The 57,671-nt window shown below is 63.7% G+C and carries 53 protein-coding genes (2 of these 53 only partly in view); 37 read left to right on the top strand and 16 right to left on the bottom strand.

Features of this window, described 5'->3' with window-relative positions; translation table 11 throughout:
* The 14 genes from M673_RS10850 to lpxB all read left to right on the top strand — a co-directional run.
* Positions 1-220, top strand: partial view of an EipB family protein gene (locus M673_RS10850; protein ID WP_061976082.1) — the final stretch only. The gene continues 587 nt to the left of window position 1, outside the view; only the last 220 of its 807 coding nucleotides appear in the window; its start codon lies beyond the left edge, outside the window; the stop codon is at positions 218-220.
* A 198-nt stretch (positions 221-418) separates the two neighbouring features.
* On the top strand, positions 419-1,210 hold the full coding sequence (gene rpsB, locus M673_RS10855) for a 30S ribosomal protein S2 (protein ID WP_061976083.1): 792 nt from the start codon (positions 419-421) through the stop codon (positions 1,208-1,210).
* 106 nt (positions 1,211-1,316) lie between these two features.
* Positions 1,317-2,243 (top strand): translation elongation factor Ts, encoded by a 927-nt coding sequence (gene tsf, locus M673_RS10860; RefSeq protein WP_061976084.1) that lies wholly within the window; start codon positions 1,317-1,319, stop codon positions 2,241-2,243.
* A gap of 103 nt (positions 2,244-2,346) precedes the next feature.
* Entirely contained in the window at positions 2,347-3,060 is a 714-nt protein-coding gene (pyrH, locus tag M673_RS10865) for a UMP kinase (protein ID WP_061976085.1), read from the top strand.
* 33 nt (positions 3,061-3,093) lie between these two features.
* Positions 3,094-3,651 carry a ribosome recycling factor gene (frr, locus tag M673_RS10870; RefSeq protein ID WP_061976086.1) on the top strand — a complete coding sequence of 186 codons (558 nt, stop codon included), beginning with the start codon at positions 3,094-3,096 and terminating at the stop codon, positions 3,649-3,651.
* 83 nt (positions 3,652-3,734) lie between these two features.
* Positions 3,735-4,421, top strand: coding sequence for an isoprenyl transferase (locus tag M673_RS10875; RefSeq protein WP_061977792.1), 687 nt, complete (start codon positions 3,735-3,737; stop codon positions 4,419-4,421).
* A gap of 3 nt (positions 4,422-4,424) precedes the next feature.
* A complete protein-coding gene (locus M673_RS10880) occupies positions 4,425-5,276 on the top strand; it encodes a phosphatidate cytidylyltransferase (protein ID WP_061976087.1) in 852 nt (283 codons plus the stop codon).
* Positions 5,277-5,359: 83 nt separating this feature from the next.
* Positions 5,360-6,499, top strand: a complete 1,140-nt coding sequence (gene rseP / locus M673_RS10885; RefSeq protein WP_082639351.1) for an RIP metalloprotease RseP — start codon at positions 5,360-5,362, stop codon at positions 6,497-6,499.
* Positions 6,500-6,698: 199 nt separating this feature from the next.
* Entirely contained in the window at positions 6,699-9,116 is a 2,418-nt protein-coding gene (gene bamA / locus M673_RS10890) for an outer membrane protein assembly factor BamA (RefSeq protein ID WP_061976088.1), read from the top strand.
* 24 nt (positions 9,117-9,140) lie between these two features.
* Positions 9,141-10,196 carry a UDP-3-O-(3-hydroxymyristoyl)glucosamine N-acyltransferase gene (gene lpxD, locus M673_RS10895; RefSeq protein WP_306302816.1) on the top strand — a complete coding sequence of 352 codons (1,056 nt, stop codon included), beginning with the start codon at positions 9,141-9,143 and terminating at the stop codon, positions 10,194-10,196.
* Positions 10,183-10,656, top strand: coding sequence for a 3-hydroxyacyl-ACP dehydratase FabZ (gene fabZ, locus M673_RS10900; protein ID WP_082639354.1), 474 nt, complete (start codon positions 10,183-10,185; stop codon positions 10,654-10,656). Before lpxD ends, fabZ begins: the two co-directional genes overlap by 14 nt.
* Positions 10,657-10,659: 3 nt before the next feature.
* Entirely contained in the window at positions 10,660-11,469 is an 810-nt protein-coding gene (lpxA, locus tag M673_RS10905; protein ID WP_061976090.1) for an acyl-ACP--UDP-N-acetylglucosamine O-acyltransferase, read from the top strand.
* 23 nt (positions 11,470-11,492) lie between these two features.
* Positions 11,493-12,353, top strand: coding sequence for an LpxI family protein (locus M673_RS10910; RefSeq protein WP_061976091.1), 861 nt, complete (start codon positions 11,493-11,495; stop codon positions 12,351-12,353).
* On the top strand, positions 12,350-13,510 hold the full coding sequence (gene lpxB / locus M673_RS10915) for a lipid-A-disaccharide synthase (RefSeq protein WP_061976092.1): 1,161 nt from the start codon (positions 12,350-12,352) through the stop codon (positions 13,508-13,510). The genes M673_RS10910 and lpxB overlap by 4 nt, the downstream gene beginning before the upstream one ends.
* A 45-nt stretch (positions 13,511-13,555) precedes the next feature.
* Here lpxB and gltA read toward each other — a convergent pair whose 3' ends face one another.
* Both gltA and gltX read right to left on the bottom strand, forming a co-directional pair.
* On the bottom strand, positions 13,556-14,842 hold the full coding sequence (gltA, locus tag M673_RS10920) for a citrate synthase (protein ID WP_061976093.1): 1,287 nt from the start codon (positions 14,840-14,842) through the stop codon (positions 13,556-13,558).
* A gap of 251 nt (positions 14,843-15,093) precedes the next feature.
* On the bottom strand, positions 15,094-16,518 hold the full coding sequence (gene gltX / locus M673_RS10925) for a glutamate--tRNA ligase (protein ID WP_061976094.1): 1,425 nt from the start codon (positions 16,516-16,518) through the stop codon (positions 15,094-15,096).
* A 300-nt stretch (positions 16,519-16,818) separates the two neighbouring features.
* Here gltX and M673_RS10930 point away from each other — a divergent pair, with 300 nt between their 5' ends.
* The gene (locus M673_RS10930; protein ID WP_244493171.1) at positions 16,819-18,912 is read left to right on the top strand and encodes a ComEC/Rec2 family competence protein; all 2,094 of its coding nucleotides are present in this window, start codon (positions 16,819-16,821) and stop codon (positions 18,910-18,912) included.
* Here the strand turns inward: M673_RS10930 and lexA are convergent.
* The 6 genes from lexA to M673_RS10960 all read right to left on the bottom strand — a co-directional run bounded on the left by lexA (position 18,866) and on the right by M673_RS10960 (position 25,133).
* A complete protein-coding gene (lexA, locus tag M673_RS10935) occupies positions 18,866-19,603 on the bottom strand; it encodes a transcriptional repressor LexA (protein ID WP_061976096.1) in 738 nt (245 codons plus the stop codon). The genes M673_RS10930 and lexA overlap by 47 nt on opposite strands.
* 71 nt (positions 19,604-19,674) lie before the next feature.
* A complete protein-coding gene (locus tag M673_RS10940) occupies positions 19,675-20,898 on the bottom strand; it encodes a molybdopterin molybdotransferase MoeA (RefSeq protein ID WP_082639356.1) in 1,224 nt (407 codons plus the stop codon).
* Entirely contained in the window at positions 20,883-21,365 is a 483-nt protein-coding gene (moaC, locus tag M673_RS10945; protein ID WP_061976097.1) for a cyclic pyranopterin monophosphate synthase MoaC, read from the bottom strand. The genes M673_RS10940 and moaC overlap by 16 nt, the downstream gene beginning before the upstream one ends.
* Positions 21,362-22,171 (bottom strand): indole-3-glycerol phosphate synthase TrpC, encoded by an 810-nt coding sequence (gene trpC / locus M673_RS10950; RefSeq protein ID WP_061976098.1) that lies wholly within the window; start codon positions 22,169-22,171, stop codon positions 21,362-21,364. The genes moaC and trpC overlap by 4 nt, the downstream gene beginning before the upstream one ends.
* Positions 22,168-23,199 carry an anthranilate phosphoribosyltransferase gene (trpD, locus tag M673_RS10955; RefSeq protein ID WP_061976099.1) on the bottom strand — a complete coding sequence of 344 codons (1,032 nt, stop codon included), beginning with the start codon at positions 23,197-23,199 and terminating at the stop codon, positions 22,168-22,170. The genes trpC and trpD overlap by 4 nt, the downstream gene beginning before the upstream one ends.
* Positions 23,196-25,133 carry a peptidylprolyl isomerase gene (locus M673_RS10960; protein ID WP_082639358.1) on the bottom strand — a complete coding sequence of 646 codons (1,938 nt, stop codon included), beginning with the start codon at positions 25,131-25,133 and terminating at the stop codon, positions 23,196-23,198. The genes trpD and M673_RS10960 overlap by 4 nt, the downstream gene beginning before the upstream one ends.
* Before the next feature lie 91 nt (positions 25,134-25,224).
* Here M673_RS10960 and tpiA point away from each other — a divergent pair, with 91 nt between their 5' ends.
* The 14 genes from tpiA to M673_RS11030 all read left to right on the top strand — a co-directional run bounded on the left by tpiA (position 25,225) and on the right by M673_RS11030 (position 39,409).
* The gene (tpiA, locus tag M673_RS10965; protein ID WP_061976101.1) at positions 25,225-26,010 is read left to right on the top strand and encodes a triose-phosphate isomerase; all 786 of its coding nucleotides are present in this window, start codon (positions 25,225-25,227) and stop codon (positions 26,008-26,010) included.
* Positions 26,011-26,092: 82 nt separating this feature from the next.
* A complete protein-coding gene (gene secG, locus M673_RS10970) occupies positions 26,093-26,695 on the top strand; it encodes a preprotein translocase subunit SecG (protein ID WP_061976102.1) in 603 nt (200 codons plus the stop codon).
* A gap of 105 nt (positions 26,696-26,800) precedes the next feature.
* Entirely contained in the window at positions 26,801-28,429 is a 1,629-nt protein-coding gene (locus M673_RS10975) for a CTP synthase (protein WP_061976103.1), read from the top strand.
* A 22-nt stretch (positions 28,430-28,451) separates the two neighbouring features.
* Positions 28,452-29,285: a 3-deoxy-8-phosphooctulonate synthase gene (kdsA, locus tag M673_RS10980; RefSeq protein WP_061976104.1), complete on the top strand. Its 834-nt coding sequence runs from the start codon at positions 28,452-28,454 to the stop codon at positions 29,283-29,285.
* 77 nt (positions 29,286-29,362) lie between these two features.
* The gene (eno, locus tag M673_RS10985; RefSeq protein WP_061976105.1) at positions 29,363-30,643 is read left to right on the top strand and encodes a phosphopyruvate hydratase; all 1,281 of its coding nucleotides are present in this window, start codon (positions 29,363-29,365) and stop codon (positions 30,641-30,643) included.
* 138 nt (positions 30,644-30,781) lie between these two features.
* On the top strand, positions 30,782-31,102 hold the full coding sequence (locus tag M673_RS10990; protein ID WP_061976106.1) for an FtsB family cell division protein: 321 nt from the start codon (positions 30,782-30,784) through the stop codon (positions 31,100-31,102).
* Between the two features lie 147 nt (positions 31,103-31,249).
* Entirely contained in the window at positions 31,250-32,344 is a 1,095-nt protein-coding gene (pdhA, locus tag M673_RS10995) for a pyruvate dehydrogenase (acetyl-transferring) E1 component subunit alpha (protein WP_148640030.1), read from the top strand.
* Between the two features lie 9 nt (positions 32,345-32,353).
* On the top strand, positions 32,354-33,775 hold the full coding sequence (locus M673_RS11000) for a pyruvate dehydrogenase complex E1 component subunit beta (RefSeq protein WP_061976107.1): 1,422 nt from the start codon (positions 32,354-32,356) through the stop codon (positions 33,773-33,775).
* Between the two features lie 175 nt (positions 33,776-33,950).
* Positions 33,951-35,378: a pyruvate dehydrogenase complex dihydrolipoamide acetyltransferase gene (locus M673_RS11005; protein ID WP_061976108.1), complete on the top strand. Its 1,428-nt coding sequence runs from the start codon at positions 33,951-33,953 to the stop codon at positions 35,376-35,378.
* 31 nt (positions 35,379-35,409) lie between these two features.
* Positions 35,410-36,045, top strand: a complete 636-nt coding sequence (locus M673_RS11010; RefSeq protein WP_061976109.1) for an SGNH/GDSL hydrolase family protein — start codon at positions 35,410-35,412, stop codon at positions 36,043-36,045.
* Positions 36,046-36,098: 53 nt separating this feature from the next.
* Positions 36,099-37,550: a dihydrolipoyl dehydrogenase gene (gene lpdA, locus M673_RS11015; protein WP_061976110.1), complete on the top strand. Its 1,452-nt coding sequence runs from the start codon at positions 36,099-36,101 to the stop codon at positions 37,548-37,550.
* Between the two features lie 121 nt (positions 37,551-37,671).
* Positions 37,672-37,926: a GlsB/YeaQ/YmgE family stress response membrane protein gene (locus M673_RS11020; RefSeq protein ID WP_061976111.1), complete on the top strand. Its 255-nt coding sequence runs from the start codon at positions 37,672-37,674 to the stop codon at positions 37,924-37,926.
* A 42-nt stretch (positions 37,927-37,968) separates the two neighbouring features.
* Positions 37,969-38,940, top strand: a complete 972-nt coding sequence (gene lipA, locus M673_RS11025; RefSeq protein WP_061976112.1) for a lipoyl synthase — start codon at positions 37,969-37,971, stop codon at positions 38,938-38,940.
* A 4-nt stretch (positions 38,941-38,944) separates the two neighbouring features.
* Complete coding sequence (locus M673_RS11030) at positions 38,945-39,409, top strand: type II toxin-antitoxin system RatA family toxin (protein WP_061976113.1); 465 nt, start codon at positions 38,945-38,947, stop codon at positions 39,407-39,409.
* On the opposite strand, the gene M673_RS11035 is transcribed toward M673_RS11030, so the two are convergent.
* A complete protein-coding gene (locus M673_RS11035; RefSeq protein WP_061976114.1) occupies positions 39,406-39,921 on the bottom strand; it encodes a CinA family protein in 516 nt (171 codons plus the stop codon). The genes M673_RS11030 and M673_RS11035 overlap by 4 nt on opposite strands.
* Positions 39,918-41,120, bottom strand: coding sequence for a bifunctional 2-C-methyl-D-erythritol 4-phosphate cytidylyltransferase/2-C-methyl-D-erythritol 2,4-cyclodiphosphate synthase (locus M673_RS11040; protein WP_061976115.1), 1,203 nt, complete (start codon positions 41,118-41,120; stop codon positions 39,918-39,920). The genes M673_RS11035 and M673_RS11040 overlap by 4 nt, the downstream gene beginning before the upstream one ends.
* A gap of 151 nt (positions 41,121-41,271) precedes the next feature.
* Here M673_RS11040 and M673_RS11045 point away from each other — a divergent pair, with 151 nt between their 5' ends.
* The 8 genes from M673_RS11045 to hflX all read left to right on the top strand — a co-directional run bounded on the left by M673_RS11045 (position 41,272) and on the right by hflX (position 51,815).
* Positions 41,272-42,339 carry a tRNA dihydrouridine synthase gene (locus M673_RS11045; RefSeq protein WP_082639359.1) on the top strand — a complete coding sequence of 356 codons (1,068 nt, stop codon included), beginning with the start codon at positions 41,272-41,274 and terminating at the stop codon, positions 42,337-42,339.
* Positions 42,340-42,342: 3 nt separating this feature from the next.
* On the top strand, positions 42,343-43,488 hold the full coding sequence (locus M673_RS11050; protein ID WP_061976116.1) for a two-component system sensor histidine kinase NtrB: 1,146 nt from the start codon (positions 42,343-42,345) through the stop codon (positions 43,486-43,488).
* Positions 43,488-44,936 carry a nitrogen regulation protein NR(I) gene (gene ntrC / locus M673_RS11055; RefSeq protein WP_061976117.1) on the top strand — a complete coding sequence of 483 codons (1,449 nt, stop codon included), beginning with the start codon at positions 43,488-43,490 and terminating at the stop codon, positions 44,934-44,936. The genes M673_RS11050 and ntrC overlap by 1 nt, the downstream gene beginning before the upstream one ends.
* Positions 44,937-45,008: 72 nt before the next feature.
* Entirely contained in the window at positions 45,009-47,261 is a 2,253-nt protein-coding gene (locus M673_RS11060; protein WP_082639360.1) for a sensor histidine kinase NtrY-like, read from the top strand.
* Positions 47,261-48,622 carry a nitrogen assimilation response regulator NtrX gene (ntrX, locus tag M673_RS11065; protein WP_061976118.1) on the top strand — a complete coding sequence of 454 codons (1,362 nt, stop codon included), beginning with the start codon at positions 47,261-47,263 and terminating at the stop codon, positions 48,620-48,622. The genes M673_RS11060 and ntrX overlap by 1 nt, the downstream gene beginning before the upstream one ends.
* Positions 48,623-48,632: 10 nt before the next feature.
* Positions 48,633-50,009, top strand: coding sequence for a Trk system potassium transporter TrkA (trkA, locus tag M673_RS11070; protein WP_061976119.1), 1,377 nt, complete (start codon positions 48,633-48,635; stop codon positions 50,007-50,009).
* Between the two features lie 178 nt (positions 50,010-50,187).
* A complete protein-coding gene (gene hfq / locus M673_RS11075) occupies positions 50,188-50,439 on the top strand; it encodes an RNA chaperone Hfq (RefSeq protein WP_061976120.1) in 252 nt (83 codons plus the stop codon).
* 35 nt (positions 50,440-50,474) lie between these two features.
* Positions 50,475-51,815: a GTPase HflX gene (gene hflX, locus M673_RS11080; RefSeq protein WP_061977799.1), complete on the top strand. Its 1,341-nt coding sequence runs from the start codon at positions 50,475-50,477 to the stop codon at positions 51,813-51,815.
* A gap of 62 nt (positions 51,816-51,877) precedes the next feature.
* Here the strand turns inward: hflX and mazG are convergent, their stop codons facing one another.
* The 6 genes from mazG to tmk all read right to left on the bottom strand — a co-directional run.
* A complete protein-coding gene (gene mazG, locus M673_RS11085; protein ID WP_061977800.1) occupies positions 51,878-52,759 on the bottom strand; it encodes a nucleoside triphosphate pyrophosphohydrolase in 882 nt (293 codons plus the stop codon).
* Positions 52,760-53,057: 298 nt separating this feature from the next.
* Positions 53,058-53,867: an MBL fold metallo-hydrolase gene (locus tag M673_RS11090; RefSeq protein WP_061976121.1), complete on the bottom strand. Its 810-nt coding sequence runs from the start codon at positions 53,865-53,867 to the stop codon at positions 53,058-53,060.
* Positions 53,868-53,876: 9 nt separating this feature from the next.
* Complete coding sequence (locus M673_RS11095; protein ID WP_061976122.1) at positions 53,877-54,674, bottom strand: TatD family hydrolase; 798 nt, start codon at positions 54,672-54,674, stop codon at positions 53,877-53,879.
* Positions 54,674-56,221: a methionine--tRNA ligase gene (metG, locus tag M673_RS11100; protein WP_061976123.1), complete on the bottom strand. Its 1,548-nt coding sequence runs from the start codon at positions 56,219-56,221 to the stop codon at positions 54,674-54,676. The genes M673_RS11095 and metG overlap by 1 nt, the downstream gene beginning before the upstream one ends.
* Positions 56,222-56,307: 86 nt before the next feature.
* Positions 56,308-57,357: a DNA polymerase III subunit delta' gene (locus M673_RS11105; protein ID WP_061976124.1), complete on the bottom strand. Its 1,050-nt coding sequence runs from the start codon at positions 57,355-57,357 to the stop codon at positions 56,308-56,310.
* Positions 57,354-57,671: the 3' portion of a dTMP kinase gene (gene tmk, locus M673_RS11110; protein ID WP_061976125.1), read on the bottom strand. The gene runs 384 nt beyond the window's last position; the window shows 318 of its 702 coding nt (coding positions 385-702); its start codon lies beyond the right edge, outside the window; it ends in the stop codon at positions 57,354-57,356. The genes M673_RS11105 and tmk overlap by 4 nt, the downstream gene beginning before the upstream one ends.

The raw sequence follows: 57,671 nt of genomic DNA on the forward strand, positions 1-57,671 counted from the left end.
GATCGAAAAGCGGCTCGAAGGGATTCGCTCCTGGATGATCGTCGAGTCCTATTACAACAGCGACAGCGACCGGGACGGTTTGCCGATCTTCGAAACCCGGTATCGCCTGTATGAGAACGGCGTGTCGGACGAGCTGAAGATGAACTTCGGCGCCTATACGCTAAAGGGTCGCCTGTCGCATCTGGAGCTGCTGCCGGACGAGTGCGGCAAGCGTCCCTAAGCGGGTTTTGAGGCGCCCTCTGGCGAAGGGCGTCGATCCCTCCTATCTTGCTCCAGTTGGCGGGATGGTGTATGCGCCCGCCTATTCCACACACGGATTATGAGGATCCGGGATTTCGAATCCCTTTGGTTCTCGCCGGTGGCAGGTCGCCTGATCTGCTTCTGTCCGTGGAGGTTCAACCGGTCAAAGGACATTCTAATGGCTCTGCCTGACTATTCCATGCGTCAGCTCCTCGAAGCTGGCGTCCACTTCGGACACCAGACCCATCGCTGGAACCCGAAGATGGCGCCCTACATCTTCGGTGCGCGCAACAACATCCACATCATCGACCTCGCGCAGACGGTTCCGCTTCTGCACAAGGCGCTGCAGTCCGTGTCCGACACGGTCTCGCGCGGCGGTCGCGTGCTCTTCGTCGGCACCAAGCGCCAGGCGTCCGAGATCATCGCCGACGCGGCGAACCGCTCGGCCCAGTATTACGTCAACGCCCGCTGGCTCGGCGGCATGCTGACGAACTGGAAGACGATCTCGAACTCGATCCAGCGTCTTCGCAAGCTCGACGAGCTCCTGTCGGGTGAGGCCCAGGGCTTCACCAAGAAGGAGCGTCTCAACCTGCAGCGCGAGCGCGACAAGCTCGACCGCGCTTTGGGCGGCATCAAGGACATGGGCGGCGTGCCGGACATGATCTTTATCATTGACACCAACAAGGAGTCGATCGCGATCGAAGAGGCCAAGCGCCTCGGCATTCCGGTCGTCGCCGTGGTCGATTCGAACTGCGATCCCTCGCGCATCGATTACCCGATCCCGGGCAATGACGACGCCGCGCGCGCCATCACCCTCTATTGCGACCTGATCGCCCGCGCCGCCGTCGACGGCATCGCGCGCCAGCAGGGCTCGATGGGCGTGGACATCGGCGCGATGGAAGAGGCTCCGATCGAGCCCGCGCTCGAAGGCGAAGCGACGGACGAGACCGAAGCGTCCGCCGCGGCCTGATCGCTCGCAACCTAGCATGCCGGCGGCGCCGCAGCGTCGCCGACCCTAACGGCGCACCCTTCCTCAAAGGTTCGGTGCGCCAATTTTTTAAGACAGAGGCCAATTCATGACGATCTCCGCTTCGATGGTGAAGGACCTGCGCGAGAAGACCGGCGCGGGTATGATGGACTGCAAGACCGCGCTGGCCGAGACCAATGGCGACATGGAGGCCGCGATCGACTGGCTTCGCGCCAAGGGTATCGCCAAGGCCGACAAGAAGTCGGGCCGCACGGCTGCCGAGGGTCTGGTCGGCGTCGCCGCCGGCGAGAACAAGGCCGTCGTCGTCGAGGTCAACTCTGAGACCGACTTCGTCGCTCGCAACGAGGCCTTCCAGACGCTCGTTCGTGACATCGCCAACGTCGCGCTCACCACGGATGGCTCGATCGACGCGGTCGCCGCCGTGACCTATCCCGCCAGCGGCAAGCCGGTTTCGGACACGATCAAGGACGCGATCGCCACGATCGGCGAGAATATGAGCCTGCGTCGCTCCGTTCAGCTGACCGTGTCAAACGGCATCGTCGCGACCTATGTCCACAATCAGGTCGCCGAAGGCCTGGGCAAGATGGGCGTTCTCGTCGCGATCGAGTCGGACGGCGACAAGGCCATTCTCGGCGCCTTCGGCCGTCAGGTGGCCATGCACGTTGCGGCCACGAGCCCGCTCTCGCTGACCGAGACCGAGATCGATCCGGCAACGGTCGAGCGCGAAAAGGCCGTGTTCTCCGAACAGGCCCGCCAGTCGGGCAAGCCGGACAACATCATCGAGAAGATGGTCGAAGGCCGCCTGCGCAAGTTCTACGAGGAAGTCGTGCTGACCAAGCAGGCCTTCGTCATCAATCCCGACCTCACGGTCGAGAAGGCGCTCGAGGCCGCCGCGAAGGAAGCGGGCGCACCGGCCAAGATCACCGGTTTCGTCCGCTTCGCTCTCGGCGAAGGCATCGAGCGCGAGCAGAGCGACTTCGCGGCCGAAGTCGCGGCGGCTGCCGGCAAGAAATAAGCCCGAACGACTTATCGTTCGTCGGAGCTATATTCGGGGCGTCCGCTTGAGAAGCGGGCGCCCTTCCTGTATCGCAGGCCGGCACCAAAATCGGGAAACTTGCATGACCGTCCGTTTCAAGCGCGTTCTTCTGAAGGTTTCGGGCGAGGCGCTGATGGGGAGGCAAGGCTTCGGCATCGACGTTGCCGTGGCCGATCGCATCGCCGGCGACATTCGCGAAGCGCGCGACCTCGGCGTCGAGATCTCCGTGGTGATCGGCGGCGGCAATATCTTTCGCGGCGTCGCCGTGGCCTCCAAGGGCGGCGATCGCGTGACCGGCGATCACATGGGCATGCTGGCTACCGTCATCAACGCGCTGGCGCTTCGCACCTCGCTGACCAAGCTCGGCATAGACGCGATCGTTCTTTCGGCGATCGCCATGCCGGAAATCTGCGAAAGCTTCTCCCAGCGCGCGGCGTTGGCCCATGCCGATCGCGGACGCGTCGTCATCTTCGCCGGTGGCACCGGCAACCCGTTCTTCACGACGGATTCGGCCGCCGCGCTGCGCGCCGCCGAGATGGGCGCCCATGCGCTCTTCAAGGGCACGCAGGTCGACGGCATCTATTCCGCCGATCCCAAGCTCGTTCCCGATGCGACGCGCTTCGATCAGCTGACGCATGACGAGGTGCTGAACAAGGGTCTGGCGGTCATGGACGTGACCGCCGTGGCCCTGGCACGCGAGAACCATATTCCCATCGTGGTGTTCTCGATCCACGAGCAGGGCGAGTTCGGTCGAATCCTGTCGGGCGGCGGCCGCTCGACCATCGTTTCCGACTGACTCAACTCAGCACGAACTTTTAGAGGAATTTTCATGGCCGGTCCGGATCTGAACGAACTGAAGCGTCGCATGGATGGCGCGGTGACCTCCTTCCGGGGAGACCTTGCAGGCCTGCGCACAGGCCGGGCCTCAGCCAACCTCCTGGACCCGATCGTGGTCTCCGCCTACGGCTCGCAGATGCCGCTCAATCAGGTCGCCAACGTTACGGTGCCCGAGCCGCGCATGGTTGCCGTGTCCGTGTGGGACAAGGGAATGGTCGGCGCCGTGGAGCGTGCGATCCGCGAGAGCAGTCTCGGCCTCAACCCCATCACCGACGGTTCGACCCTTCGCATCCCCCTGCCGGAGCTGAACGAGCAGCGCCGCAAGGAACTTGCCAAGGTCGCCCACACCTATGCCGAGAGCGCCCGTGTAGCCGCTCGCCACGTGCGCCGGGATGGGATGGAGACCTTGAAAAAGGCAGAAAAAGACGGTGACGTGAGCCAGGACGACAGCCGCGTCATGGCAGATCGAATCCAGAAAATGACCGACGAGACGATCACCGAGATTGATAAGTCGCTTTCCGTCAAGGAAGCCGAAATCATGCAGGTCTAGTCTTTCTCCAATTCAGGGTCACAAGCGGAAAGGCGGAGAACGCGGTGGAACAGGTGCGTCAGCCCGAACACGTCGCCATCATCATGGATGGCAATGGGCGCTGGGCGAAGGCGCGCGGTCTGCCGCGCACCTTGGGGCACCGGCGAGGTGTGGAAGCCGTTCGCGAGGCCGTTCGTACGGCCCGGGAGCTCGGAATCCGCTACCTCACGCTCTTCGCTTTCTCCTCGGAGAACTGGAAGCGGCCGGTGGAGGAGGTGGGCGAACTGCTGCGCCTTCTCAAGTTCTTTATCCGGCGCGATCTGGCCGAACTCCACCGCGAAGGTGTCCGGGTGCGGGTCATTGGCGAACGCGAGAACTTGCCGCGCGACATCCGGGGGCTTTTGGAAGAAGCGGAGACACTGACGATCGGCAACGATCGCAATACGCTGATCATCGCCTTCAACTATGGGGCGAGGGATGAGATGGCCCGCGCGATGCGCCGCATCGCCGTGAAACTGGGGACGGGCGAGTTGACGGCGGAATCCATCTCGCCGGACGTCGTGGACCAGCATCTCGATACGGCAGGCATTCCCGACCCGGACCTGATCATTCGAACGAGCGGCGAGCTGCGCTTGAGCAACTTCCTCCTGTGGCAGGCCGCCTACTCCGAGTTCGCCTTCCTGCCCTGCCTGTGGCCCGATTTCGACCGCGCGGCCTTCACCGCCGCCGTTCAGGACTTCGCGATGAGGGACCGCCGTTTCGGCGGCGTCTCGCGCGAAATTGCTTCCTGACGCATGGGGCTCGGGCTCGGACGTCTCGCGGCGACCCAATCCTGGACCGACCTGAGGTCACGGCTCATTTCGGCCGTGATCCTCGGCATCGCCGTCCTGCTAATCACCGTCATCGGCGGCGTCGCTTTCCGGCTTCTGTGCTGTGCGGCGTCGGTCATCGTCTTCGACGAATGGGCGCGCATGACGCGCGCCAAGCGTGCGGGCGACATCTACATCTTCGCGCGCCGCGCTCTTTACGTCGGCCTTGCCGCCTTCTTTTTCGGCTTTCACGGCTGGGCGCTGACCATCGTCGGCGCGGCCACGGCCTTTATAGCAGTGGTGGACCGAGGCGAGCGCAAGGCGGACTGGGTGATGGGCGGGCTTGTCTATGCCGCCGCCGCCGGCATGGCCCCTGGCATTCTTCGTGACAGCGGCACGGAGGGCTTGGGAGCGCTAGGCCTCGTGATCTGCGTCGTCTGGGCGACGGATATATTCGCCTATTTCTTCGGTCGCACTTTTGGCGGACCGAAGCTTATGCCGATGGTATCACCGAAGAAAACCGTTTCTGGAGCGCTTGGAGGTCTGTTGGCCGGCATCCTGTTCGGGTCGGCCTTCGAATATTGGCTGATCGGGGACGTGACGGCTCTGGTGATCGTCGTTTCCGGGATTCTTTCGGTCGTCGGGCAGGCAGGGGATCTCTTCGAATCCTGGATCAAGCGCCGTTTCGGCGTGAAGGATTCGGGCCGCCTGATCCCCGGTCATGGCGGTCTGATGGACCGGATCGACGCGCTCATCATCGCGACGGGGGTGCTGCTTTTCGTCGGCCTTCTTGGATCGGGCCTCGAGCACCCGGCGCGTGCTATTTTCGATTTTTGACGTAAAAATGATGACGGATTGTCGGCGGACCGGTTGGCTCGATGCTAGAGCCGGCGCGTCCTCCTTACGATAAAGGCGCCCCAATGGATCTCATGAGCTTGCCGGACGCGATCTGGAACACGGCTCTGATCAAGATCGTGCCGTTCCTCTTCGTTCTCACTGTGATCGTCTTCTTCCACGAACTCGGCCATTATCTCGTCGGACGGTGGTCCGGCATCAAGATCATGGCCTTTTCCGTCGGCTTTGGACCGGAACTTCTAGGTTTCACCGATCGTCACGGCACGCGCTGGAAGCTCTGCGCCATACCACTCGGCGGCTATGTGAAGTTCTTCGGGGACGAGAACGCGGCCAGCGTGCCGAGCGAAGCGGCGCTTCAAGCCGCCAGTCCAGAGGATCGCGCGCGGGCTTTTCAAAGCGCCAGCGTTGGCAAGCGCGCCGCGACCGTCGCGGCGGGACCCATCGCGAACTTCATTTTGGCCATCGCGATCTTCGCCGGGACGGCCTATGCGAGCGGCATCATCGTGGGCGATCCCATCGTCTCAGAAGTGCGCCCGAATTCGCCGGCGGCCGAAGCTGGCATTCTTCCGGGCGACCGGATCGTGGCGGCGGACGGGTCGCGCATACGCTACTTCAGCGATCTACAGCGCTATGTTTCGACACGAGCCGACACGCCGATTTCCGTCGAGCTTCAGCGGAACGGCGAAACCCGCTCGGTCAGCGTCACGCCCAAGCTGCAGAACCAGACCGATGGATTCGGGAATAATTTTCAGGTGCCGGTGATTGGCATCGTGGCCAATAGCGAGCAGGCAGGCTTCCATCGCGAGGACCTCAGCCCGATCGCTGCGCTCAAATATGGTGTGTCGCAGACATGGTTCGTGACCGAACGGACAGTCGCCTTCATCGGCGGCATCTTCGGCGGTAGCCAGGGATCGGACCAGATCGGCGGTCCGATCAAGATCGCACAGGTGTCCAGCCAGGTTGCCACGCTCGGCTTTGCGCCGCTTCTGAACCTCGCAGCCTTACTTTCGATCTCGATCGGCCTCCTGAATCTTTTGCCGATTCCGATGCTCGATGGGGGGCATCTGCTGTTCTACGCCTGCGAAGCGGTGCGGGGGCGGCCGCTGAGCGAGCGTGTTCAGGAATTCGGTTTCCGGATTGGCCTCGCTCTCGTGATGCTGCTTATGGTATTCGCATTCTGGAACGATCTCTCGAGCCTGACTTGAGAATCGGACGGGGACTTATTGGGGGTTAGCAACTCGTTCACCAAACCGGTCGCCCGCGTGGCGGGCGAGCAACGCTTTTCCGATTCCTAAAGGGAATCGGTCCAGTTTGGTTGAATGCGTCTGCAAAGCCGATACAAACGCACGGCCTGCCGACGTTCGGTTTCGGCGTTGTCGGCGAAATGAAAAAAGGTGAGTGGCCATGGCGGCTGGTTCGAAGCTACTGAGCGCACTGTCTGCAGCAGCTCTTTCGTCTACAGTGCTCGCAGCTTCAGCCGTTACTATGGGTCTTGTGACCCTGTCCGAAGCTGGTGCGGCAGTCGTCAATCGCGTCGAGGTGCGGGGCAACCAGCGCGTCGACGCCGAGACGGTTCGGAACCTGATCGACATCAAGCCCGGTCGCAATGCGACGGATGCCGATGTCGACGCGGCGGTAACGAAGCTCTTCTCGACGGGTCTTTTCTCGGATGTCCGTGCGCGCCAGCAGGGCGGCGTGCTGATCGTCGACGTGTCCGAGAACCAGATCGTGGGCGAGGTTGTCTTCCAGGGCAACAGCAAGATCAAGAACGAGCAGCTGGCTTCGACGGTGCAGACCGCGACGCGCGCGCCCTACAACGCTTCCACCGCTCAGGCGGATGTCGAGGCGATCAAGGCGGCCTACGTGCGGATCGGCCGTTCGGACGCGACCGTTTCCGTGCGCACTTTGCCGGCTGAGGGCAACCGCGTGAATGTCGTGTTCGACATTCAGGAAGGCAATCGCACGCAGATCGAGAGCATCAACATCGTCGGCAACAACGCCTTCGGTGACTCTCGTCTGAAGGAAGTCATCTCGCTGCGTGAATCGGGGCTCTTCAGCTTCCTTCAGCGCAACGACATCTACGACGAAGACCGACTGCGGGCCGACGAGGAAGCGCTCCGCCGCTTCTACTTCAACCGTGGCTTCGCCGACTTCCGCATCGTGTCGTCGGTAGCCGAGCTCGAGCCGACGCAGAACAAGTATTTCATTACGATCACAGTCGATGAAGGCGAGCGCTACACTTATGGCGCGGTCAACATCGACTCGACCGTTCCCGGTATCGACGCGCAGGCCCTCCAGCGTGATCTGAAGACGCGTCCGGGCGAGACCTACAGCGCCGAGCAGGTCGAGAATACGCTGGTCAGCCTGACCAACGCCGTCGCGAACCAGGGCTATGCTTTCGCGCAGGTCACGCCGCGCGGCAATCGCGACTTCGCCAACAACACGATCTCGATCGACTACGTAATCGACCAGGGCCCTCGGGCCTATGTCGAGCGCATCGAAATTCGCGGCAACACCAAGACGCGCGACTATGTCATCCGTCGCGAATTCGACGTGTCCGAAGGCGACGCGTTCAATCAGGTGCTGGTGCAGCGTGCCAAGAAGCGTCTTGAGGCGTTGCGCTTCTTCAAGACCGTCAACGTCTCCACCGCTCCCGGCACGCAGCCCGATCGCGTCGTTCTCGTCGTTCAGGTGGACGAGCAGTCGACCGGCGAGTTCTCGGTCGGCGGCGGCTACACGACGGGCGGCGAAAGCTCCGGTCCGGTGGCGGAAGTCGGCATTACCGAGCGCAACTTCCTGGGTCGCGGTCAGTTCGTGAAGGTGTCCGCCGGTTTCGGCGAGAACACGCGCAACTACAACCTTTCGTTCACCGAACCCTATTTCCTGGGTCGGCGTCTGGCGGCCGGTTTCGATCTCTACCGGACCGAGAACTCTTCCTCGACGGCCTACGATATCCAGCGGACGGGTGGATCGCTGCGCTTGGCGGCGCCGATCACCGAGAACCTCACCGCGCAGGTGGCTTACAACTACAAGGAAGAGACGTTCGGCGACGACAAGGGCGTTCTGACCTACGGGGCGGACGGCCTTCCGATCTTCGTCAACGGTCAGCCCTTCTACAGCACCTGCGCCAACACGCCGGTCGGGCCGCTCTACACGCTTTCGCCGATCATCAACCGCGCGATCTGCGATAGCCCGTATTCGACCTCGTCGGTCTCCTATGCGCTGACCTACAACACGCTGGACAACCAGCGCGACCCGCGTGACGGCATCTTCGCTCAGGTCGGCCAGGAAGTGGCGGGTCTTGGCGGCGACGCCAAGTTCCTACGCACAACGGGTCGCGCGTCCTTCTTCAGCCTGCTGTCGGAAGAGTACGACGTGATCGGCCAGGTCAGCGGTGGCGCCGGTAACGTGACTGCGCTTGGCGACGACCTGCGTGTCTTCGACAACTTCTTCAAAGGCCAAGACATCGTTCGCGGCTTCAAGTATCAGGGCATCGGCCCGCGTCAGAACGGCGTCGCGATCGGCGGCACGAACTACGCGAATGCGACGGCCGAAGTGACGTTCCCGCTGCCGCTGATCTCGCGCGATCTCGGCTTCCGTGGCGCAGCCTTCGCCGATGCCGGCTCGCTTTGGGGTCTCGACAATGTCGGGAACCAGGCCGGCATTCAGGGTGAAGAATTCGCCATCCGTGCCTCCGCCGGTGTCGGTCTGATCTGGGCATCGCCGTTCGGTCCGCTGCGTGTGAACTACGCGGCACCGCTGGCGAAGGAAGATTACGACAAGACGCAAGAATTCTCGTTCGGCTTCTCGTCGCGCTTTTAACGGCGAGGATCCAGCCGCCTTATGATGTCATCATCGTTTTTCCAGCGCGGCGAGGGTCAGACCCTCGCCGCGCTGGCATCTTTGTGTGGCGGCGAGCTTCGCGCCCCTTCTGCCGGTGCGATTCGCGTCGATGGATTGGCTGCACTGAAGGACGCCGGCCCGCAGGATGTCGCTCTGTTCGACAGCCCGACCTATAGCGACGATCTCAAACTATCTCGCGCCGGTCTCGTGGTGACGTCACGGCGGCATGCCGGGTTGGTCCAGGACGCCTTGTCCGTTCTGATCGTGCGCCATCCGCAATCGGCGTTCGGGCAGATCGGCCGGGCCCTGTTCCCACAAGCCGTCCAGCCCATCTCTTCAGCCGAGTTCGGCAGCATCTCGCCACTGGCCTCGATCCATTCGTCCGCATCCATCGAGCCGGGAGCGACGGTGGAGCCCTTTGCCTCGATCGGGCCGGGCGTGGCGATTGGATCGGGAACGATCGTGGCCTCGGGCGCGGTGATCTCGGCGGGCTGCCAGATCGGGCGCGACAGCTATATCGGCCCCCATGTTTCCGTTCAGCATGCGCTGATAGGCAACAAGGTTATCCTGCATCCCGGCGTTCGGGTCGGACAGGATGGATTCGGCTACGCACCCGGCGCGACCGGCTTGGAAAAGATGGTGCAGGTGGGCCGCGTCATCATTCAGGACCGGGTGGAGGTCGGTGCCAACTCGGCGATCGATCGCGGCGCCGTGCGCGATACGGTGATCGGCGAAAACACCAAGATCGACAATCTCGTGCAGGTCGCCCACAACGTGGTAATCGGCCGCAACTGCGTCATCGTCGGACAGGTCGGCATCGCCGGCAGCGTCACGATGGGTGACGGCGTCGCGATCGGCGGCCAAACCGGTATCAACGGTCACGTTCATATCGGTGACGGCGCTCAGATCGCCGCCGTCAGCGTGGTGGCGAACGATGTGCCAGCCGGTGCGCGCTGGGGTGGCACGCCCGCGCGTCCCGTGCGCGAGTGGATCCGCGAGATGGCCGTGCTCAGACGAATTGGTCAGTCAGGCCGGGGAGACGAACGTGACGACGGTTGAGGCCGCAACGACGCTCGAAAGCGTCGATATCCTGAAGATTATGCAGCTTTTGCCGCATCGCTATCCGTTTCTGCTGGTGGATCGGATCATTGAGATCGACGGCGATCGAAAGGCGATCGGCATCAAGAACGTGACGGCGAGCGAGCCGCATTTCCAGGGTCATTTTCCCCACTATCCCGTCATGCCGGGCGTTCTCATCATCGAGGGCATGGCGCAGACGGCTGGCGCGATCTGCCAGTTGGCGACGGGCGGAAATGCCAATTCGATCGTCTATTTCATGACCATCGACAATGCGAAGTTCCGCAAGCCGGTCGTGCCGGGCGACCGCTTGGAATATCACGTCACGCAGACGAAGAAGCGCGGCAATATCTGGAAGTTCGACTGTCTGGCGATCGTGGACGAGCAGAAAGTGGCGGAAGCCACGATCAGCGCCATGCTCGTTCCCGAAGGCAGCAACTGATCCATGGCGGGCGAGACGCGGATTCATCCGACCACCGTCATCGAGGATGGCGCAACGATCGGCGAAGGATGCCAGATCGGGCCCTTCTGTCACATCGGGCCGCAGGTCGTTCTGGGTGCGGGATCGACACTCCGGTCCCATGTCGCCCTTTGGGGTAACACGCGGATTGGTCCGGGCGCGAAAATCTATCCCTTCGCTTCGGTGGGGCACGATCCGCAGCACCTGAAATACCAAGGCGAAGACACCCGCCTGGTGATTGGCGCCAATTGCCTGATCCGAGAGCATGTCACGCTTAATCCTGGCACGGTACAGGGGCGAAGCGAGACCACGGTGGGCGACAACTGCGCGTTTTTCACGGGCTCGCATGTCGCGCATGATTGTCTGGTCGGCTCGAACGTGACGCTGATCAACAATGTCATGCTGGCCGGCCATTGCGTCGTCGGCGACTACGCGACGATCGCCGGCGGGTCCGGCATCCACCAGTTCACCCGCGTCGGCCACCACGCCTATGTCGGCGGTTTGGCCGCAGTCGAAGGCGACGTCATTCCCTTCGGCATGGTTCTCGGCAATCGCGCCTATCTGTCTGGTCTCAACGTCATCGGCATGAAGCGCGCCGGCTTCGGCCGCGAAGCCATTCGAAACGTCCGCAAGGCCTATCGGATGCTCTTCTCTGACGATCTGACCTTCCGCGAAAATCTCGAGGAGGTCGAAACCGAGTATCCGGAAGACCCGTTGGTGCAGGATCTCCTCGGCTTCATCCGCTCGGGCGGGGACCGGGCGCTTTGCTTCCCTCGCAGCACGCGTCCGGTGTGAGCGCAAACGCAGCGCTGACGCCCATGCGGCCCGGGGAACGCCTCGGCATCATTGCCGGAGGCGGGACCCTGCCAGCGATTATCGCTCACGAAGCGGAGCGTCTGGGCTGGCGCCCGTTCATCGTCGCGATCGCGGATGGGCGCGACGCGTCCTGGGACGAATGGGAATCGGTCTCGCTCACCTGGGGGCAGACCGGCAACGTCTTTGCCCATCTACGACGTCGAGGCGTGTCGAAGCTCGTCTTCTCCGGAACGATCTCCGTTCGCCCGGACTATCGCTCGATCTTGCCGAGCCTGCAAACGCTTCGGATGCTCCCCGAAATCCTTCGAATGACGCGGGGTGGGGACGACAGCCTGATCCGAGCCGTCGCCGGAACGTTCGAGCGAAGGGGCTTCGAAGTCGTCAGCGTCCAGGCCATTTCTCCAACACTGCTGCTTCCCGCCGGCAACCTCACCAATCGCCCTTTGAGTGAGCGCCATCATGAAGCGATCCATCGGGCCCAGCGCGCGGCAACGCGGCTTGGTCTTCTGGACATCGGCCAAGCCGTCGTCGCTTCGGCCGATCGTGTGATTGCCCTCGAAGGAATCGAAGGCACGAAGGAGATGCTGCTACGCGTCGCCGATCTTCGCGGGCGAGGGCGCATCGGTGCGTCGGAGCCTTGTGTGTTGTTCAAGGCGTTCAAGCCGCAGCAGGACGCCCGCTTCGACCTGCCCAGCATCGGCACGGAGACGATCCGCCAAGCGCAGGAAGCAGGGCTTGCCGGGATCGCCATGAGCGCGAACCGATCCCTCGTCATCGAACCGCAGCGGGTTGCGGAAGAAGCCGAGGCGGCTGGTTTGTTTGTTCTCGGCATCGAGACTGCACTGGGAGAAGATCCGTCATGAAGATCGCCTTCGTCCTGGGGGAAGAGTCGGCCGATCGGATTGCGGGCGAGGTGGCCCGTGCTCTGCGTGATCGGTTCGGCCCCAGCATCCAGTTCATCGGCCTCGGAGGCGATGCGCTGAAACGGGAAGGGCTCACCAGCCTTTTCGACATCGAGGAATTGTCGATCATCGGCGTCGGGGCAATTCTTTCGCGATTGCCGAAGCTCCTCGGTCGGCTGCGGCAGACGGTGGATTTTCTCTTGGAGGAACGGCCGGATGCGATCGTCACGATCGACAGCTTCACCTTCACCAATCGGGTCGCACTCAAGGTTCGCCAGCGCTGGCCGGACGCGCGCATCGTCAATGTCGTGCCGCCCGCGATCTGGGCCTACAAGCCCAAGCGGGCCGAAACCCTTCGCCAAGCTGTCGATCATTCCGCCAGCCTGTTTCCCTTCGAGCCGCGTTTTCTGGAAGAACATGGCGGTCCGCCTGCGACCTATGTCGGCCATCCGCTCCTGAGCGATCCGCGCCTGCGCGCCATTCTGGATCGCGAGGCCGAAACGGGCATGAGGCCTCCCGGTCGTCCGCCGCATCTGGTCATCTTGCCGGGCTCGCGACGGGGCGAAATCGAGCGGCTGATGGACGATTTCGGCCGCACCTACGCACTGCTTCATCAGGGCATTCCTGGCCTGAGAGCGAGTTTGCCAGCGGTGCGCCGCGTGCGCTCTCTGATCGAGTCCAAGCTGGAAAGCTGGAGCGTTAAGCCAGAGGTGCTGGAAGGCGACGACGCGAAATGGGCGGCCTTCGCGTCCGCTGACGCCGCCCTTGCAGCGAGCGGAACCGTGTCGCTGGAGCTCGCGCTCGCCGGCGTTCCCATGGCCCTGGCCTATCGGCTCGACCCCGTATCCTACGCGCTGCGCCACATGGTGACGGGTTGGACGGCTGCTTTGCCCAATTTCATCGCCGGCCATCCGCTCGTGCCAGAACATTTTCATGAGTTCGTTCGCCCGGAGGCTTTGGCGCTCAGGCTCGATCGCCTGATGCATGAGACGCCCGAACGCGCGGCTCAGCTGAAAGGTATGGAGGATATCCGACAGGCCATGCGGGTCGACCGCCCGCCCGGGGAGGCGATTGCGGATCTCATCGTTCGTGAGATCGAGCGATCCGGCAGACCATAAAAAAACAGGCGCCCGAGGCGCCTGTTTTCGTTTCAGCTTGTCGGATCAGCGATCGCTGACCGAGATGTAGTCGCGCTGCGGTGCGCCGGTATAAAGCTGGCGAGGGCGACCGATGCGCTGATGCGGATCCTCGATCATTTCCTTCCACTGCGCGATCCAACCGACCGTGCGCGCGACCGCGAACAGAACGGTGAACATCGTGGTGGGGAAGCCGAGCGCCTTCAGCGTGATGCCGGAGTAGAAGTCCACATTGGGATAGAGCTTCTTCTCGATGAAATACTCATCGTTCAGAGCGATGTGCTCCAGCTCCATCGCGACTTCGAGCAGCGGATCGTCCTTGATGCCGAGCTCGTTCAGGACCTCGTGGCAGGTCTGCTGCATGATCTTGGCGCGCGGGTCGTAGTTCTTGTAGACCCGGTGGCCGAAGCCCATGAGGCGGAACGGATCGTTCTTATCCTTGGCGCGCGCCACGAACTCGGGAATCCGGTCCTTGCTGCCGATTTCCGACAGCATGTTGAGCGCCGCTTCGTTGGCGCCGCCATGGGCAGGGCCCCATAGGCAGGCGATGCCGGCCGCGATGCAGGCAAAGGGATTGGCGCCCGACGAGCCGGCAAGGCGAACCGTCGAGGTCGAAGCGTTCTGCTCGTGATCGGCGTGGAGGATGAAGATCCGATCCATCGCCCGCGCCAGCACGGGGTTGATTTGGTAGGGCTCGCAGGGAACTGCGAAGCACATATGCAGGAAGTTTTCCGCGTAGGAGAGATCGTTGCGCGGGTAAACGAAAGGCTGACCGATGTGATACTTGTAGGCCATCGCCGCCAGGGTCGGCGTCTTGGCGATCATGCGGATCGACGCCACCATGCGCTGGTGCGGATCGGTGATGTCGGTGGAGTCGTGATAGAAGGCGGAGAGGGCGCCGACAGAGCCGACCATGACGGCCATCGGATGGGCGTCGCGCCGGAAGCCCGTGTAGAAGCGGGACATCTGCTCGTGCACCATCGTGTGGCGCGTCACGTGGTAGACGAAGTCCGCCTTCTCGCTCGCGGTCGGAAGTTCGCCGTAGAGCAGGAGGTAGCAGGTTTCGAGAAAGTCGCCGCGCTCCGCAAGCTGATCGATAGGATAGCCGCGATGCAGAAGAACGCCCTCGTCACCGTCGATATAGGTGATCTTCGACTCGCAGGACGCGGTCGATGTGAAGCCCGGATCGTAGGTGAAGAGACCGGTGTTCTTGTAGAGCGACGCGATGTCGACCACATCGGGTCCGATGGTTCCTGATCGGAGCGTCAGCTCCGCGCTCTTGTCTCCAAGGGCCAGTTTCGCCGATTGATTCATGCGTTACCCCTTCTGCGTGAGCCCGGGCGCCAACGGCCGTTCTTGGGCCAAACGCCAGCTTCGAGCGAATGCGTATCGGAAAGGGGGTTAAGGAACAAGTTTTCGGCGCAGAACAATTTTGCGCCGCAACACTCACTCAAGCTACCCCAGTGCAGGGCCTACAAGCCTCCTCCAAGCCGGATTCTTGGTTTCCAAGGGCGCGCGGGCACAGACATCAACCCCGCGCCCGCACCGTCCGGAATCTCAACCCGTTAAACGGACGCCTGGTCCTTGAGCCGCTGCAGCGATTCGTCTCGGCCCAAGACCGCCAGCACGTCATAGACGCCAGGCGAGGTGGACTTGCCGGTCAGAGCGGCACGCAGCGGCTGCGCGACCTTGCCGAGCTTCAGCCCAACGGATTCGGCATGGGCTTTGATCGCCGTTTCCAGCGATCCGACGCTCCAGTCGCCCGAGCCCTCCAGAACTGGAAGAAGCCCGCTCAGAATGTCTCGTCCATCCTTGGCCAGAATATCGGCGGCCTTCTCGTCCAGTGTGAGCGGCCTGCGAGCGAAGAGATAGGCGGCGCTTTCCGTCAGCTCCACCAGCGTCTTGGCGCGCTCCTTCAGGCCCGCCATGGCAGCCGACAGCTGGCGGCGAACCGTCGCGTCGTCATCCTGGCGCAGGATGTGCCCATTGGGCAGATGCGCGCGCTCAACCATTAGCGTCTCGACCAAATCCGTGTCGGAAGACCCGCGAATCCAATGGCCGTTGATGGCGTCGAGCTTGGCGAAATCGAACCGCGCCGCGCCCTTGTTGATGTCCGTGATGTCGAACCACGCCGTCATATTTTCGATCGACATGACCTCGTCGTCGCCATGGCTCCAGCCGAGACGCACGAGATAGTTCAGGAGCGCCTTCGGAAGGTAGCCCATGCCGCGATAGGCATCGACGCCCAGCGCGCCGTGACGCTTGGAAAGCTTGGCCCCGTCCGCGCCGTGGATCAGCGGAATATGGGCCATGACCGGAACGTCCCAGCCCATGGCCTGATAGATCAAGGTCTGGCGGCCGGCATTGGTCAGATGGTCGTCGCCGCGAATGATGTGCGTGACGCCCATGTCGTGGTCGTCCACGACGACCGCATGCATGTAGGTCGGAGTGCCGTCCGAGCGCAGCAGGATGAAATCGTCGAGATCCTTGTTGGGAAAGCGGACGTCGCCCTGAACCTGATCGCGCACCACGGTCTCGCCGTCTAAAGGCGCCTTGATGCGGATGACCGGCTTGACGCCGGCCGGCGCCTCGGACGGATCTCGGTCGCGCCAGCGACCATCGTAGCGGGGCGGGCGCTTCTCGGCCTTGGCCGTCTCGCGCATCTCGTCCAGCTCGGCCGGAGAGGCATAGCAATAATAGGCCTTACCGGCCGCGACGAGCGCTTCGGCCACTTCGCGGTGGCGCGCCGCCCGAGCGAACTGCGAGATCGGCTCGCCGTCAGCCTTCAGCCCGAGCCAGTCCAGCCCTTCGATGATCGCGCTTACGGCCGCGTCGGTCGAGCGCTCCCGATCGGTGTCCTCAATGCGTAGCAGCATCTGCCCGCCCATGCGCCGGGCGTAGAGCCAGTTGAACAAGGCCGTGCGGGCTCCGCCGATGTGGAGGAAGCCCGTGGGCGAGGGCGCGAAACGTGTCACCACGCGATCGGTCATCTCGGTGCCTTTGAAAACCGGGCGCGACGGAGATCGCAAGCCCTCTCAGTTTGAATGCGCGCCTCCGGTCGGGCTGCGCATGGATGGCCGGGTGTGTAACATAGGATCGAGAGGACTCAAGGCGGGGCGCACGTGCCGGCATCGCAGGTGACCACGGACGTTCTGCCGGACGGAGCCGCCGGCGATTCATCGTCCATCCCACGCGTCGATCCGATTGGGCCGTTGCGGCTCTGGCTTTCCCGGCAGGTACAGCGCGAACGGGATCTGCGATCGGCCTTCGCGTGGCTTCCTATCGGAATGATGATCGCAATCGCTCTCGTCTTCGGCTCGGGCTGGCGGCCTCCGGGCTGGCTGGGACCTGTCTTCGCGTTCGTAAGCATCGCTGGCGCAAACTTTGGGGCCGGTCGACCCTTTGTGAGATCCGCTTTCCTGTTGCCGCTCGGCTTCGCCCTTGGGCTTAGCGCGAGTTGGATCGAGCTAAAGACAACCGACACGGTGATGCTCTCGGGAAATGCGACGGTTCGCATTTCCGGGCGTGTTCTGCTTCGCGAGCAGGACGATCGCGGGCGCTATCGCTATACGATCCAAGTTCTGGCAACGGAGCGCCCGCATCTCAGCCGGCCGCCGGAACGTGTACGCGTGCTCGTATCGAGCCGCCATGAGGCCCTGGCGATCGGCGCTCGCTATGAGGGCCTCGTGCGCCTGCAGCCGCCGGCAGGCCCTGCCTTTCCCGGTGGATATGACTTCGCTTTCATGCCCTATTTCGACGGCACCGGAGCCTTCGGCTACTCGCTCGGGCCGCCGAACCCCTCCGTGGAACCCGGGACGCTTGGAGTTTTCGAACACGTCGCCAAGCTGCGCCTGCTGATCGGCGATAGGATTCGCGCCGTGATGCCGGACGAGCGCGGCGCGGTCGCGGCGGCGCTCATCAATGGCGAGCGCGCCGGGATTCCCGACGACATCGAAGCCGCCTTGCGAGTGACCGGACTTGCCCATGTCCTGTCGATCTCCGGCTTTCACATGGCGCTGGTGGCGGGAATGACCATGCTGGCGGTGCGCTCAAGCATCGCCGCCTTTCCGTCGCTGGCGCTGCGCTGGCAGGCGCGCAAGATCGCGGCGGTCGCGGCGCTGGGCATCACCGGGTTCTACTTCCTACTGGCGGGTGACAACGCCGCAACCGAGCGATCCTTCGTCATGATCGCGATCATGCTGGGCGCGGTTCTGGTGGATCGACCGGCCCTGACCCTGCGCAATGTTGCGATTGCGGCCATGGTGGTCATGCTGATCTCGCCGCATGCACTGATGACCGCGACCTTCCAGATGTCGTTTGCCGCCACCGCCGCGCTGGTCGGGGCATATGGTGCCTATTCCCGGTGGTCGAAGGGGGTGGGCGACGATCTCTCGCCCTTGCGCACGCTGGCGCTGGTTGTGATCGGCGTGTTCGTGTCGTCTCTGATCGCCGGCGCGGCGACGGCGCCTTATGCGATCTACCACTTTCAGCGGGCCGCGCCCTTCGGCCTTCTCGCCAATGTCCTGGCGACGCCGATCTTCTCGTTCTGGATCATGCCGCTGGCCTTGGCGAGCGTCTGCCTGATGCCGCTCGGCCTTGAAAGCTTGGCGCTTGTGCCCATCGGCTGGGGGCTCGATCTCGTGTTCTGGATGGCAAAGGCGCTGGCCGCTGCCTTTCCAGACTATGGCGTCGGGCAGATCGGCAGCGTCAGCCTCATCTGCTTCACGGTCTGTCTGCTGCTGCTCTCGTTTTGCCAGAGCCATTTTCGATGGGCGGCGGTCGCCCCGCTGGTTCTCGGCCTTCTCCTCGTTCCTGCAGCCTCGCGTCCCGAATTCGTCATATCGGAGGACGCTCGGGACATTGCCGTGATCGGCGAGGATGGCCGGGTGATCGATCTTCGCAAACGCCCGAACCGCTTTGTGCACGATCAATGGAAGCGCGCCTACCAGTTGGCGCCTCTCGGCCGTTCGAAGGACGATCGAAAGACCTTCGAATGCAAGGAGCAGATTTGCCGTGCGAAGACCCGCTCCGGGCTCCGCGTTGCCTGGACCGATCAGTTGGAGAAGCTGGGAGAACTCTGCGACACGGCCGATATCGCCGTGGTCGCCCGCGCGCCTCGCATCGAATCCTGCCGCTCAGGTGCGAAACTTCTGACACTCCGCACACTGCGGCGCACAGGCGCGGTGGCTCTGGAGAGGCAGCGAGGCGGATGGGCGCTGCAGCCGTCCATTCCCCAGGCCTTCGAGGAATGGAACCAGCATCGCTCGGCGCCTTGGCCCGAACGAATGGGAGGCGAGAAGCCGGGCCAGAAAAAGCTGAAAGGCGCGCGGCCGCGCCCTAGTGATAGCGGCGGATCAGACCGACGAGACGACCCTGCACCTTGACCCGTCCCGCTTCCAAGACCCGCGTCTCGTAGGCGGGATTGGCGGCTTCCAACTCGACCATAGTGCCGCGACGACGGAAGCGCTTCAAGGTAGCCTCCTCCTCGTCGATGAGGGCCACGACGATCTCGCCGGCGGTTGCCGTCTCGGCCCGCTGGATCAGCACCGTGTCGCCGTCGAGAATGCCGGCTTCGACCATCGAATCGCCTTTCACCTCCAGAGCGTAATGCTCGCCCTGGCCGAACATCTCGATCGGGAGCGCGATGGAGCGGCTGTTCTGCTGGATTGCGGAAATAGGAACACCCGCAGCGATGCGGCCCATAACGGGAACGGGCATCGAGTCATTGGCAGCGTCCGCCGTCTCGCCGCTTCGCGCGGTGGCAGCCCGCCCCGGAAAGGGCAAAACCTGCCGCTCGATCGTCTCGCCTTGGGAAACCTTCGCGGTAGTTGACGCGGCGACCTGACCTTTACCGGCCATGGAATCGGGAAGCCGAACGACTTCAAGAGCACGGGCTCGGTTGGGAAGGCGGCGGATGAAGCCGCGTTCCTCCAGCGCCGTAATCAACCGGTGGATGCCGGATTTGGATTTCAGGTCCAGCGCTTCCTTCATCTCGTCGAAGGACGGGGGAACGCCGATCGACTGCAGGCGATCATGAATGAAGAGGAGCAATTCATGCTGCTTGCGGGTCAACATCGTTCGTATCCAACCAAAACAAAACCTGAACAAAGCCTATCTGTTCTGTTTGTGTTCTGCAAGGATGCCTGTCAAGCCAATCGCACGAACTCACAGGGATCGCCGGTCTCGCCAGGAGGAGCATAAGGTTGCCTGACGAGAAGCACCTCCGCTAGGGCGAAGACACTGAGGAGCGAGGAGTCCTGCCGATCGAACGGGACGATGCGGGGCTTGCCGTCTGTCTCCCCACTGATTCGGCCACGCATGAACTCGGCACGATGGTCGTTGGCAGAAGCGGGCGCTCCCAATACGCCCCTTTCATAGCCACCGTGCGCCGGGCGCCCGGCCAGCCGTTCGACCAGCGGCCGAAGAAACAATTCGGCGGTGACGAGGCTGGAGGCGGGGTTTCCCGGCAGACCTAGAAACCGCATCTCGCCGAAGCGTCCGGCCATCAGCGGCTTGCCGGGCCGCATGGCGACCTTCCAGAAATCGAGTTCCACTCCACACTCGCGAAAGACCGGCGCGACGAGGTCGTGATCTCCGACCGAGGCGCCGCCGATCGTCACGAAGGCATCCACTTCATCGCGCCTGGCCCGGTCGAGCACGGCGGCAAGCGCCGAGCGGTCGTCCGCGACAATGCCATAGGACAAAGCCTCTCCGCCCGACGCTTCCACCATCGCGGCAATTCCGAATCCGTTGGACGCCACGATCTGCGCCGGGCCGGGGCGCGTGCCGGGCAGAACCAATTCGCTGCCGGTCATCAGAATGGCGACGCGCGGGCGCCGACAAACCTCGACCTCCGCGTGACCGCCGCTCGCCGCCAGCGCGATACTGGCAGGGCGAAAGATCGTGCCGGCCCGGAGAAGCGGCGCACCCTCTCGAAAGTCATTGCCCGCCGGGCGAATATGGCGGCCGGGCGTGACCGGCTCGCGGACGAGCACCGTCTCCGAGTCGGGACGCTCGGTATTCTCCTGGATGACGACGGCATCCGCGCCTTGCGGCGCGGGTGCGCCGGTGAAGATGCGAACCGCCTCGCCAGCACGCAAAATGCCTTCGAACGCCGCGCCGGCGGCCGATTCTCCGATGAGACGCAGTCGCGTTTCACCAGCGCTTAAGTCGCTGGCAAGGACGGCATATCCGTCCATCGCGGAGGCATCAAAAGAAGGCTGGGTCAGGAGGGCCGAGAGATCGCTCGCCAGCCGACGCCCGGCGAGCCTCCGCAGATCCACCCGCTCGGTTTGCACCACCGGCGAGACGTCGAACAGGAGCCGCTCGCGCGCCTCCTCGACCGGCAGCAAACTCAAGCGGCGCTCCAAGTGCCGGAACGGCCGCCCGTCTTCTCCATGAGACGGATCTGGCTGATCGTCATGTCGCGGTCCACCGCCTTCGCCATGTCGTAGATCGTGAGGCAGGCGATGGACACGGCGGTCAGCGCTTCCATTTCGATCCCCGTCTTGCCGGATACCCGGCACGTCGCGGAGACGCGGATGCCGGGCAGGGCCGGTTCGTACTCCAGATCGAGGGAGACCTTCTCCAGCATCAGCGGGTGGCAAAGCGGAATCAGTTCGTGGGTCTTCTTCGCGCCCATGATGCCGGCTATGCGCGCGATCGCGATCACGTCGCCCTTTTTGGCACTGCCCTGCCGAATCATCTCCAGCGTTTCCGCCCGCATCAGGACGAGGCCTTCGGCCCGCGCCGTGCGGACCGTCTCGGGCTTGTCACCGACATCGACCATGCGGGCCGAGCCGTCCGCATCGAGATGAGTCAGCGAAACCTCGCTCATGCCGCTTCCGCCGCTGCGCCGAAGAGCAGCTTGCGAGTGGCCATTTCCACGTCGCTTTGCCGCATCAGGCTCTCGCCGACGAGGAAGGTGCGAATGTTCGCACCGGCGAGGCGCACGCAATCCTCATGCGTCGAGATCGCGCTCTCACCGACGAGGATGCGATCCGCCGGAATGAGCCTGGCGATCCGCTCGCTCGTGGACAGGTCGGTTTCGAACGTGCGCAGATTGCGGTTGTTGATGCCGAAAAGCGGTGAACGCAGCTTGAGCGCGCGTTCGGCCTCGGCCTCGTCATGAACTTCGAGAAGGACGTCCATCCCATGCGCGAAAGCGCTGGCTTCGAGCTCGGCTGCCAGCGCATCGTCCACGGCCGCGAGAATGATGAGGATCGCATCGGCACCCCAGGCGCGCGCTTCCGCGACCTGATAGGTGTCGAACATGAAGTCCTTGCGCAAGGCGGGCAAGGCGGTTGCGTTGCGAGCCTCAGTCAAGAAGCCCGGCGCACCCTGAAAGGACGGTGTGTCCGTCAGCACGCTGAGGCAGGCGGCTCCGCCTCGGTCATAGGACTGGGCAATCGACACGGGATCGAAGTCGGGGCGGATCAGACCCTTGGAAGGACTGGCCTTCTTCACCTCGGCGATCAAGGCAAACTGTCCGTCCGCATGCTTGCGCCGCACCGCCTCGGCGAAGCCGCGCGGGGGCAGACCCACCCGAATGGCGTCTTCAAGGGACGACAGGGAAACCTCGCGCTTCGCCTTGGCGATCTCGTCGCGCTTGTAAGCTTCGATCTTGGTGAGGATATCGCTCAAGCGCCTGCTCTCCGCATGGATTGGGACACCGTGACAAGCCTGGACAACGCGTCTGCGGCAGCGCCCCCTGCCAAGGACATTTGCGCCAGCGCCACGCCCTCTTCAAGGCTCGCGGCCTTGTCCGCGACTACCAGGGCACCCGCCGCGTTCAGAAGCACGATATCGCGATAGGCGCTCGGCTCGTTGGCGAGAACCCGGCGAAGCGCCTCGGCATTGTGCTCGGCATCACCGCCGATCAACTCTGCCATGGGGTGTTCGGGCAGGCCGGCGTCGCCGGCGCGAAGCACGGTCTGCCGAACTTCGCCGTCTTCCAGAACGGCGATCCGCGTTTCACCACAGACCGTCATCTCGTCCAACCCGTCGCCATGCACGACCCAGGCCTTCTCCGCGCCGAGCGCCTTCAGAGCTTCGGCGACGGGAACGACCCACTCGGGCGCGAAGACGCCCAGCAGAAGGCGCTTCACGCCGGCCGGATTGGCCAGGGGGCCAAGGAGATTGAAGATCGTGCGGGTGCCAAGTTCCACACGGCTCGGGCCGACGAAGCGCATCGCCGCGTGGTGGGTCGGTGCGAACATGAAGCCCATGCGGGCCGCCTCAATGACGCGTCCGATCTGATCCGGGCTGAGATCGACATCGACACCCAGTGCCGCCAGGACATCCGCCGAGCCGGAGCGGGACGACAGGGCTCGGTTGCCGTGCTTGGCCACGGTCACGCCGCAACCGGCGACCACGAAGGCCGCGCAAGTCGAGACGTTGAACGTGCCGGACTGATCGCCGCCGGTGCCGACGATGTCGACCGCGTCCGCTGGCGCAACGACCCCAGCCATGTTGGCGCGCATGACATCCACGGCGCCGGCGATCTCATCCACGGCTTCGCCGCGAACCCGTAGCGCCATCAAGAAGCCGCCGATCTGCGACGGCGTCGCCTCGCCGGACATCAGAATGGAGAAGGCCCGCCGCGCCTCGTCCCGGGTCAGCGCCTTGCCGGAGGCGACCTTTCCGAGAAGCGGCTTCATCCCTGGGCTCATCGCACGCTCGCTTTCGCCTGCTGAATGGCCTTCTGGTTGTAGGTCACGGGGACGCCGCTCTGAAGCGCCGCGATGTAGCCCTGCTCGAAATCGCCGCGCAGCGCTTGGCCGAGGCCGGACCTTGTATTATCGGCCACGACGGACGCCGGATCGGCAGGCGCCGCGACCTCGGAAACCTGAAGCACCAGCGCCTGACCCGAGTCGCGAGCCGGCGTCGAGGCCACGAGGCCTTGCGGACCCGAGAAGGCGGCGCGCATGCCGGCTTCGCCGAGCGCGGGAACCGCCGTGGCGCGCGTCAGGCCGGGTGCGGTCTCAGGCGTCAGCCCCTCGACCTCCGCCATGTCCTGGAAGCTTTGCCCCTTGCGAACCCGCTCGGCCAGCGACTGGCCGCGATCGACCACCATCTGCACGGCTTCGTCCTGCTTCCAGTCGGCCACCACGCGATCGCGCACCTCGTCCAGCGGGCGATCGCGCGCCGGAGTAATCTCGCCGAGGACCGGGAAGACGTAGCTGTTGCCGTCGAACTGCACGGGCGGGATGTCGCCGCCTTCTTCCGCCGCGAAGACGGCGGCGAGCACCTGATCCCGGCCGGGGATCGAATCGACATTTGCACCGGCAGGCGTCGCGCCTTCGCGAGAAACGGCCGGAGCCGTTTCGACCTTCACGCCGGCCTGCTCGGCGGCCTCGCTCATCGGCGCGCCGCTCTGCAGGGCGTCGGTCAGCGCGTTATAGGCATTGGTGATGCGCGTGTTGGCCGCGTCCTTCGCCAAACCTGCGCGGATTTCCTCGCGCACGTCATCGAACGGGCGCACGACTTCCGGCTGAACGCTGGTCACATTCAAGATGACTGGGCCGAAGGGGCCTTCGATAACGCCGGTCGGTGTGTTGGGCTGCGCCGCGAAGGCGGCTTCGGCCAGGCTCGCGTTACCCAAGGCGGCGCGGTCGATCACACCGAGATCGGCGATTTCGCGGCCTGCGCCCTTGGCGGCGTCGGCAAGCGTCGCGCCACCGGCAAGGGCTTGCGCCGCGCTGTCGGCGGAGGCGCGATCGGCGAAGACGACCTGCTGCACGCCGCGGCGCTCCGGCGTCGTGAACTGCGCACGGTTGGCCTCGTAATAGCGGGTGAGTTCCTCGTCAGTGACCTTGTCCGCCTCGGACATGGAAGCCGGTGTCAGCGCGACATAGGAAAAGGCTCGGTATTCCGGCGCGCGGTAGGTGTCGTTATGTTCGGTGAAGTAGCTGCCGAGTTCCTCGTCGCTCGGATCGGCGAGGCCGTCGGCGGGCTGTGGCTGTAGAACGACATATTGCACCGTCCGGCGTTCGCCATTGTAAGCGCCGAGTGCATCGACGAAGGCGCGGGGAACGGCGACATCGTCCGTCACCGAGCCGATCAGCTGCCCGCGCACGGCGCTGCGACGCAGGTCCGCCAGATAGTTCGCTTCGTTCATGCCGGCATTGGCCAGCACGGCCCGCATCACATCGCGCGAGAAATGTCCGCTTCCGTCGTGGAAGGCCGGCTCACGCTGGATCAGGGCGATGAGCCCGGCGTCGGAAACGCCGAGCCCGGCGTTTTCTGCCTTGAGATCGACCATGGCGCCGGAGCGAAGCTGCGCCAGAACCATCTGATCGACGCCGAACATCTCGGCCTGCTCAGCGGTCGGCCGCGCCTGAAGCTGCTGTCCAAGGCGGTTCAGCCCTTGCCGATAGGCCATTTCGTATTCCGAAAGGGACACACGCACGTCGCCGGCCTGCAGCACGGTGGAGCCGCCGCCGGGCGCGCGCAGCACATCCGCGATGCCCCAGCCGACGAAACTCACGGCCAGGCCGCCCAAGAAAAGCTTTGCAACCCAGCCCGAGGCACCGCGACGCATCTGGTTCAGCATTCGCTGCGAACTCCCGATCGATCCAAACTCACTGGACGTTCGAATAAGCATTCCAGCCGGCGAAGAAAAGGCGCTCTCGTCATCGCACGGGTTTGATTTCACATTGCGCCACCGTTACCCCTTCCTCCTCAGAAGCCCTGCAATGGGACATCAACTGGGAGAAAACGACTTGGCGCAACGGCTCTTGATTGCAGGAAACTGGAAGATGAACGGCTTGGCCTCGCACCTGAACGAGGGTCGGGCCATTTCCGAGGGAAGCCGAGCCTTCGCCCCTCAACTCGATCTTCTTCTCTGTCCGCCCGCGACATTGGTGCGCACGCTGCGTGATCAGCTGGACGATCACGTCTTCGTTGGCGGTCAGACCTGTCATCACGCCGAGAAGGGCGCCCATACCGGGGAGGTTTCGGCCGAGATGCTGCGCGACGCCGGCGCGTCGCATGTCATCGTCGGGCATTCCGAGCGCCGTGCCGGCCATGGCGAACGTAGCGAGACCGTTCGCTCGAAGCTGACGGCCGCTCACCGGGCCGGTCTGATAGCCGTCGTGTGTATTGGAGAGACGCTGTCCGAGCGCGAAACCGGAAAGACCTTGGGCGTTCTCGAAACGCAGCTGGCCGGCTCTCTTCACGACGATGTCTCGGCGGACGACACGATCGTCGCCTATGAGCCGGTCTGGGCCATCGGCACAGGCAAGACTCCTTCGACCGACGATGTCGCGCAGGTGCACGCCCATCTGCGCGGCAAGCTGATCGAGAGGTTCGGCGAGGACAGGGGCCGGGGCATCCGCCTTCTCTACGGCGGCTCCGTCCAGCCGGCCAATGCCGCGACGCTTCTGGCGGTTCCGGATGTTGACGGCGCGCTGGTCGGCGGGGCGAGTCTCAAGGCTTCGGATTTCCTGGCGATATGCGAAGCGGCCTGTAACTGCCGATAGGGGTTGCACAATAGGGTTGGAATAAATTCGGGGCTCCTATAGAAAGCGCCCAACTCAAGAACGATTGTGCGCGAAGCCCCTTATGCAGACTGTCCTGATCGCCGTTCATCTCCTGATCGTCCTCGCTCTCGTGGTGGTCGTTCTCCTGCAGCGTTCCGAAGGCGGCGGCCTCGGCATGGGCGGCGGAAGCGGCGGCGGCCTCATGACGGCGCGGGGCGCGGCCAACATGCTGACGCGCACCACGGCCATTCTCGCGACCCTCTTCTTCATCACCTCGATGGCTCTCGCGATCCTCGCCCGCTACGGCACCGATCCGCTGGACATCCTGAACCGCGTTCCCGCCAGCCAGGGCGCGCCGGCAACGGGCACCGGCGCAAACGGCTCGCTTCTCGATCAGCTCGGCGGGTTGCCCGAGCAGACGCCCGCCACCACGACCACCAACGGCGTACCCGCCGGCGGCAGCGCCACGACAGGCCCGGCACCGGTGGCTCCGGTGACGCCTGCTCCGGCGCAGAACGAAAGCGGCGTGCCGACCGGTGCCGCTCCCGCGACGATCCCGGCCAACCCGGCTCCCCAGGCGCCGAACGCGGGCTCGCAGCCGACCGTCGCGCCGGTGGAAAGCCCGGCGCCCGGCGCGGCGGACAACGGGGCGCCCAATGCGTCGCCCGCTCAGCCCGCACAGTAGACCGGGTTTTTGACCGAACCTCACGGGGCGCTTCGGCGCCCCATTTCGTTTGCGGCCGATTTTATGACTGGCCGAATCCTCACTGGAAGCGTATCGGGAAGGCCCATGGCGCGATATATTTTCATCACTGGCGGCGTGGTTTCCTCTTTGGGAAAAGGCATCGCTTCGGCGGCGCTCGGCGCTCTTCTTCAGGCGCGCGGATATCGCGTGCGCCTTCGCAAGCTCGACCCCTATCTGAATGTCGATCCCGGCACGATGAGCCCGACGCAGCATGGCGAGGTCTTCGTGACCGATGACGGGGCCGAGACCGATCTCGATCTCGGCCACTACGAGCGCTTCACGGGCCGCTCGGCAAACCGGATGGACAATGTCACTACCGGCCGCATCTATCAGGAACTGATCGCCAAGGAGCGGCGGGGCGATTTCCTCGGCGCGACCGTGCAGGTCATTCCGCACGTCACCGACGCCATCAAGGCCTTCGTGCTCGAAGGCAACGAAGAGTACGATTTCGTGCTCTGCGAGATCGGCGGCACGGCCGGCGATATCGAGGCCATGCCTTTCATGGAAGCGATCCGCCAGCTCGGAAACGACCTTCCTCGCGGTGGGGCGGTCTATGTCCACCTGACGCTCATGCCGTATATCCCGAGTGCCGGCGAGCTGAAGACCAAGCCGACGCAGCATTCGGTGAAGGAGCTTCGCTCCATCGGAATTCAGCCCGATATCCTCCTCGTGCGAGCGGATCGCCCGATCCCGCGCGAGGAGCGGCGCAAGATGAGCCTGTTCTGCAACGTGCGTGAAAGCGCCGTGATCCAGGCGCTCGACGTCGCGACGATCTACGACGTGCCGATCGCCTATCACAACGAGGGGCTGGACACGGAAGTGCTGGCCGCCTTCGGCATCGACCCGGCCCCCAAGCCGAAGCTGGAGCGCTGGCACCAGGTGGTGGACGGCATCGCCAATCCCGAAGGCGAGGTCACCATCGCGGTGGTCGGCAAGTATACCGGCCTGAAGGACGCGTATAAATCTCTGATCGAGGCGCTCCAGCATGGCGGCATCGCCAACCGCGTGCGCGTCAAGCTCGACTGGATCGAGTCGGAGGTTTTCGAGAAAGAAGACCCGACGCCCTATCTCGAGCGCGTCAGCGGAATTCTCGTTCCGGGCGGTTTCGGCGAGCGCGGCTCCGAAGGCAAGATCCTCGCGGCCAAGTTCGCGCGCGAGCACAATGTGCCCTATTTCGGCATCTGCTTCGGAATGCAGATGGCGGTGATCGAAGCGGCCCGTTCGCTGGCCGGCATCGAAGAGGCCGGCTCCACCGAATTCGGCCCGACCCGCGAGCCGGTCGTCGGCATCATGACGGAGTGGATGAAGGGCAACGAGCTCGAACAGCGCGCCAGCGAAGGCGATCTCGGCGGCACGATGCGCCTTGGTGCCTACACCGCCTGCTTCGAACCCGATTCGCGCATCGCGTCAATCTATGGCGACACAGTGGTCGAAGAGCGCCACCGTCACCGCTACGAGGTCAACCGCACCTATCGCGGTCGCCTGGAGGAGGCCGGCTTGCGCTTTGCCGGCATGTCGCCCGACGGGCTGCTGCCGGAGACGGTGGAACTGCCGGACCATCCCTGGTTCATCGGCGTTCAATACCATCCCGAGCTGAAGTCGCGCCCCTTCGAGCCACACCCGCTGTTCGCCTCGTTCATCGGCGCCGCCGTGGAACGCTCCCGCCTCGTTTGAGATATGCCCGAAAGGCGCCGCGATGAACCAGCCCAACGCCTCCGTCAATCTTCGCGGCGTCACCTTTGCGCAGGACCGGCCCTTCGCCCTGATCGCCGGGCCCTGCCAGATGGAAAGCCGCGATCATGCCATGATGATCGCGGAGCGCATGAAGCGCATCACAGGCGATCTCGGGATCGGCTACGTCTTCAAGGCGAGCTTCGACAAGGCCAACCGCACCAGCCTCTCGGGCCGTCGCGGCATCGGCCTCGGCGGTGCGCTGCCGGTATTCGACGAGATCCAGCGCACATTCGATGTGCCGGTTCTGACCGACGTCCACACCGAGGAACAGTGCGCCGAGGTGAGCGAAGTCTGCGACGTGCTGCAGATCCCGGCCTTTCTCTGCCGGCAGACCGACCTTCTGATCGCGGCGGCGCGCACCGGGCGCGTCGTCAACATCAAGAAGGGCCAGTTCCTCGCCCCCTGGGATATGCGCAACGTCGCGGCCAAGGTCACCGAGAGCGGCAACACCAACATCCTTCTAACCGAGCGCGGCGCGTCCTTTGGCTACAACACGCTGGTCTCCGACTTCCGCGCTTTGCCGATCATGGCCGAGATCGGAGCGCCCGTCGTCTTCGACGCGACCCATTCGGTGCAGCAGCCTGGTGGGCAGGGCGGCTCGTCCGGGGGCGAGCGGCGTTTCGTGGAAACGCTATCCAAGGCGGCAGTCGCCGTCGGCGTCGCCGGCCTGTTCATCGAAACCCATGAAGACCCCGACAACGCACCTTCGGACGGGCCGAACATGGTGGCGCTCGGTGACATGCCGGAGCTTCTGCGGCGCCTGACGGCGCTCGATGCGGCGGCCAAGGCCTTCTAAGAGAGAACTCTAGCGCCGCACGGCGATTCCAGCCTACAAGGCGCGCATCGAAGCCCAATCCGAACGAGGGAACGAGCATGACGGCCATCATCGACATCATCGCGCGAGAAATTCTGGACAGCCGTGGCAACCCGACCGTCGAGGTCGACGTGGTGCTCGAAGACGGCTCGATGGGTCGCGCGGCCGTTCCCTCCGGCGCCTCGACCGGCGCGCACGAGGCGGTCGAACTGCGCGACGGCGACGATCGCTATGGCGGCAAGGGCGTTCAGCAGGCGGTGCAAGCCGTCAACAACGACATTCTCGAGGCGATCGTCGGCTTTGAAGCCGAGAACCAGATCCGCATCGATTCCGTCATGCGCTCGCTCGACGGAACGCCGAACAAGAGCCGCCTCGGCGCCAACGCCATTCTCGGCGTGTCGCTAGCGGTAGCCAAGGCCGCTGCCGACTCGGCCGGTCTGCCGCTCTACCGCTATGTCGGCGGTGCCAGCGCCAGCGTTCTGCCCGTCCCGATGATGAACATCATCAATGGCGGCGCGCATGCGGACAATCCGATCGACTTCCAGGAATTCATGATCATGCCAGTCGGCGCGGAAAGCTTCCGCGAAGCGCTGCGCATGGGCGCCGAAATCTTCCACACCCTCAAGAAGGGTCTGAAGGACGCCGGTCACAACACCAATGTCGGCGACGAAGGCGGCTTCGCCCCGAACCTCGGATCGGCGAAAGACGGCCTCGATTTCGTCATGCGCTCGATCGAGAAAGCCGGCTACCGTCCGGGTGAGGACATCTTTCTCGCCCTCGACTGCGCCTCGACGGAGTTCTTCAAGGGCGGCGTCTACGATCTCGAAGGCGAGAAGCGCAAGCTGTCCGGCGACGAGATGGCAGCTTATCTCGCCGAACTCGCCGGCGCCTACCCCATCATTTCCATCGAAGACGGCATGGCCGAGGACGATTGGGCGGGATGGAAGTCGCTCACCGAGCGCATCGGTTCGAAGGTCCAGCTGGTCGGCGACGATCTTTTCGTCACCAATTCGACGCGCCTGCGCGAGGGCATCGAGAAGCAGGTTGCCAACTCGATCCTCGTGAAGGTCAACCAGATCGGAACGCTAAGCGAGACGCTGGACGCCGTGAACGTCGCGCATCGCGCCGGCTACACCGCGGTCATGTCGCACCGCTCCGGCGAAACCGAGGATTCCACGATCGCGGACCTCGCCGTCGCCACCAATTGCGGGCAGATCAAAACCGGCTCGCTGGCTCGCTCCGACCGGCTCGCCAAGTACAACCAGCTCCTTCGCATCGAGGAAGAGCTGGGGGATCAGGCGGTCTATGCCGGTCGCAGCATTCTGCGTAGCCACCGCTAATCCTCAGGCTTCGAAGACAGACACGTTCGAAGGGCTCGCCGCAAGGCGGGCCCTTTCCGTTTGCGGCACCTGTTGAGAGTTCGTCAGCCTTAACGCGGCTTTAACGACGCTTTGACAGGATAGGGGGAGGAGAGCCCTATGCGCACCAAACAAAAACGGAAGTCCTGGTTCACGCCGCTGATCGTCCCGGCCATCACCCTGCCGTGTCTGGCGTATTTCGCGATGCAATCTCAGACCGGGCGCTATGGTCTCGAGGCCAGCCAGGAGATGCGCGGCGAGCTGGTCGCCAAAACCAAGGCCTATGACGACCTTATGCTCTCTCGAAAAGCCTTGGAGCAACGCGTCAAATTGCTCAGCGATGGGACCTTGGAGCGTGATATGATCGATGAGCGCGCGCGGCGTGCGCTCAATATGTCGAACGACGACGAGATCACCATACTGGGTCCTTGGAAGGGATGAACTGACTTTCGGTTAATTTTTGCCGCATCGCAGCATTTAATCTTATTCTAGTTAAGATACGTGGATCTCTTGCTCTGAAGGTCGCCGTGGCTATACTGCGCGCCGATCGGTCCGCTGTCCGCGGGCGTCGAGGACGAGGAATCACGAATGGCAACGGGTAAGCAGAAGGCCGGCGCAATCGACGTGGCCGAAAAGGACGCGCAGTCCTCTGCCGAAATCGTCAAGACGCTCGAGAGCTTCGAGCCGCCCGCACCTCTGGAATTCGCACGCGACGAAGACCTTCGCGCCTATCGCGACATGCTTCTGATCCGCCGCTTCGAAGAAAAGGCCGGCCAGCTTTATGGCATGGGCTTCATCGGCGGCTTCTGCCATCTCTACATCGGCCAGGAAGCGGTCGTCGTCGGCATGCAGATGGCGATGAAGGAGGGCGATCAGGTCGTCACCGGCTATCGCGACCACGGCCACATGCTGGCCACCGGCATGGAATCGCGCGGCGTCATGGCCGAGCTCACGGGGCGCCGCAGCGGCTACTCCAAGGGCAAGGGTGGTTCCATGCACATGTTCTCCAAGGAGAAGAACTTCTACGGCGGCCATGGCATCGTGGGCGCGCAGGTCTCGATCGGCACGGGACTGGCCTTCTCCAACCAATATCGCGGCAACGATTCCGTCGCGATCACGTATTTCGGTGACGGCGCGGCCAACCAGGGCCAGGTCTACGAGAGCTTCAACATGGCCTCGTTGTGGAAGCTTCCGGTTATCTACATCATCGAGAACAACCGCTACGCCATGGGCACATCGGTCAACCGCGCCTCGGCCGAGACGAATTTCGCTCATCGCGGCATCTCCTTCAAGATCCCGGGCATTCAGGTCGACGGAATGGATGTGCGCGCGGTGAAGGCCGCCGCCGACCTCGCCGTTGCCCATTGCCGCGAGGGCAAGGGTCCGATCATCCTTGAGATGATGACCTACCGCTATCGCGGACACTCCATGTCCGACCCGGCCAAGTATCGCACGCGCGACGAAGTGCAGAAGATGCGCGCCGAGCGCGATCCGATCGAGCAGGTCCGCCAGCGCCTGATCGAAGCGCACAATGTCAGCGAAGACGAGCTGAAGTCGATCGACAAGGACGTTCGCGACATCGTGGCCGACGCGGCCGATTTCGCCCAGAACGATCCGGAGCCGGACGTGTCCGAGCTTTGGACCGACATCTATGCCGACGAAGTCCCGCAGGCTGCGGAGTAAGAGGGCACCATGCCGACTGAAATCCTGATGCCCGCCCTTTCTCCGACGATGGAAGAGGGCACCCTCTCGAAGTGGGTCAAGAAGGAGGGCGACAGCGTCGCCCCCGGTGACGTGATCGCCGAGATCGAGACCGACAAGGCGACGATGGAAGTCGAAGCCGTGGACGAAGGCACGATCGGAAAGATCTTGGTTGAGGCCGGCACTGAGGGCGTGAAGGTCAACGCCCCCATCGCCATCCTGCTCGCCGAGGGCGAGAGCGCCAGCGACATCGGCAAGGGCTCGCCCGCGCCGGCCAAGTCCGCGCCTGCGGCGACGCCCGAGGAAGCCAAGCCCGAGGCTAGCGAGGGCGACAAGTCGAAGCCCGCACCGGTGCCGGCGCAGGGTCTGTCGCACCCTTCCGTCGAGGACGCCGAAGGCGATTATGCCGAGGAAATCCCCGCCGGCACCGCCATGGAAACCAAGACGGTGCGCGAAGCGCTCCGCGAGGCGATGGCCGAGGAAATGCGTCGCGACGAGACCGTCTTCCTCATGGGCGAGGAAGTCGCGGAGTACCAGGGCGCCTACAAGATCAGCCAGGGCCTGCTGGACGAGTTCGGCGCACGCCGCGTGGTGGACACGCCGATCACGGAGCACGGCTTCGCGGGTCTGGCCGTCGGCGCCGGCTTTGCCGGTCTGAAGCCGATCGTCGAGTTCATGACGTTCAACTTCTCGATGCAGGCGATCGACCACATCATCAACTCGGCGGCCAAGACGCTCTACATGGCCGGCGGACAGATGGGCTGCCCGATCGTGTTCCGCGGCCCGAACGGCGCGGCGGCCCGCGTCGGCGCGCAGCACAGCCAGGACTATGCCTCCTGGTACAGCCACATCCCCGGCCTCAAGGTCGTGCAGCCCTTCACGGCTGCCGACGCCAAGGGACTGATGAAGTCCGCCATCCGCGATCCGAACCCGGTCATATTCCTTGAGAACGAGATCCTCTACGGCCACTCGTTCGAGGTGCCGCAGGTCGAGGACTGGACGGTTCCGATCGGCAAGGCGCGTGTCCACCGCAAGGGCAAGGACGTGACCATCGTCTCCTTCGGCATCGGCATGACCTATGCCGTGGCAGCGGCCGAGCAGCTGGCCAAGGAAGGGATCGACGCCGAGGTGATCGATCTGCGTACCATCCGTCCGATGGACGTCGATGCGATCGTGCGATCGGTCAAAAAGACGAACCGCTGCGTCACCGTCGAAGAAGGCTGGCCGCAGGGTTCGATCGGTTCTGAGATCGCCTCGCAGCTCATGGTCCGGGCCTTCGACTATCTCGACGCGCCGGTGCTGAAGGTATGCGGCAAGGACGTGCCCATGCCCTACGCCGCCAATCTCGAGAAGCTGGCTCTGCCCTCCGCCAAGGAAGTGGTCGAGGCGGTGAAGGCCGTCTGCTACCGCTGAGCTGACGCGGCCCGCGCGACACGATGATCGCGCATGACATTCCGGGGCGGCGCAAGGCGCCGCCTCGCCCAGCGTAAGATGCGGGCAGAGCAGGGCAGGGCCTTTCGCCGCCCGATGCCGCTCATTCTATGGATTCGATGCCCCGCCACGCGGGCGATTGAGGAGATCCGGGCCGATGCCGATCAACGTGACGATGCCGGCGCTCTCGCCGACCATGGAAGAAGGCAATCTCGCGAAGTGGCTGGTCAAGGAAGGCGATAAGGTTTCTTCGGGCGACGTGATCGCCGAGATCGAGACCGACAAGGCGACGATGGAAGTCGAAGCCGTCGATGAAGGCACGGTCGCCAAGATTCTCGTCCCCGCCGGGACGGAAGGCGTGAAGGTCAACGCGGTGATCGCGATTCTCGCCGCCGAAGGCGAGGACGCCTCAGCTGCCGCTTCCGGTGGTGGCGAATCCGCTAAGCCCACCGCCTCCGCGGCGCAGTCCGTCGCCAGTGATGATGCCGTGGTCGGCAAGCAGAGCGACGCGGCTGATGCCGGCCAGCGCGGCTATGAGCGCGCGGCCGAGACCGCCTCGGCCAGCGAAGGCGGCAAGGGCAGCGCTGGCTCCGCCACGAGCGCCGGCAATGCGTCGGCCTCGGGCCGTGTTTTCGCTTCGCCGCTGGCGCGCCGGATTGCCAAGGAGCAGGGGGTCGATCTTTCGGGCGTCACGGGTTCAGGTCCGCATGGCCGCATCGTGAAGTCGGATATCGAGCGCGCCGCGCAGGAACCGAAATCGGCCAAGCCGCCGGAAGCCAAGGCCGCCCCGCAGGCAGCCACCGAGACTCAAGCTGCCGCGCCGATCGCCAAGGCTTCGAACGACGACGCCATTCTCAAGCTCTTCGCCGAAGGGTCCTACGAGAAGATCCCGCATGACGGGATGCGCAAGACCATCGCCAAGCGCTTGGTCGAGTCCAAGCAGACCGTGCCGCATTTCTACCTCTCGGTAGATTGCGAGCTCGACGCGCTCTTGGCGCTGCGCAAGCAGCTGAACAGCTCGGCGCCGATGGTCAAGGGCGAGGCAGGCGAGCGCCCCGCCTACAAGCTTTCGGTCAACGACATGGTCATCAAGGCCATGGCCTGCGCGCTGAAGGCGGTGCCGGAGGCGAATGTTTCCTGGACGGAAAGCGCTATGCTGAAGCACAAGCACGCCGATGTCGGCGTCGCCGTGTCGATCGAAGGCGGCCTGATCACGCCGATCATTCGCCGCGCCGAGGAGAAAACGCTCTCCGTCATCTCCAACGAGATGAAGGACCTCGCCAAGCGCGCGCGCAGTCGCAAGCTGAAGCCCGAGGAATATCAAGGCGGCACGACGGCCGTTTCGAACCTCGGCATGTTCGGCATCAAGGACTTCTCAGCCGTCATCAACCCGCCGCATGCCACGATCCTTGCGGTCGGCGCGGGCGAGGAGCGGGCTGTCGTGAAGAGCGGTGCGGTGGCGATCGCCAATGTCATGACCGTGACGCTTTCGACCGACCATCGCGCGGTGGACGGCGCGCTCGGCGCCGAACTGATCTCGGCCTTCAAGCGGTTCATCGAAAACCCGATGAGCATGCTGGTCTGATCGGCAACCGGGTCGGGAAGGCGGGTCCAGCATGAAAACCATTCTGTGCTACGGCGACTCCCTGACCTGGGGCTACGACGCCGAAGGGCCGGGTCGCCATAGCCATGGCGACCGCTGGCCTTCGGTCGTCGCCGACCAATTGTCGGGCCGCGCTCGCATCATCCCGGAGGGATTGAACGGGCGCACCACGGCCTATGACGACCATCTGGCCCCAGCTGATCGCAACGGCGCGCGTGTGCTCCCCACGATGCTCGCCTCGCATGAGCCGATCGACATTGTTGTACTCGCGCTCGGTACGAACGATCTCAAGGCGCATACGGGAGGCGGCACGGCCTTTCAGGCGGCGGCAGGGGTTGGGCGCTTGATCTCCATCGTGCGGGAGTTCCGCTCAACGTTCGGCTTCGGCTGCCCGGAGATCGTGATCATGTCGCCACCGGCCCTCGTTCCGACCGACAATCCTGACTTTCGAGACATGTTCGGCGGTGCAATCGCCGAGTCCCAGAAACTCAAAGCCGCCTATGCGCGGATCGCGCTGCAGGAGCGCTGCGCTCATGTTGCGGCGTCCGACCATTGCGCGGCGACGCCGCTCGACGGAGTCGATCTCGACGCAGACAACACAAGGTCTCTCGGTCTCGCAATCGCCTCCGCCTTGAAGACCCTCGTCTGATTTCCCAAGCGCCATCGGGCGCTTCACCCTTTCTCCATCAGGGAGCCGCTCCTATGGCCGACAGCTACGATATCCTCATCATCGGCGGTGGACCGGGCGGCTATGTCGCGGCGATCCGCGCCGCGCAGCTCGGCTTCAAGACCGCCGTGGTCGAGCGGGAGCACATGGGCGGCATCTGCCTGAACTGGGGCTGCATCCCGACCAAGGCGCTGCTGCGCTCGGCCGAGATCTTCCACTATGCCGAGCATGGTGAAAACTATGGCCTCAAGATCGAGAAGCCGAGCTTCGACATCTCGGCGGTCGTGAAGCGTTCGCGCGGCGTCTCGGCGCAGCTGAACGGCGGCGTCGCCATGCTGATGAAGAAGAACAAGATCGACATCATCTGGGGTCAGGCGAAGATCACCAAGGCCGGCAAGGGTGGCCCGGTCGAGATCGAGGTCGGCGAGCCGACCAAGCCAGCCGTGCAGCCGCAAAATCCAGTGCCCAAGGGCGCTCTCGGCCATGGCACCTATAAGGCGAAGCACGTCATCGTCGCGACCGGCGCGCGGCCGCGTGTCCTTCCCGGCATCGAGCCGGATGGGGATCGGATCTGGACCTATTTCGAGGCGATGAAGCCGGCTTCCATGCCGAAGTCGTTGATCGTCATGGGCTCAGGCGCGATCGGCATCGAGTTCGCCTCGTTCTACCGCACGATGGGCGCCGAAGTGACGGTGGTGGAACTGCTGCCGCAGATCCTCCCCGTGGAAGACGCAGAGATCGCCGCCGTTGCCAGGAAGCAGTTCGAGCGCCAAGGTCTGAAGATCCTCTCCGACGCCAAGGTCGCCAAGGTTACCAAGACCAGCGAAGGTGTCGAAGTCACGGTGGAGCAGGGTGGGAAGACGCAGGTCCTGAAAGCCGAGCGGCTGATTTCGGCGGTTGGCGTCCAGGGCAACACCGAAGGCCTGAATCTCGAAGGCGTCGGCGTTGTGGTCGAACGCGGTCTCGTCAAGATCGACGCGGTCGGTCGGACGAATGTGGAAGGCGTTTATGCGATCGGCGACGTCGCTGGTGCGCCGATGCTGGCCCACAAGGCCGAGCACGAGGGCACGATCTGCGTCGAAGCGATCAAGGGTCTTCACGTCCACCCGATGAAGCGCGAGCAAATCCCCGGCTGCACCTATTGCCAGCCGCAGGTCGCATCCGTCGGCCTGACGGAGGCGAAGGCCAAGGAAGGCGGTCGGGAGATCAAGGTCGGCCGCTTCCGCTTCGTCGCCAATGGCAAGGCAATCGCACTCGGCGAGCCAGAAGGCATGGTGAAGACCATTTTCGACGCGAAGACCGGGGAGCTTCTCGGCGCTCACATGGTGGGTGCGGAAGTCACCGAACTGATTCAGGGTTTCGTGGTCGCCATGGGTCTCGAGACCACGGAAGAAGACCTGATGCACACGGTCTTCCCGCATCCGACCCTTTCGGAAATGATGCACGAGAGCGTTCTCGACGCCTATGGCCGCGTCATTCATATGTAAGCGGGATAAAACTTCGGCTCCGGCACCATCCGGAGCCGACTTCCTACCTTGACCGGACATATTTTCGCCCATTTACCCCATGGGCGAGCCGAAGTGCCGCAGGTTTGGAAGGAGTTTTTGTATGAACGGCGTTGGAATTATCATGTCGATCATCCTCGGCGGTCTGGCCGGGTGGGTCGCAGAAAAGATCATGAAGGCCAATGTCGGCCTGCTGACCAACATCATCCTCGGCATCGTCGGTGCCCTGTTCTTGAACTTCATCCTGGGCCTGCTTGGGGTCTATACCGCGCCTTCCCTTATCGTTCAGTTCATCGTCGCCATTGTCGGCGCCTGCATCCTGATCTTCCTCTGGCGCGCGATCCGCGGCCGGGCCTAAGGTCTCGTTGCGTCCCGAGGTGGCCTGTCTTAAATAGGGCTCATGGTCACCGTTCTCGACACGCGCAAAGTGGCCGAGGCTTCGCCTCGGCCACGTCACCCTGAAAAGGCCCACCGTCCCGATACGGAGGTGTTGCCGAAGCCGGACTGGATCCGCGTCAAGGCGCCCGTCTCGCCCGGCTATTTCGAGACCCGAGAGATCGTCAAATCCAGCAAGCTGGTGACGGTTTGCGAAGAGGCGGGTTGCCCCAATATCGGCGGCTGCTGGGAAAAGAAACACGCGACTTTCATGATCATGGGCGGGATCTGCACCCGCGCCTGCTCCTTCTGCAATGTGGCGACGGGTCTGCCTCATGCGTTGGACATGGGGGAACCGGCCAGCGTCGCCCGCGCGGTCGCCCAGATGGGGCTGACCCATGTCGTCATCACCTCGGTGGATCGGGACGATCTTCCCGATGGTGGCGCCGAGCATTTCGTCCAAACCATTCGCGCCATCCGCGCCGCAGCGCCTGGGACGACGATCGAAATCCTGACGCCGGACTTCCTCCGCAAGCCGGGTGCGCTGGAGCGCGTGGTCGAGGCGCGACCCGATGTCTTCAACCACAATCTGGAAACCGTGCCGCGCAACTACCTGACCGTTCGGCCAGGCGCACGTTACTTCCATTCGATCCGCCTTCTGCAGCGGGTCAAGGAACTCGATCCGACGATCTTTACGAAGTCCGGCATCATGGTCGGGCTTGGCGAGGAGCGGAACGAAATCCTGCAGCTCATGGACGATCTGCGCACGGCTGACGTGGACTTCATGACGATCGGCCAATATCTCCAGCCGACCCGCAAGCATCATCCCGTGATCCGCTACGTGACGCCGGAGGAGTTCAACTCCTACGAGACGGTCGGCCGCACCAAGGGCTTTCTTCTCGTTGCCTCCAGCCCCCTTACGCGGTCCTCGTTCCACGCGGGTGAGGATTTCGAGAAGCTGAAGGCGGCGCGTCTGGCGAAGCAGGCTGCAGCCTAAATCAATGCCGAAGTTCGAAAGCAGTCGCCTCGTCAAGCATACGCCGGGTCAGATGTTCGATCTGGTCGCGGATGTCGAGCGCTATCCCGATTTCCTTCCGCTGTGCCAACGCCTTGTGGTCCGCTCCCGCAAGGAGCGGGACGGCAAGACATTGCTGATCGCCGACATGACGGTGGCCTACAAGCTGGTCCGAGAGACGTTCACGTCTCAGGTCCTGCTGAAGCCGGCCGAACTGGAAATCGACGTCAAATATGTCGACGGACCCTTTCGCTATCTGGAGAACCGTTGGTTCTTCAAACCGCATGCCAATGGCTGCGAGGTCGTGTTTTTCATCGACTATGAATTCAAGAGCCGGACGCTTGGCCTTCTGATGGGCTCGATGTTCGACTTCGCCTTCCGCCGTTTCTCCACCGCCTTCGAGGAACGGGCGGATCGAATCTACGCGCCGGAACGGGTCGCGGAAGCTTAGTCGCCGACTTGACGCGGCGCGTTCTGGAGCAGGGCGGTTTCGATAAATTCGAGCGCGACGCGCACGGACTCGCGCCGGATGGCGTCGCGACCGAGCGCGCCGAAGCGCATTTCTCGATGCTCGACGCCGCGTTCGCTGGCGAGGCCGAAATGCACGAGGCCCACTGGCTTGGCCTCGGTCCCACCGCCGGGACCAGCGATGCCCGTGACCGACAAGGCGATGTCCACCTTGGCGCGAGCCCTCGCTTCCCCCGCCATCTCCAGCGCGACGGCCTGCGACACGGCACCGTGGGTCGCCAAGCTCTCACCGGACACGCCAAGCAAGTCCTGCTTTGCCCCATTGGAATAGGTGACGAAGCCTCGGTCGAAAACGACCGAAGAGCCTTCGATTGCCGTCAGCGCGGCTGCGACGAGACCGCCCGTGCAGGATTCCGCCGTGGCCAGGGTGAGTCCATGCTGCCGCGCGAGTTCGACGATCCGGCGCGCCTGAGCGAGGATGCCGTCCTCAGTCACCGCGCACTCTCCGCATCTCCATAGACGACGCTGGTCGTTGCGATGGCCGCAATGCCTTCGCGCCGGCCGATGAAGCCCAGCATTTCGTTGGTGGTGGCCTTGATCGAGATGCGCTCGGGCTCGAGCCCAGTCATCTCGCCGATCGCCGCGACCATAGCGGCGCGATGCGGGCCGACTTTCGGCGCTTCCGCAATCAGCGTCACATCGACATTGCAGATACGGCCGCCCTTCTCTCGAACAATCTCGACCGCGTGCCGAACGAACAGACTGGATGCCGCGCCTTTCCACTGCGGATCGCTCGGCGGGAAATGCGTGCCGATGTCGCCGGCGCCGCACGTCGCCAGAAGCGCATCGGTCAAAGCATGCAGCCCCACATCGGCATCGGAATGGCCAAGCAGCGTCTGTTCATGGGCGATGCGCACGCCGCAAAGCGTGACATGGTCTCCCTCCACGAGCTGGTGCACGTCGTAGCCATTGCCGGTTCTTACATCGATCATGCGCGAGGCGCTCCTGAGCTTGGTGTCGGCGGCGGTGATATCTTCGGCCAGCGTCAGCTTCACGTTGCGCATCTCGCCGGGAACGAGCGCGACGGGGTGGCCCCGCCATTCGAAAAGCGACGCATCGTCCGTGAAGGCCTGAGCGGTTTCGCGCGTCGCCGCTTCATGCGCCTGGAGAATGAGGTCGAAGGGGAAGCCCTGCGGGGTTTGCGCGGCGAAGAGATTCTTGCGATCCACCGTGTCGGCGATGAAGCCGCCATCGCCCATGCGCTTGATCGTGTCAGTCACCGGAGCGGACGGAATGGCGCCAGAGCTTCGAGACACAGCGTCCAACACCTCGTCGATCACACGGCTGGACACGAAGGGGCGCACGCCGTCATGGATCAGGACTGCCTCAGGCGCCGCAGCTCGCAAGGCCTCCAACCCTTTCAGGACGGAAGCTTGGCGCGTGATGCTACCGGGGACAAGCCTGATCCGATCGCCAAAGCAAGACAGGCATGCGTTCGCGCGCTCGACGTCGTCGGGGTGGATGAGGACAACAATGGTCTGAAAGGCGTGGTCGCGCAGGAAGGCCTCGACCGTCCATTGCAGAACTGGCCGCCCGCCGATGCGGCGGTACTGCTTCGGCCCTTCCTCCGATTGACCCGCGCGTTCCCCACGCCCGGCGGCCACGATCACCACGGCCGTCTTACTCTGGTACATTCCGGTCCCCCTGACACCGGATCGGCTTATCGCAGCCCGGACACGTTGCAAAGGCAAAGCCCAATTCGCATACGTGCAGTGCAACAATATTGGAGCATCACACGCCTCCGATGCTTGTCTTTTGAGCATGCCCGGATATGGTACAAGCGCCATGATGGAAAACGCGTCAAACACAGTTTTTGCCGATATTAGCGGCGATTCGAGCGAGGTGCGGCCGCGGGACCTTCTGGGGAGTGGAGCCTCTCCGGCGACGCGCGTTCTTCTCGCCCCGCTGTCGGGCATTACCGACGTGCCGTTTCGAAGCCTTGTCCGCTCTTTCGGGACGAAGCTTGTTTTCTCCGAGATGGTGGCGAGCGGCGAATTGCTGAAAGGCGACAGCGAAAGCCGACTTCGAATGAGCGCCGACGGCGCCGGTTGTCATGCCGTTCAACTGGCTGGCCGCGAGGCGAACGCAATGCGCGATGCCGCTCGTCTCGTTGCGGGCGAAGGCGCCGATCTCATCGATATCAATATGGGCTGCCCTGCCAAGAAGGTCGTAGGCGGCGCTTCGGGTTCGGCGCTCATGCGCGATCTCGACCATGCATTGCGCCTGATCGAGGCGACGCTGGAGGGCGCGGGGCGCGTGCCTGTCAGCCTGAAGATGCGGCTCGGTTGGGATCGCAGCAGTCTCAATGCGCCGGACCTCGCTCTTCGCGCCGAGCGCGCCGGGATCGCTTGGGTAACGGTGCATGGCCGCACGCGGGATCAGTTCTATGAAGGCGAGGCAGACTGGTCGGCCATCCGGGCGGTCAAGGACGTGGTGAGCATTCCTGTAATCGCGAACGGCGATCTGACGGAGCGCGCCCAGCATGGTTCGATGCTACGGCTGAGTGGCGCGGACGCCGTTATGGTCGGGCGAGGGGCCTGCGGCCGCCCTTGGTTTCCCGCGCTTCTTTCGGGCGCAGCCCCCAACGATCTCGCCGCGCGCTCCTTCGGTGATCTCGTCGCCGATCATTACGAAGGGATGCTCGCGCATTACGGCACCCAGGCCGGGCTTCGGCATGCCCGAAAGCATCTCGGCTGGTATCTCGATCGCGCGCGGGTGCCGGGCGAGCGAAAGGCGCCGCTTTTGCGCGAGGCCGACCATCGCCGTGTCGCCTCGGACCTCCGAACCCTTCTTGACGGCATGACGATCGGCGACGTCGATTCGGAATTGCAGACCCTGCGGAAAGCGGCCTGACCCATGACTTCGAGCGTTGAGCCGTCCTTCTCAAGCGGCGAGATGGGGATTCTCAATGCCCTGCCGCATCCCGTGTTCGTGCTGGGACCGGAAAACGAGTTCGCCTCCGTCAATTCGGACGCCGAGCAGTTCTTTTCCGCGAGCGCGGCCAGCCTCGCGCGCAAGACGCTGGGGCACTTCATTCCTCATGACAGCCCGATCTTCGGCCTGATCGAGCAGGTTCGTCTGCACGATTCGCGCATCAGCGAGTATCGCGTCGACGTGTCCTCGCCCCGGCTCGGGGGCGAGCGGCTGGTGGATGTCTATGTCTCCAGCCTGGCGGAGGCGCCGGGCCATGTCGTGGTCATGGTCCAGCTTCGCTCGATCGCCGACAAAATGGACCGCCAGTTGACCCACCGCTCTGCGGCGCGCACCGTCACCGGGCTTGCGGCCATGCTCGCTCACGAAATCCGCAACCCCTTGTCGGGCATCAAGGGCGCGGCGCAGCTTCTGGAAGCCTCCGCCAACGACGACGACCGCGTGCTGACCCGGCTGATCCAGGAAGAGAGCGACCGGATCGTGAAGCTCGTGGACCGGATGGAGGTCTTCTCCGACCAGCGTCCGATCGAGCGCTCGGCCGTCAACATCCATTCCGTGCTGGAACATGTGAAGACGCTCGCCAAAAGCGGGTTCGCGCGTGGCATCCGCATTCAGGAAACCTACGACCCTTCGTTGCCGCCGGTCTTCGCCAACCGAGACCAGCTCATTCAGGTCTTCCTCAATCTCCTGAAGAACGCGAGCGAAGCGCTGGCCGGCCGGGAAGATGGCGAGATTCGCCTGTCCACCGCGTTCCGCCCAGGCGTCCGCCTCTCCGTACCGGGCACGAAGTCGCGCGTGACGCTACCGCTCGAGTTCATCGTCGAAGACAATGGGGTCGGCGTTCCCCAGGATATCCGCGAACACATTTTCGACCCGTTCGTGACCACCAAGCCCAGCGGAACCGGGCTGGGGCTAGCGTTGGTCGCCAAGATCGTCGGCGATCATGGCGGGGTCATCGAATGTGAATCCCAGCCCGGCCACACCAGCTTTCGGATCCTGATGCCCGCCTGGGCCGATCCGACGAGCCCTGACACCACCTCGCATCGGAACACGGGGAAACGGACGCGATAATGGCTACTTCCCAAATCCTTGTCGCAGACGACGATGCCGCGATCCGCACCGTGATCTCGCAGGCGCTCATGCGCGCCGGGTTCGAGGTTCGCGTGACCTCCAACATCGCAACGCTCTGGCGCTGGGTCAGTGCGGGCGATGGCGATCTTGTCATCACCGATGTGCTGATGCCGGACGGCAGCGTCTTCGACACACTACCGAAGATGAAGAACACGCGGCCGGACCTACCGGTGATCGTCATGAGCGCGCAGAACACGTTCATGACCGCGATCAAGGCGTCGGAGAAGGGCGCCTACGACTATATCCCGAAGCCCTTCGACCTGACGGAGCTGATTTCGATCGTCCGCCGTGCGCTGGCCGAGCCGAAGAACCCGGCCCGCCTCGCCAATGCGGACGAGAACGGCGAGACCATTCCGCTGGTTGGCCGCTCGCCGGCCATGCAAGAAATCTACCGCGCGCTGGCGCGTATGATGCAGACCGATCTGACCGTGACGATCACGGGTGAGTCGGGAACCGGCAAGGAACTCGTCGCGCGCGCGCTGCACGACTACGGGCGTCGGCGGAAGGGGCCTTTTGTCGCCATCAACATGGCGGCCATTCCGCGCGACCTGATCGAATCCGAGCTTTTTGGCCATGAGAAGGGCGCCTTCACCGGCGCGCAGACCCGCACCAGCGGCCGCTTCGAGCAGGCCGAGGGGGGGACGCTTTTCCTCGACGAGATCGGCGACATGCCGATGGAGGCGCAGACCCGGCTGCTGCGCGTCCTCCAGCAGGGCGAATACACCGTCGTCGGCGGTCGCACGCCGATCGCGACCGATGTGCGGATCGTGGCGGCCACGAACAAGGACCTGCGTCAGCTAATCCAGCGCGGTCTGTTCCGCGAGGATCTGTTCTACCGACTGAATGTCGTGCCGCTCCGCCTGCCGCCCTTGCGCGAGCGGATCGAGGACCTTGTCGATCTCACCAACCATTTCTTCACGGTGGTGCAGAAGGAAGGCTTGGCGCGAAAGACGCTGACGCCCGGCGCGCTCGACGTCATGCGCCGCTACTCCTGGCCCGGCAACGTTCGCGAGTTGGAAAACCTCGTTCGCCGCCTCTGCGCGCTTTATCCGCAGGACGAGATCACCGCCGAACTGATCGACCACGAACTCTCCAACGATCACGCCAAGTCACTGGGCGGTGATGGCGACGGTAGCAAGCCGATCGATCTTTCGGCTTCGGTCGAGAAGTATCTCGCCGACTACTTCTCCTCCTACGGCAACGATCTTCCGCCGCCGGGCCTACACGGACGCATCCTGCGTGAAGTGGAATATCCACTCATCGCCGCCGCGCTTGCGGCGACGCGCGGCAATCAGGTAAAAGCGGCTGATCTCTTGGGCGTGAATCGCAACACGCTTCGCAAGAAGATCCGAGATCTCGATATCTCGATCGTTCGGTCTATCCGTTAAAAAGCCATCAAATTTAGTTGCATTTCGGCCACATTGCGTTGCAATCGTGTCACTTCCGTATATGGTAGTGGCATGATGGCAACCTACACTGTTCCGAATGAAAGCGAGGCTCCGACGTTCGGCGAGCGGCGGCGCTTCATGCTCATTCCCGGCATTCTGGCCGTTGCCGGCGCTCTGATCACCGGGGCAATTTCTTTCGTCGTCCTCATGGGACTGACGTCGATCGCGCCGACCGACACGGTCGTGCGGATCGCCTCGCTGGTCAATGGTGTCTTCGTTCTGCTCCTCTGCGGCCTGATCGGCCGCGAGGTCGTGCGCATGACGAAGGCCCGGCGCAACGGCAAGGCCGCCTCGCGCCTTCACGTGCGCATCGTCATCCTGTTTTCGATCGTTGCGGCCATCCCGGCACTGCTCGTCGCCATCGTCGCCGGCATCACGCTCGATTTAGGCCTCGATCGCTGGTTCGAAATTCGCACGCGAACGATCGTGGAATCGTCCACCAGCGTCGCCCGAGCCTATGTCAACGAGAACGCCCGCAATCTGCAGGGCTCGACGCTTTCCATGGCGTACGACCTCGGGGCGCAGCGCCAGCTGTTCGATCTCGACCGCACCGGCTTCGGCGCACTGATGACGGAGCAGGCGAGGGGCCGCTCGCTCCTGGGCGCCCAGCTTCTTCGCGCCGATGGAACGCCGTTCCTCCGCGCAGACGTTCCGGTTGAGCGCCCGCTTCCGGTCCCGCCCGCCGACGCTCTGGAACAGGCCGCGCAGGGCAATCTCGTCTTCATTCCGCCCGGCGTCACCAATCTCGTCGGCGCTGTGACAAAGCTGCGCGATTTCAACGACGTCTATCTCTACACGGTGCGCGTCGTAGACCCCGACGTGATCGCGGCGCTTCGGCTTATGGAGGAGCGCACGGCCGAATATTCCGGGCTGGAGAAGAACCGCTTCAACCTCCAGATCGCCTTCGCTCTCCTTTATCTCGGCATCACGCTGATCGTTCTCTTGTCCGCCATTTGGACCGGCATCGGCGTCGCCGACAGGCTGGTACGGCCGATCCGGCTTCTGATCGGCGCAGCGGACGAGGTCAGCGAGGGCAATCTCGATGTGTCCGTTCCCGTGCGTGCGTCGGACGGCGATGTCGGCTCCCTGTCCAACACCTTCAACAACATGATCCGCCAGCTGGGCAGCCAGCGTTCGGAACTCATCCGCGCCAAGGATGTGATTGATGAGCGCCGCCGCTTCACCGAGGCCGTTCTGTCGGGCGTCACGGCGGGTGTGATCGGCGTCGACACCGACGGGTCGATCAGCATGCTGAACCCGTCCGCCGAGCGCATTCTCGGCACGGTGGCGGAAGAGGCCGTCGGTGTCCCCCTGGCAGCCCGCTTCCCGTTGATCGACAGCGTCTACGAGGCCGCCAAGCATTCGCGCCATCGCGAGCATCAGGAGCAGATACAACTCCGGGCTCGCGACCGCGAGCGTGTCCTGACCATCCGCGTGACGTCCGAGGAAAGCGGCGAGGGCAACCAGCGCAGCGTCATCACAATCGACGACATCACCGATCTCGTAGACGCGCAGCGCTCCTCCGCCTGGGCGGACGTCGCTCGGCGCATCGCTCACGAGATCAAGAATCCGCTAACGCCGATCCAGCTTTCCGCCGAGCGCATTCGCCGCCGTTATGGCAAGACGATCGAAGGCGACCGCGAGGTGTTCGATCGCTGCATCGACACGATCATCCGCCAGGTGTCGGATATCGGACGCATGGTGGACGAGTTCTCCACTTTCGCTCGGATGCCCAAGCCCAAGCTGGAAGACAAGGACCTGCGCGAGGCGCTGCGCGAGGCCGTCTTCATGCGCGAGATGGGAGAGCACGGCGTCCGGTTCGAAAACCAGTTCGGAGACGCGCCGCTGCTCGGCTCCTTCGACGTGCGACTTCTTTCCCAGGCCTTCGGCAATCTCGTTAAGAACGCCGTCGAGGCCATGGAAACCCTGGAGAACCATGCCGGGCATATCGCCATCCGCGCGACCCCGGGTTCGGAAAGTCACGTCATCGAGATAGAAGACAACGGAAAAGGCTTCCCCCAGGAGAATCGAGATCGCCTTCTCGAGCCCTATATGACGACGCGGGAAAAGGGCACCGGGCTTGGCCTGGCCATCGTCCGCAAGATCATCGAGGAGCACGGCGGAACGATCGAACTCGAAGATCCACCGGACGGACGGCCGGGAGCCCTGGTTCGCATCCGGCTTCCCGCCTCGGCCCAATCGCATCCTTTCGAGCAGACCGCCAACGCTGGTCTCCCATCCAATCAGACGCATGGTGAACACTGATGGCATCGGACATTCTGGTCGTTGACGACGAAGCCGACATTCGCGAACTCGTGGCCGGCATTCTGGAAGACGAAGGACACGAGACCCGCACCGCGAGCAATTCGGACATGGCGCTGCAGGCGATCGCCGACCGCGCGCCGCGGCTGATCTTCCTGGACATCTGGCTACAGGGGAGCCGGCTCGACGGTTTGGACGTACTGGACGCCATCAAAACCCAGCATCCCGAGATCCCGGTCGTGATGATTTCGGGACACGGCAATATCGAGACCGCCGTTTCGGCCATTCGCCGTGGCGCCTACGACTATATCGAAAAGCCCTTCAAGGCCGACCGCCTCGTGCTCGTGGCCGAGCGGGCGCTGGAGACATCGAAGCTCAAGCGCGAGGTGCTGGAACTCCGCCGCCGCTCCTCCGATTCGCCCGATCTTCTCGGCAAGTCGCAGCCCATGAACCAGCTGCGCCAGACGATCGAACGCGTCTCGCCGACCAATAGCCGCATCATGATCCTCGGCCCGTCCGGATCGGGCAAGGAAATGGTCGCCCGCGCGATCCACGGCGCCAGCGCCCGCGCCAAGGGTCCGTTCGTCGTGCTCAACGCCGCCGCGATCACGCCTGAGCGCATGGAGATCGAGCTGTTCGGCACGGACACCCCGCCCGGCGTCGAGCGCAAGATCGGCGCGCTGGAGGAGGCCCACGGCGGCGTCCTCTACCTCGACGAGATCGGCGACATGCCACGTGAAACGCAGAACAAGATCCTGCGGGTTCTGACCGACCAGACCTTCGAACGCGTCGGCGGGACGAAGAAGGTGAAGGTCGATGTTCGCATCATCTCCTCGACCGCGCAGAACTTGGAATCGCTGATTGCGGAAGGTTCGTTCCGCGAGGATCTGTTCCACCGCCTCGCTGTGGTGCCGATCATGGTGCCGCCGCTGGCGGACCGCCGCGCCGACATTCCGCTTCTCATCGAAGCCTTCATGAAACAGATCGGCGAACAGACCGGCATCAAGCCTAAGGCGCTGAGCCCCGAGGCGCTCGCCGTCCTCCAGTCGAGCGACTGGCCGGGCAACATTCGCCAGCTGCGCAACAATATCGAGCGGCTGATGATCCTGTCGCGGCAGGACGATGCCGAGCACATCTCCGCCGACATGCTGCCACGCGAGGTCGGCGACATGCTGCCGCGCACACCCAGTCAGTCGGACGGGCGCATTCTCGCGCTGCCGCTGCGCGATGCGCGCGAAGTGTTCGAGAAGGAGTATCTCGTCGCGCAGATCAACCGGTTCGGCGGCAATATCTCGCGAACGGCGGAATTCGTCGGCATGGAGCGGTCTGCGCTCCATCGCAAGCTGAAGTCCCTCGGCATCTAAGGCCGACTGCATGCGGATCGTCATTTGCGGTGCCGGGCAGGTGGGCTATGGCATCGCCGAACGCCTAGCCGCCGAGCAGAACGACGTGTCCGTCATCGACACGTCGCCTGCGCTGGTGAACGCGTTGCGCGAGCGGATCGACGCGCGCGGCATCGTCGGCAATGGCGCATATCCAGAAGTGCTGGCTGAGGCAGGCGCGGCCGAGGCGGACATGCTGATCGCGGTGACCCTGCACGACGAGGTCAACATGATCGCGTGCCAGGTCGCCCATTCCATCTTCAACGTGCCGTTGAAGATCGCCCGTATCCGCGCGCAGTCCTATCTCCAGCCGCATTGGCAGACCTTGTTCGCCACGGACCAGTTGCCGATCGACGTCGTGATCTCGCCGGAGATCGAGGTCGCGGAAATGGTTATGCGGCGGATCGCGCTGCCGGGCGCGGTGGACTCCGTCCGATTCGCCAGCGGCACGATCGCGCTTCTCGCCATCGAGTGCCACGACGAATGCCCGATTCTCAACATGCCGCTCGGCCAATTGTCGGCGCTGTTTCCTGATCTCGGCGCGACCGTGGTCGGCATCTTTCGCGACGCCAACCTTTTCATTCCGAACTCGGCCGATCAGCTCTATGCCAACGACCTCGCGTATGTCGTCGTGGAGCAGACCAATGTCGCGCGAACATTGGCGCTGTTCGGGCACGAGGAGCCGGAAGCCGGGCGGATCGTGATCGCGGGCGGCGGCAATGTCGGCCTTGCGGTCGCCCGCGCTATGGAGCGGCAGAAGACATCCAAGCGCCTCCGCGTGATCGAGCCTGACATTCTGAAGGCCAACAAGCTGGCCGACGAGCTTCGTCGCACCACCGTCCTCAACGGCAGCGCGCTCGATCCCGCGATACTGAAGGAAGCCGATATCGGCGAGGCCGATCTCATGGTGGCTCTCACCAACGACGATCAGGTCAATATCCTCTCTGGCGCGCTGGCCAAGCGGCTCGGCGCCAAGTCCAATCTCGTTCTGCTGAACGGGCGAACCTATCACGAGCTGTCACGAAGCTTCGGCGTCGACTCGGTGATCGACCCCAAATCCGTCACCATTTCTCGCGTGTTGCAGCATGTCCGCCGCGGCCGCATCCGGGCTGTTCATTCCGTCCAGAACGGCGTGGCGGAGGTGATCGAGGTCGAGGCCCTGGACACGTCGCCTCTGGTCGGGCGCCCGCTGCACGAGTTGAACTTGCCCGACGGCCTGCGCATCGGCGCCATTTCGCGCAACGGCATCTTCATCCGGCCCAATGCCCAGACCCGCATCCAGGCGCGGGATCACGTCGTGATCTTCGTTCGGTCCACGGCGGTGCGGCAGGTCGAGCAGTTCTTCCGGGTGAGCCTGGAGTTCTTTTGACGCACCGGCGATTTTATCGGACCAATGGATGAGACCGCTCACGTCATCGGCTTGAAACGAATCGTGGGAATGGTCGACACTGTGACATGGGGCGGCGAGCTCGCGCCCGCCGTCGAATAACAAGCACGTCCCGACGCACCAACGTGTCGGGCAAGCCAAGAAGAGTGACTGATTTCCCATGGCCGAGCGCCTTCCCAACCTGCAGGACCTGTTCCTCAACGCGGTCCGCAAACAGAAGATTTCCCTCACGATTTTCCTCGTGAACGGCGTCAAGCTGACCGGCGTCGTGACGTCCTTCGACAATTTTTGCGTGCTGCTTCGACGCGATGGGCACTCGCAACTTGTCTACAAGCACGCCATATCTACGATCATGCCGTCGCAGCCGGTCAATATGAACGACGGTGGGGAAGAAGGCGGGAAGTCTGATTGACTGAATTCGACAAGGCGTCCGGTTCCAAGGGACCGATCGAACACAAGCAGGTCGCGACTAGGGCAGGGGTGTTCGTCCCCGTTCTTCGGGAGCGTTCGCGCGCAGAAGAAGGGGCGGATCTAGTCCGGCGAGCCGACGAGGATCGCCTGATCGAGGCCGAAGGTCTCGCCGCCGCGATCGACCTTCATGTCGTCGCGCGCGGGATTATTCCCGTCTCGAAGGCTCAGCCGGCGACCCTGATCGGGTCCGGCAAAGTGGAAGAGCTGAAGGGCCTGGTGGCGGCCGAGGAAATAGGCCTCGTCATCGTGGACCATCCGCTGACGCCGGTGCAGCAGCGCAATCTCGAAAAGGAACTCAACGCCAAGGTGCTGGACCGCACCGGCTTGATCTTGGAAATTTTCGGGCGGCGCGCGCGCACCAAGGAAGGCCGGCTCCAGGTGGAACTGGCGCATCTCAACTATCAGCGCGGGCGGCTTGTTCGCAGTTGGACCCACTTGGAGCGACAGCGCGGTGGCGCGGGCTTCCTCGGCGGCCCTGGCGAAACGCAGATTGAAGCGGATCGGCGGCAGTTGCAGGACAAGATCAAGCGTTTGGAAAAGGAGCTGGATCAGGTTCGCAAGACCCGCACTCTCCATCGCGCCAAGCGCAAGAAGACGCCCCATCCCGTGATCGCGCTGGTCGGCTATACCAATGCTGGCAAATCGACGCTCTTCAATACGGTTACGGGCGCCGATGTCCTGGCCAAGAATCTGCTCTTCGCTACGCTCGACCCGACCTTGCGGCGCATCACGCTGCCGCATGGAACGGAAGTGATCATGTCGGATACGGTGGGGTTCATTTCCGATCTTCCCACGCATCTCGTGGCCGCCTTCCGCGCAACGCTGGAAGAGGTGATCGAGGCCGATATCATCTTGCATGTGCGGGACATGTCGGACCCCGACAGCTTGGCCCAGTCCGCCGACGTCAACAAGATCCTGAAGGATCTCGACGTCGATGTGGACGACCCCGATCACGTCATCGAAGTCTGGAACAAGATCGACAGGCTGGACGAGTCGGCCCGTGTGCATCTGGCGCAGACCGCGGCGTCCAACGCCAAAGGTCCTTCGATCCATCTGGCCTCGGCCCTGACCGGTGAGGGTGTCGATGCGCTTCTTGCGGAGATCGAGCGTCGCATCGCCGGCAAGGCGGAGTTGTTGGAACTCGACGTTCCCTCCGACAGCATGACGGTCCTGCCGTGGGTCTATGAGAACTCGATCGTGCGCGAACGCGAGGATCTCGAAGACGGCGGCGTGCATCTCGTTTTGGACGTGACACGCCAGGCGCGGTCCGACCTCCAGCGGCTCGGCTCCCGTTATCCCAACCTTCGGATCGACTGATCTCGGGCGGAGTCGAGCGGTCGCGTATCATCTGATGCGCGACCGCTCGACATTTCAACGCTTCAGCCGATGATACTCTCGGCTTCCGGCTGCGACGAGCGCTTGGCTCGCACCCACAGCGCCTCCAGCTCGTCCAGGGACAGATCCGCAAGGCGGAGATTCTCGTCATCCGCTGCGACCTCCATCAGCCGAAAACGATCGCGAAACTTCGCAACAGTTCCTCTAAGCGCCGAGTCCGGGTCGATCTCGTAGCGCCGCCCGAGATTGACGAGCGTGAACAGGAGATCTCCCAGCTCGTCGCTCCGCTCTTGGCTGGTGGACGCCGCTTCGAACTCCGCCGTTTCCTCGCGTAGCTTGGCGATGATCGGTTCGGGCGTCGTCCAGTCGAAGCCGACGGTCGCGGCCTTTTCCTGCAGCTTCCTTGCCAAAGTCAGCGCTGGCAGCGCTCCCGGCACCGTGTCGAGAAGACTTGTCGCGGCCTCGTTCCGGCCCGACCATTCCGAGCGCTCGGCCGTACCATCCAACTCGGCCCGCAGGCGGACGGCGCGAGCCTCGGCGCGCTCGCGCTTTTCCTCGGCCTTGATGCGCTCCCATTGTCCCTTGGCGGACCGCGCACTGCGCGCATCGGTATCCCCGAAGACATGCGGATGGCGCCGGATCATCTTGCGCGTGATGCCTTCGACCACATCCTCGAAATCGAAGAGGCCGGCCTCGGCGGCGAGCTGGCTATAGTAGACGACCTGAAGCAGGAGGTCGCCCAGTTCTTCCTTGAGATCGTCCGGGTCGCGACGCTCGATCGCGTCCACCACCTCGAACGTTTCCTCGATCGTATAGGGAATGATCGTGTCGAAGCTCTGCTCGAGATCCCAGGGGCAACCCGTGTCTGGGGCACGCAGGGCACTCATGATTTCGACCAAGCGCTTCATGTCTCGCGACGGCTGCATCTCAAACTCCATCGGCCGATCCGTACATCGGTCCTGAACGCAGGACCGATGTCGGTCAAGCTGGGATCGGCCCCAGCGATCGACGGATAGGGGGCGGACCAGCTGATATCTCCACCACCTCTCCCTCATCACCTCAGCATCTAATACTCATAATATGGATTATGGAACACGATAAGTGCTGATGGTTGTTGAAGCCTGGCCTGTGAGACCAGTTTATAGTTCGAAGACTGAATGTGCGGAGAAGTTGGAAAAGCGCGTCGATCCACTCGTCCTTTTGCAGGACGAAGCGTCCTGACGCTCAGCCGAGATCGAACTCGATTTGCAGGCCGTCATAGGCGGGCGCGACATGGTCGGGCAGCGTGCGCAGCAGCGTCTGGTAGTCCAGCGGCGTGTGCATATGGGTTAGAACGGCGCGCGGCGCACGGAACCGAGCGATCCAATCGATCGCCTGTTCGAGTGAGAGATGGCTGGGATGACGCCGATACTGGAGAGCATCGATGACGAGCAGCTCCACTCCCTCGATGGCGCTCTGCGCGCTTTCTGGAAAGTCGCTGACATCGCTGCAATAGGCGATCGGCCCGACACGGAACCCGAGCGACAGGATCGAACCGTGATCCTGCTCGAACGGCAGGAACTCGATCGTGCCGCCGGCACCGTCGATACGGATGGGCTCCAACGGGGTAATCGGCAGTCGTCGAACGATCGGCGGATACGCGCTGCCGGGCGGCGTCTGGAAGCAGTAGCCGAAGGCCTCGCGCAGGCGGACATAGGTCGCGTCGTCGGCGTAGAGGTCGATCTCTCGGCCTGTCTCCAGAAAGAAGCCGCGAATGTCGTCCAGGCCATGGAAATGGTCGGCATGGGGATGCGTCACCAAGACGGCATCGAGATGCCGGACGCTTTCTCGAAGCATCTGCTCGCGAAAGTCCGGGCCGCAATCGATCACCACGACGGTCCGCCCGTCACGACCGAGCCGCTCGATCATGGCCGAGCACCGGCCGCGCCGGTTGCGCGGCTCGTTCGGATCGCAGGCGCCCCAATCCCCGGTGATGCGCGGCGTCCCTGGCGAACTGCCGCATCCCAGGATGGTGAGGCGCAAGCGATCGGTCACGCAGCCTCCTTACGCGGCGCCGCCGGGGACGCGGCTGAACAGGCGGAAGAAATTGTCGGTCGTGGCGGCGGCGATCGTATCGAGATCGAGATCCTTCACCTTGGCAAGCGCTTCGGCCGTATGACGGACGAAGGCCGGCTCATTGCGCTTGCCGCGATGGGGCGGCGGTGCAAGGAACGGCGCATCCGTTTCGACCAGCAGCCGCTCCATCGGCACGCCCCGCGCGATGGAGCGGATCTCCTCCGACTTGTTGAAGGTTAGGATACCGGAGAAGGACACATAGCCGCCGAGTTCCACCCCGGCTTCCGCCAGCCGTCGGCCGGACGAGAAGCAATGGAGGATGAAGGGAAAGGCTCCGAGGCGCGTCTGCTCGCTCAGGATGGCCTCGATATCGGCATCGGCGTCGCGCGCATGGATGACGAGCGGCAGCCCGGTCTCGCGAGCCGCCTCGATATGGCGAATGAAGACCGGCTTCTGAACTTCGGGCGGCGCGCGGTCGTAGAAATAGTCGAGCCCTGCCTCGCCGATCGCCACGATCTTCGGGTTTCGGCTGAGGCGAACGATCTCCTCGGTCGGAACGTCCGGCTCGGCTGCAGCGCTCAGCGGATGCGTGCCGACCGAAGCATAGACTTGGGCGAATCGCTCGGTCAGTCGCAACAGATTGGGCAGCTTCGAAGTGTAGGTCGAGATCGTCACCATCAACCCGACACCGTTCTCGCCCGCTCGCGCCAAAATGGCGTCGAGGTCGGACGCGAACTCCGGAAAGTCGAGATGACAATGGCTGTCGACCAGATAGGGCCGCGTCATCACGCGTTGCCCGCTTCCGGCTCGACGAAGCGCGGGAAGACGCCGGAGGGCGCCGGCAGCTCGCGCCCGGCCGGCAGGACCGTGCCGTGATCAAGCGAGGCGAAGCTTCGCTCGTCAGCGCCCACGGCCAGAAGATCGAGCAGTTTACCGCAGGATTCCGGCATGACAGGCTGGAGCAGGATGGCGACGCGGCGAACGACCTCGGCGGTCACGTAGAGAACGGTTCCCATCCGCGCCGGATCGGTCTTTCGCAGCACCCACGGTTCCTGAGCCGCGAAGTAGCGGTTCGTCTCGGACACCGTGGCGACGATCGTGGCCAGCATGGAATGAAGTTCCTGCCGATCGATCGAGGCGCGGCACAGCTGCAGGAGCTGGCCGCTTTGATTGAGAATGGCATGATCGGCTTCGGTGAAGTCGAGCGGCTCGGGCACCCTGCCCTCGCAGTTCTTGGCGATCATCGACAGCGAGCGCTGTGCCAGATTGCCGAGATCGTTCGCGAGCTCGGAATTCATCCGGGCGACGATCGCCTCGTGCGAGTAATTGCCGTCCTGGCCGAAGGGCACCTCGCGCAGGAGGAAGTAGCGGAAGGGATCGAGCCCGTAGACATCGACCAGCGCGATCGGATCGATCACGTTGCCGACCGACTTCGACATCTTCTCTCCGCGATTGAAGAGAAAACCATGGACGAAGATGCGCTTGGGCAGCTCGATCCCGGCCGACAGCAGAAAGGCCGGCCAATAGACCGCGTGGAAGCGGACGATGTCCTTGCCGATGACATGGAGATCGGCCGGCCAGAAGCGATTGCGCTCGCCCGCATCGGGAAAGCCGGTCGCAGTCAGGTAGTTGGTGAGCGCATCGACCCAGACATACATGACATGCCGCTCGTCGCCGGGAACGGGAATGCCCCAGTCGAAGGTCGTGCGGGAGATCGACAGGTCGCGAAGGCCGGATTTGACGAAGGAAACGATCTCGTTGCGCCGCTCGGCCGGCCCGATGAAGTCGGGATGCGCCTCATAATGGGAGAGCAGCCGCTCACCGAACTGCGACAGGCGGAAGAAATAGCTTTCCTCCTCCACCCACTCGACCGGCGTGCCCTGGGGACCCAGGCGCTTGCCGTCCTCAGCCAGCCGGGTTTCGTCCTCCGCGTAATAGGCCTCGTCGCGGACGGAGTACCAGCCGGCATAGGAGCTCTTGTAAATGTCGCCGGCCTCGACCATCCGAGTCCAAATCGCCTGGCTCGCCTTGCGATGGCGCTCTTCCGTGGTGCGGATGAAATCGTCGTTGGAGCTACCGACGCGCCGACCCATCTCCTGGAATTCGCCGGAGTTTCGGGTTGCCAGTTCGATCGGCTCGATGCCAAGGTTTCGCGCGGTCTGCAGCATCTTGATGCCGTGTTCGTCCGTCCCGGTGAGGAACAGGACGTCGTAGCCATCCAGCCGTTTGAACCGGGCGATTGTGTCGGTGGCGATCAGCTCGTAGGCATGGCCGATATGCGGGCGCCCGTTGGGATAAGAGATCGCGGTGGTCAGATAGAAGGTCTCAGCCATATCGATCGTCTTGCCTGCAGGAATCGGTCAACTCTGGCCGCAATAAACCATCCCGTGCCGCCCCTCAACAAAGCGATCGCAATCGTTTAGCGGTTCTTCTCCCGAACGGCAGCCAGACCCGAGGCGAAGGTGATGAGCGTCTGCTTACGATCGAGGTTGAAGGCCGCCGCGTCCTGCCATCGGCCCGTCTCGCTTCGCCAGAATTCGGCAAGCGCCGCCCCCAAGCGCTGATCCCCCGTCGTGACCGCCCGGCGCGCGTCCTGGGCCAAGCGATCGAACAAGCCATCGCGCACCAATCCCCAGGCTTCCTCGCGGCCCTTCTGGGACAGACTATCGGCCAAGGCGTGGACATGACGCCAGTCGGTCCGCCCCGCGCCGTAGACCTTATCCACCTCCTGCATGATCTCCAGGCCGCCCGACACGATCTGATGATAGGCCGAGCGCAGGCTGCCGCCGGAAAGCTTCGCGGCCGCGGTGATCGAGGAGGCGTCCTGTTCGGGAAAACTCGCGGCAAGACCGCGCGCGACAGCCTCAGCGGACAGCGGCGAGAAGCGGAGTGTTCTGGCACGCGAGCGGATCGTCGGAAGAAGCCGGCCCGGCATGTGGTTGACGATCAAGAAGATCGAACGCTCCGGCGGCTCCTCCAGGATCTTCAGAAGCGCATTTGCAGCGTTGCGGTTCATGTCGTCGGCGGGGTCGATCAGGGCCACACGCCAGTTGTCGGCCGCCGTGCTTCGGAAGAAGTGATTGAGGCGACGGACTTCATCGACGGTGATCTGCGTCCGAAAGCCCTCGCCCCGATCCATCGGCGGACGGCGGATATGCAAAAAATTGGGGTGGCTGCCCTGCGCCATCTGGCGAAGGACGGGATGGTCCTCGTGGAAACTCGGCTCGCCATGAGCCTGATCTACGAGAACACCTTCGCCGCCGATCAGGCGCCGCGCGAAGGCATAGGCCGTGGTCGCCTTGCCGATGCCTTCCGGCCCTTGGAACAACCAGGCATGATGCAACCGTCCGTCCGTCAGAGCCGACTGGAGTTGGCCCCACTCGGCGGCCCGACCCAGAAGCGTTATCCGCTCCGCCGGAGTGGGGATGTCAGCAATGTCGTCATGCCCCGCGACGATGGTCAGCGTCATGGCGATAGCTTCCCCAGCTGTTGGGGAAAGCTCTGTTTCCGGACAAGCCGTTCCATGACGATCCGCCGGATCTCGGCTTCGATCACATCGGCCTCACGCGCGGCATCCACCACCACGCAACGGCTCGGCTCCGAGGCGGCGATCCGCAGGAAGGCCTTCCGCCTTTGCTCGTGCAGAGCGACGGGCTCACTTTCGAACCGATCGGCGGCGTCCTGGCCTCGCCGGGTGGCCGCGCGTTGCAGACCCTGCTCGGCCGGAATGTCGAGAATCAGCGTCAGATCAGGGACGACCCCCTCCAACGTCGCGGCTTCCAT

It is taken from the genome of Aureimonas sp. AU20 (assembly GCF_001442755.1).
Taxonomy (GTDB): domain Bacteria; phylum Pseudomonadota; class Alphaproteobacteria; order Rhizobiales; family Rhizobiaceae; genus Aureimonas.

What these genes read in the sequence shown, in the direction of transcription:
- hfq (WP_061976120.1), top strand. Translation starts at nt 50,188, where the DNA reads ATGGCCGAGCGCCTTCCCAACCTGCAGGACCTGTTCCTCAACGCGGTC.
- lpdA (WP_061976110.1), top strand. Translation starts at nt 36,099, where the DNA reads ATGGCCGACAGCTACGATATCCTCATCATCGGCGGTGGACCGGGCGGC.
- lpxA (WP_061976090.1), top strand. Translation starts at nt 10,660, where the DNA reads ATGGCGGGCGAGACGCGGATTCATCCGACCACCGTCATCGAGGATGGC.
- M673_RS11040 (WP_061976115.1), bottom strand. Translation starts at nt 41,120, where the DNA reads ATGTACCAGAGTAAGACGGCCGTGGTGATCGTGGCCGCCGGGCGTGGG.
- M673_RS11060 (WP_082639360.1), top strand. Translation starts at nt 45,009, where the DNA reads ATGATGGCAACCTACACTGTTCCGAATGAAAGCGAGGCTCCGACGTTC.
- rpsB (WP_061976083.1), top strand. Translation starts at nt 419, where the DNA reads ATGGCTCTGCCTGACTATTCCATGCGTCAGCTCCTCGAAGCTGGCGTC.
- M673_RS11020 (WP_061976111.1), top strand. Translation starts at nt 37,672, where the DNA reads ATGAACGGCGTTGGAATTATCATGTCGATCATCCTCGGCGGTCTGGCC.
- M673_RS10975 (WP_061976103.1), top strand. Translation starts at nt 26,801, where the DNA reads ATGGCGCGATATATTTTCATCACTGGCGGCGTGGTTTCCTCTTTGGGA.
- M673_RS11005 (WP_061976108.1), top strand. Translation starts at nt 33,951, where the DNA reads ATGCCGATCAACGTGACGATGCCGGCGCTCTCGCCGACCATGGAAGAA.
- moaC (WP_061976097.1), bottom strand. Translation starts at nt 21,365, where the DNA reads ATGAGCGAGGTTTCGCTGACTCATCTCGATGCGGACGGCTCGGCCCGC.
- M673_RS10880 (WP_061976087.1), top strand. Translation starts at nt 4,425, where the DNA reads ATGGGGCTCGGGCTCGGACGTCTCGCGGCGACCCAATCCTGGACCGAC.
- M673_RS11045 (WP_082639359.1), top strand. Translation starts at nt 41,272, where the DNA reads ATGATGGAAAACGCGTCAAACACAGTTTTTGCCGATATTAGCGGCGAT.
- rseP (WP_082639351.1), top strand. Translation starts at nt 5,360, where the DNA reads ATGGATCTCATGAGCTTGCCGGACGCGATCTGGAACACGGCTCTGATC.
- trpD (WP_061976099.1), bottom strand. Translation starts at nt 23,199, where the DNA reads ATGAGCCCAGGGATGAAGCCGCTTCTCGGAAAGGTCGCCTCCGGCAAG.
- tpiA (WP_061976101.1), top strand. Translation starts at nt 25,225, where the DNA reads ATGGGACATCAACTGGGAGAAAACGACTTGGCGCAACGGCTCTTGATT.
- bamA (WP_061976088.1), top strand. Translation starts at nt 6,699, where the DNA reads ATGGCGGCTGGTTCGAAGCTACTGAGCGCACTGTCTGCAGCAGCTCTT.
- M673_RS11105 (WP_061976124.1), bottom strand. Translation starts at nt 57,357, where the DNA reads ATGACGCTGACCATCGTCGCGGGGCATGACGACATTGCTGACATCCCC.
- M673_RS10875 (WP_061977792.1), top strand. Translation starts at nt 3,735, where the DNA reads ATGGATGGCAATGGGCGCTGGGCGAAGGCGCGCGGTCTGCCGCGCACC.
- M673_RS11000 (WP_061976107.1), top strand. Translation starts at nt 32,354, where the DNA reads ATGCCGACTGAAATCCTGATGCCCGCCCTTTCTCCGACGATGGAAGAG.
- M673_RS11030 (WP_061976113.1), top strand. Translation starts at nt 38,945, where the DNA reads ATGCCGAAGTTCGAAAGCAGTCGCCTCGTCAAGCATACGCCGGGTCAG.
- ntrX (WP_061976118.1), top strand. Translation starts at nt 47,261, where the DNA reads ATGGCATCGGACATTCTGGTCGTTGACGACGAAGCCGACATTCGCGAA.
- pdhA (WP_148640030.1), top strand. Translation starts at nt 31,250, where the DNA reads ATGGCAACGGGTAAGCAGAAGGCCGGCGCAATCGACGTGGCCGAAAAG.
- trkA (WP_061976119.1), top strand. Translation starts at nt 48,633, where the DNA reads ATGCGGATCGTCATTTGCGGTGCCGGGCAGGTGGGCTATGGCATCGCC.
- lexA (WP_061976096.1), bottom strand. Translation starts at nt 19,603, where the DNA reads ATGTTGACCCGCAAGCAGCATGAATTGCTCCTCTTCATTCATGATCGC.
- mazG (WP_061977800.1), bottom strand. Translation starts at nt 52,759, where the DNA reads ATGCAGCCGTCGCGAGACATGAAGCGCTTGGTCGAAATCATGAGTGCC.
- metG (WP_061976123.1), bottom strand. Translation starts at nt 56,221, where the DNA reads ATGGCTGAGACCTTCTATCTGACCACCGCGATCTCTTATCCCAACGGG.
- tsf (WP_061976084.1), top strand. Translation starts at nt 1,317, where the DNA reads ATGACGATCTCCGCTTCGATGGTGAAGGACCTGCGCGAGAAGACCGGC.
- lipA (WP_061976112.1), top strand. Translation starts at nt 37,969, where the DNA reads ATGGTCACCGTTCTCGACACGCGCAAAGTGGCCGAGGCTTCGCCTCGG.
- gltX (WP_061976094.1), bottom strand. Translation starts at nt 16,518, where the DNA reads ATGACCGATCGCGTGGTGACACGTTTCGCGCCCTCGCCCACGGGCTTC.
- lpxD (WP_306302816.1), top strand. Translation starts at nt 9,141, where the DNA reads ATGTCATCATCGTTTTTCCAGCGCGGCGAGGGTCAGACCCTCGCCGCG.
- M673_RS11010 (WP_061976109.1), top strand. Translation starts at nt 35,410, where the DNA reads ATGAAAACCATTCTGTGCTACGGCGACTCCCTGACCTGGGGCTACGAC.
- M673_RS11095 (WP_061976122.1), bottom strand. Translation starts at nt 54,674, where the DNA reads ATGACGCGGCCCTATCTGGTCGACAGCCATTGTCATCTCGACTTTCCG.
- pyrH (WP_061976085.1), top strand. Translation starts at nt 2,347, where the DNA reads ATGACCGTCCGTTTCAAGCGCGTTCTTCTGAAGGTTTCGGGCGAGGCG.
- gltA (WP_061976093.1), bottom strand. Translation starts at nt 14,842, where the DNA reads ATGAATCAATCGGCGAAACTGGCCCTTGGAGACAAGAGCGCGGAGCTG.
- frr (WP_061976086.1), top strand. Translation starts at nt 3,094, where the DNA reads ATGGCCGGTCCGGATCTGAACGAACTGAAGCGTCGCATGGATGGCGCG.
- lpxB (WP_061976092.1), top strand. Translation starts at nt 12,350, where the DNA reads ATGAAGATCGCCTTCGTCCTGGGGGAAGAGTCGGCCGATCGGATTGCG.
- M673_RS10960 (WP_082639358.1), bottom strand. Translation starts at nt 25,133, where the DNA reads ATGCTTATTCGAACGTCCAGTGAGTTTGGATCGATCGGGAGTTCGCAG.
- kdsA (WP_061976104.1), top strand. Translation starts at nt 28,452, where the DNA reads ATGAACCAGCCCAACGCCTCCGTCAATCTTCGCGGCGTCACCTTTGCG.
- M673_RS10910 (WP_061976091.1), top strand. Translation starts at nt 11,493, where the DNA reads ATGCGGCCCGGGGAACGCCTCGGCATCATTGCCGGAGGCGGGACCCTG.
- M673_RS10930 (WP_244493171.1), top strand. Translation starts at nt 16,819, where the DNA reads ATGATCGCAATCGCTCTCGTCTTCGGCTCGGGCTGGCGGCCTCCGGGC.
- M673_RS11050 (WP_061976116.1), top strand. Translation starts at nt 42,343, where the DNA reads ATGACTTCGAGCGTTGAGCCGTCCTTCTCAAGCGGCGAGATGGGGATT.
- eno (WP_061976105.1), top strand. Translation starts at nt 29,363, where the DNA reads ATGACGGCCATCATCGACATCATCGCGCGAGAAATTCTGGACAGCCGT.
- secG (WP_061976102.1), top strand. Translation starts at nt 26,093, where the DNA reads ATGCAGACTGTCCTGATCGCCGTTCATCTCCTGATCGTCCTCGCTCTC.
- M673_RS10990 (WP_061976106.1), top strand. Translation starts at nt 30,782, where the DNA reads ATGCGCACCAAACAAAAACGGAAGTCCTGGTTCACGCCGCTGATCGTC.
- ntrC (WP_061976117.1), top strand. Translation starts at nt 43,488, where the DNA reads ATGGCTACTTCCCAAATCCTTGTCGCAGACGACGATGCCGCGATCCGC.